Origin of the sequence: Actinomadura napierensis, assembly GCF_039529375.1 — a bacterium.
Taxonomy (GTDB): domain Bacteria; phylum Actinomycetota; class Actinomycetes; order Streptosporangiales; family Streptosporangiaceae; genus Spirillospora; species Spirillospora napierensis.
Genome location: NZ_BAAAMR010000005.1, coordinates 1 through 54,015, shown reverse-complemented (window position 1 = coordinate 54,015; position 54,015 = coordinate 1). Strand labels below are relative to the sequence as shown.

Genomic DNA, 54,015 nt, shown 5'->3' with positions numbered 1-54,015 from the left:
GCCTTCGGGGTCGTCCAGGTACCGGCCCCGGCCGGCGAGGTACTCGTCCACGTGGGCCCGGCGCGAGCGCAGCAGCGGCGCGTCGGCCTCGTGGATCACGACCTGCGCGCGCCGGCCGGTCAGCTCCCACAGGGCATGGGCCCCGCCGACGTGGTCGATGTGGCCGTGGGTCAGCAGGATCCAGCGGACGTCCTCGATCCTGCGGCCGATGGCCTCCAGCGCCGGGGCCATGCCCTCGGCGGGGGACGAGGCGATGCCGGTGTCGACGATGGCCGGCTCCGGCGCGTCGATGAAGAAGCTGTAGAGACCGAACCGGCCCCACGGCGAGACCAGGGGATGGACTCTCACAGTGGACATGGCTCTCCTTACGAACTGTGCGGCGCGGCGCGGCGCGGTCAGCGGGCGAGGAAGTCGCGGGTCTCCGCGTAGGCCCGGTGGTACTCGGGGATCCACGAGAAGTGCTGCACGAACCCGTGCCCCGCACCGGCGTACCGGCTGACGGTCGCGTCCACGCCGGCGTCCTGCAGCCTCCGGCCGTACAGCTCGCCCTCGTCCCGCAGCGGGTCGAGCTCCCCGGTGATGATCAGCGCGGGCGGGAGCCCGGCGAGGTCCGCCCGCTTGATGGGGGAGACGCGGGGGTCCGCCGGGTCGGCGCCGCTGTCGATGTAGAAGGCGTTGAACGGCTTGAGCCCGGCCGTCTCCAGCCCGTAGCCGACGGCGTTGTCCCGCAGCGACGCGTAGCGGTCGACGTCGAAGTCCAGGTCGAGCGACGGGTAGAACATCACCTGGTGGGTGATCCGGTCGAAGCCGTCGTCGCGCGCCATGCCGGAGACGGCGGCGACGAACGTGCCGCCGGAGCTGTCGCCCGCGAGGGCCAGCGTCGTACTGTCCCAGCCCAGGGCCTCGCCGTTCTCGGCGGCCCACCGGACAGCCGCATAGCAGTCGTCGAGACCGGCCGGGAAGGCGTGCTCGGGCGCCCGCCGGTAGCCGACGGAGACGACCTTGAGCCCGGTCTCCTTGGCCAAGGAGCGCGCGACATGGTCGTGCGTCTCCAGGCTGCCGAGGAAGAACGCGCCGCCGTGGAAGTAGACCAGCAGGCCGTACGCGTCGGCCTCGTCCGGCGTGTAGACCCGCAGCGGGACGTTTCCGGCGGCAGTGTGCGCGGTGAGGTCCTCGACGGAGTGCAGCGGCAGGCGGTCGGCCACGGGCGGAACCTGCGACTCCTCGCCGGCGCGCATCGCCTCCGGGTTCAGCGGTCCGGGAGGCGGCGCCGGCATGGCGGCGAGGGCCTTGGCGATCTCGGGATGCAGTGGCATGGCGTCAGACCTCCGCGCCCTGCGAGGCGGGCTGCTGCGACGCGGGCTTCTGGCTCGGGAAGACGTCGTTGACCTCGTCCTCCGTCCAGCCCTGCCGGGAGACGCGCTGCAACTCGTCGGTCACCGGCTTGCGGGCCGCCTGGTAGAGCGCGAGCGCTTCGCCGACCGAGCCCGCCTCCCGGAGGGAGTCGGCGAGGACCCCGGCGTCCAGGATCGCGGAGTTCGCGCCCTGGCCGTGGTGGTGCAGCATCGAGTGCGCCGCGTCCCCGAGCAGGACGACGGAGCCCGAGTGCCAGCGGTCGATCGGGTCGATGTCGTAGACCGCGCGGCAGTTGACGGTCTCCATGTCGAGGTCGCGGACGATGTTCACGATCCGCTCGTCGAAGCCCTCGACCGTCCTGAGCAGGTCGTCCTTGGTGACGGCCGGCGCCCAGGTGCCGTCCGGGCACAGCGCGGTGATGTCGAAGGAGACCTGGTCGCGGTGGCGCAGCGGCAGGAGGTAGACCTTCGTGCCCCGGCCGATGTACATCCGCAGGTTGTCGTCCACGACCATGCCGTAGGCGTCGCCGGCGTCGATGACGGCGCGGTAGGCGTGCTCGCCGGAGAACACCGGCTCCTTGGCGGAGAACAGCTGCTCGCGGACGACCGACTTGATGCCGTCGGCCCCGATGACCAGGTCCGCTTCGACGGTGGTGCCGTTGGTGAAGGTCAGGACGCTCCTGTCGCCCTTGTCCTCGATCCTCTCGAGCTTGTGGCCGAGGCGGACCATGCCCTCGGGCAGCACCGACAGCAGCGCCTCGATGAAGTCGCCGCGGTGGATCAGGTGGGTCTTCAGGCCGAAGACGTCGATCTCCGGCCAGGCCTCCCGCATGATCGGCTCGCCGGTGCCGGTGAGGATCTCGAAGTAGTCGCTCGGGGAGCTGACCTTCTGGATCGCTCCGACGACGCCCCACCGGCGGAACCGGTCCATGGTGGACGGGCGCAGGCCGATGCCGGCGCCGACCTCGCGGATCCGGCCCGCCTGCTCGTAGGCGGTGACGGTGGCGCCGAGCAGGCTCAGCGCCTTGGCCGCGGCGGCGCCGCCGTACCCCGCGCCGACGACGGCGATGTTCAGTTTCTTCAGGTCCGAGGACTGCATGGCTCTGTCCTTGTCAGTGCTTGAGGGAGAGGAAGTCGGCGGGGTTGTCGACGAAGACCGTCCTGATGGCGGCGTCGTCGAGCCCGGCGGCGCGGAGGTCCGGGATGAGGTCCTCGAAGATGTAGTTGACGGTGTGGCCCCGGACGCCCGGCCAGCCCAGCGGGCTGCAGTTGGCGTCGGCGGAGGCGAGCACCTGCCCGAGGCGTCCCTCGCCGCCGATGAACCGGAGGAAGTGGTCGAGGCGCTCCTTGCGCGGGCGCGCCCAGAACGGCGGGTCCGGGAGCTCGGTCTCGTAGCCGAAGGTGTCGAACCCGATCCGGCCGCCCTGGTCGGCGATCCAGGTGTCGCGGGTCTTGCCGGCGTTGACGCCGTCGTCCACGTGCCCGAAGAGCACGCGGTCGAGGGGGAGCCCCTCCTCGTTGAAGATCGCGATGGCGTTCTCGGCGTCGATGGCCAGGTGGGTCAGGATGCCGGCGCCGGTGGCCTTGGAGGCGCGGGCCGCCGCCCGGTAGATGCGCTTGTCCAGGTCCGTCATGCGCCCGCCGCGGCTCACGCCGACCTTGATGACGCCGGCGCGGGCGCCGGTGCCGCCGATGCCCACGGTGATCTCGTGGACGAAGTGCCGGGCCAGGTAGCCGACGTCCGCCCGGGCGAAGAACGGCAGCGCGGTGTCGCCGCCGACGAAGCCCGTGCAGGCGACGATGTGGACGCCGGTCTTCGCCGACAGCGACCTGTAGTGGTCGACGTCGCGGCCGTTGCAGATGCCGGTCACGTCGACGAACGTCCCGCCGCCGTACTCGTGGAACCTGCGCAGCTTCGGGACGGTCTCCGCGTACCGCTCCTCCGGCGTCTTCCACCACTTGGTGTCCAGCTCCGAGCCGGGCATGCCGTACCCGATGTGCTCGTGGACGGCGACGACTCCCAGCTCCTCCGCGGGAATCGGCCCCAGGACGGTGTTCACCCTCGACATTCGTCTCGCTCCAAACCTCAGAAGATCAGCGCACGGTCAGCAGGTCGCGCGGGTTGCCGGCGACGATGCGCCGGGCGTCCTCGTCGCCGAGCCCCAGGGACCTCAGCAGGGGAACGAACGCCGAGAGGACGTGGCCGAACGGCAGGTCGTAGGCGGGCCGTCCCCTCGCCACGCCGATCGCGTTGCCCGACAGCAGGATCCGTTCGCCGTGGCCGGCCGCCACGAGGTCGAGCACCAGGGCGGCGCGCTCGCGGTCGGTGATGTGGGCGCCGTCGTCGTTCAGGCCCACGTGGTCGATCGCGACGTAGGCCCCGCGGCGGGCGATCTCGAGCGGCGCGCCCGCGGCGACGGCGTCCCGGCGGTCGAGCCCGCCGACGACGACGCGGTCGGCCGGGAGTTTCTCGTCCAGGACGACGTCGAGGTCGTGCACGGCGTCGTTCCCGTAGCGGATCGAGACCGGGACGCCGGTGGCCAGGGCGGTGCGGGCCGCGCCGCGGAACAGGCTCTCGTCGGTCGCGGTCATGCCCGCGCAGGTCGCGGCGGTGGCCACGAGGCCGGCGGCGCCCCGCCGCTCCACGCTCGGGACCACCATGCCCTCGGTGATCTCCTTGGTGAACAGGTCGGCGAACTTCTCCGCGGGCCACGGTGTCGGCGGGTTGGTCTGCGGCGTCAGGAAGTAGCCGCCGAGCATTTCCTCGGGCCCCATGCCGGTGGACGCGACGATGTGCACCCCGGTCGACCGCGAGAGCGCCTCGTAAAGCCGCACGTCGCGGCCGTGGAACATGCCCGTGCTGTCGACGATGGTCCGCCCGCCGCGGTCGCGGAACTCCGCCAGCTTCCCGGCCAGGGCCTCGAAGATCTCGGCGCGGTCCATGGTCACGTCGAAGGCGTGCTCGGCGCCCGGCACCACGGAGAGCAGGGCCTCGTGGACCGCGACGTTCCCCAGGTCGTCCGCCGGCACGGGACCGAGGACGGTGTTGACGGTGCCGCCGTCGGCGGTGCCGCCCTTGCTGCTTTCGGCGGTCTGTGCGCCGGTCATCGGCAGTTCCTTTCGTCGGCGTCCTGTCAGCGCGGCGTGGTGCGCGCGGGGTCGTCCGGAGCGGGCCATCTCGCTTTGCGCCATGTTAACTAATCATTCACAATGTAAGCGATTCGATCGTACCGGCGCGCCGTCAGGCGGCGACCAGATCGGGCGACTCGGTGCCGTCCGCCTGGGCCGCGGCCTCGCCGTGGCCGAACAGGCCGACCAGCGTCAGCACCCCCGCCGCCGCGGCGCACAGCCCCGCGACGAGGAAGGCGGTGTTGTAGGCGCTGCCCAGCGACTCGAAGGCGAGCTGGTGCAGCTGCTGCGGCATCGGCACCGGCCGGGCGGCCGGCCCGGCGCCCGGCACGACGGGCATCGAGTTGATCGCCATGGCGCCGCCCTCGTGGGCGATGCCGCCGGCGACGCCGGAGTACGGCGCCTGCAGGCCGGAGGCGCCGATCGCCCGGCCGAGGCCGGACAGCACGGAGTCGTTGGCCTTGTTGATCGCGAGCGCGGCGATGAGGACCGGGCCGAGCGCGAACCCGAAGTCGCGCAGCAGGTTCGTCGTGGCGCTGGCCATGCCGGCGAGCCGGACGGGCACCGTGTTGATCGCGACGGCGGTGATGGAGCCGACCGTCAGCGCGAAGCCGCAGCCGAGGAGCGTCAGCGGGGCGATGAACCGGGTCCAGCTCATGTCGGCGATGTCGAACGTCGAGCACCACACGCCCGCGATCGCCATCAGCGCGAAGCCCCCGGACAGCACCCAGCGCGGCGAGACCCTGCGGATGAGCCGCGAGACGACCGGCACGAACAGGAAGGCCGGGCCCTGGATGAACAGGAACAGCACGCCGATCTTGAGCGCGCTCTGGTGCTGGACGGCGCCGAGCCAGATGCTCATGGAGTAGCAGATGGCCAGGAACGCGAACATGCCCACGACCGTGGCGATCGCGACGATCGCGTACGCGCGGTTCGCGAACAGCCGCAGGTTCAGCAGCGGCACGTCCGTCCGCAGCTCGACCGCGACGAACGCGGCCAGCAGCACGACGCCGGCGGCGAACGCGGTGAGGATCTCCGGCCGGGCGAAGCCGCTCTCGGACCCCTGCGTGGCGGCGAACAGCAGGGCGACGAGCCCGAGCGCGAGCGTGACCTGGCCGGGGAGGTCGAGCCGGCGGCCCTCGGGGGCGGCGGAGTCGGTCGCCGCGAAGGTGATCACGAAGGACAGCACGGCGGCGCCGATGACGACGGCGTACGCGCCGCGCCAGCCGCCGTTCTCGGCGAAGGCGCCGCCGAGCAGCGGGGAGATGGCGGCGCCGATGGACAGGAAGCCCGCCCACAGGGCGATCGCCTTCGCCCGCTCCTCCTGGTCCGGCGCGATGGCCGCGATCATCGCCAGCGAGATCGGGTAGAGGACCGCCGCGCCGAGGCCGGCGACGACCTGGCCGGCCCACATCACCTGGACCGTGCCGGCCAGGCAGCAGACCAGCGACCCGGCCACGGTGAGGCCCGCGCCGAGCTGGAGGAGCCGCTTGCGGCCGAACAGGTCGCCGATCACGCCGGTGGTCAGCTCCAGCACGACCATCGGGATGGCGAACGCGGCGGTGATCCAGGTGAGCTGCGACCCGGTGGTCCCGAACTCCTGCTGGAAGGTTCCGTTGAGGGCTCCGGGCAGCGAGTACGCCACCTGTGCGAGCAGCACGGCGAAGCAGCCGGCGACCACCGTCGGGATGTGGCCCGGCGTGCGCGCGCCGGGCAACGGCCTCTGGGCCATGGGGACTCCTTGGTTTCGCGGGGCGGTCCGCTCTCACGGGTCCGCGGCGCGAGCCGTCGGTGTGAGTGAGGTCACCCGTCGTGCGGGCACAGTGCCATATTGATTTACATTGCGTCAAGTGAATGACCTGTACGTATGTCGAACTGGTTACGCGATAGGAGGGCTGACGCGTGCGCTAGGGTTGCCGTGTGGCGAGCCTGCGCGAAGCACAGAAGGAAATGACCCGGCGGATGCTCCTCGACGCCGGGCTCGAGCTGTTCGCGGGCAAGGGCTACCTCGCCACGACCGTCGAGGACATCGCCGGCGCGGTCGGAACCACGCGGGTCACCTTCTACGCGCACTTCCCGTCGAAGAGCGAACTGATGAAGGCGCTCATCGCCGAACGCCTCAACGAGGTGCTGCGGCGCAGCAGGTCCCCGGAGCACGGGTCGACGGCGCTGGACCTGGTGGCGGCGGTGAAGGACGGCGGCCGCGAGGCGATCGCGGCCTGGCTCGGCGAGACCTCGCAGCGGTGGCCGGCGATCCACCCCCTCATCCGGATCGGCCGCGACGCCGCCGCCGCGGAGCCGGAGCTGCGCAACCTCGTGGAGCGCTGGCTGGAGGAGGCGATCAGCGACGTCGAGGACGGGCTCGCCGCCGCCGGGCGCTTCGAGCCGCACCAGCGGCACTTCCGCGGGGTCCTGGCGATGGCCCAGCTCGACTACGTGGCCCAGAACTGGGCCGGCGCCGACTGGAAGCTGACCCGCGAGCAGATGCTCGAGGAGCTGACCGACAGCTGGTTCGGCCTGCTCGGCGCGCACTGACCGCCCGGCCGCCCGGGCCGCCCCGGCATCACCGCGTCAGATCGCGCTCCAGCGCGTCGGCCACCGTGCGCAGCGTGCCGACGAGCGCGGGCAGCCGCTCCTTCTCGTACCGGGCGCTCGGCATCGACACCGACAGGCCGGCCGCGACCTCGCCGTCCGGTGCGCGCACGGGGACGCCGATCGCGACGACGCCCCGCTCGGAACGGCCCTGGTTGACCACGAACCCGTTGCGGCGCACCCGCGCCAGCTCCGTCCGCAGGGCGTCCAGGTCCGGCCGGTCGTCCGGGTACTGGTCGTAGCGGCCGGCGGTGTACAGCGCGGCCAGCCGGTCGGGCGGCAGCTCGGCGAGGAGCAGCAGGCCGGCGGTGGTGCGGTGGGCGGGGAAGACCATTCCCTCGCGCGAGCCGACCCGAAGCGCCTGCCGCGATTCGACGCTGGCGATGAAGCGCACCGTGTCGCCGGTGCGGACGGTCAGGTTGGCGGACTCGCCGAGCAGCTCGACCAGCCGGTGCAGGTGCGGCAGCGCGGCGGCCCGCAGCCGGGCCGCGGCCGACTGGGAGTGGGCGGCGAGCTCCAGGACGGGGCCCACGCGGTAGGCGCGGTCGGCGTCGCGGACCGCGAAGTCCCGGTAGACGAGCATGGCGAGCAGCCGGTGCGCGGTCGAGCTCGCTACGCCGAGCCGCCGCGCGACCTCGCCGACCGTGAGCGGGCCCTCCAGTTGCAGCATCGTCGCGATGCGCAGGGCGTTGTCGACGCTCCTGATGGCGTACGGCGGCGGTGCCTTGAGCGGCTTGTCCACCCGGTCCCCGATTCTGGAGAGCAGAATTCCGTCTTCTTCACAGCGTACAAGCAGGACGATTCCCCCATGACCAGCACTCCAGTCGACGCCCTCGCGGAATCCTCGGCAGACTCGCCCGTGACGCTGCGGGCCGTCGACGCGCCCGGCCAGCCGGACGTCACCCCGGAGCTCGAAGACCTCTACCGCGGCTTCGAGGCCGAACTGCTCGTCCCGCTGTGGACCGAGATCGGCGGCCTGATGCCGCCCCATCCGCGCTCCAGCGCCGTCCCGCACGTGTGGACGTGGGACCGGCTGGTCCGTCTCGCCGAGCGGGCGGGCCGGATCGTCCCGGTCGGCCGCGGCGGCGAGCGTCGCGCGATCGCCCTGGCCAACCCGGGGCTGGGCGGCCGTCCGTTCGCCACCCCGACGCTGTGGGCGGCGATCCAGTACCTCATGCCCGGCGAGGACGCGCCCGAGCACCGCCACACCCAGCACGCCTTCCGCTTCGTCGTCGAGGGCTCCGGCGTGTGGACGGTCGTCGGAGGCGACCCCGTGCCGATGAACCGGGGCGATTTCCTCCCGCAGGCCGGCTGGAACTGGCACGCCCACCACAACGCCACCGACCGGCCGATGGCCTGGATCGACGGCCTCGACATCCCCTTCCAGTACCTGACCGAGGCGCAGTTCTTCGAGTTCGGGCGCGACGAGATCTCCGAGGCCGAGCGCGTCACGCCCGAGCGGTCCCGCTCCGAGCGGCTCTGGGGCTACCCCGGGCTGCGCCCGGTCGGCGTCGGCCACACCACGCCCGGCTCGCCGCTGCTGTCCTACAAGTGGGAGCACACCGACCGTGCGCTGGCCGATCAGCTCGTGCTGGAGAAGGACGGGCACGCCGCCACGGTGGAGCCCGGCCACGCCGCCGTCCGGTACACCAACCCGGCCGACGGCACCGACGTGCTCCCGACGCTGCGCGCCGAATTCCACCGGGTGGCGCGGGGCGCCGAGACGGTTCCGGTCCGCGAGACCGGTTCCAGCGTCTACCAGGTCTTCGACGGTTCCGGCACGGTGACGGTCGGCGACCGGACCTGGTCGGTGACCCGCGGGGACCTGTTCGTCGTGCCCTCCTGGGAGCCGTTCTCGGTGCGGTCCGAGGCCGGACCGTCCGACTCCGACTCCGGGGCCCTCGACCTGTTCCGCTTCGGCGACGCCCCCGTCTTCGAAGCCCTCAAGCTCCACCGAACCGCCAAGGACAACGCCTGATGAAGCTCTCCACCATCCGCACCGCCGCCGGGACCCGAGCCGTCCGCCTCGACGACGGCGGGCTCGTCGACCTCGGGTACTCCGACCTCGGCGCCCTCCTCGCCGAACCGGACTGGCGGGCGAAGGCGGCGGGCGCCTCCGGCGCGGTCCACGACCTCGAAGGCGCCGACTTCGCGCCCGTCGTGCCCCGTCCGTCGAAGGTGATCTGCGTCGGCCACAACTACTCCAACCACATCAAGGAGATGGGGCGGGAGCTCCCGGCGTACCCGACGCTCTTCCCGAAGTTCGCCGACTCCCTGATCGGCGCGCACGACGACATCGTCAAGCCCGCCGAGACCGACGCGCTCGACTGGGAGGTGGAACTCGCCGTGGTCATCGGCCAGGAGATCCGCCGCGCGGACGACGCGCAGGCCGAGGCGGCGATCGCCGGGTTCACCGTCATGAACGACATCTCCGTGCGCGACTGGCAGTTCCGCACCATCGAGTGGACGCAGGGCAAGATCTGGGACTCCTCGACCCCCGTCGGCCCGTACCTGGTCACTCCGGACGAGGTCGGCGGCGTCCGTCCGGCGCTCAAGGTCAGGACGCTCGTGGACGGCCGGGAGATGCAGTCCGACGACACCGGCACGCTGCTGTTCGACCCGGTCTTCCTGGTCGAGTACATCTCCACGATCATCACGCTGCGTCCCGGCGACCTGATCGCCACCGGCACTCCGGCCGGCGTCGGCCACGCCCGCGACCCGAAGGTCTACCTGACCGGCGGCGAGACGGTCGTGACCGAGGTCGAGGGCCTCGGCGCGTGCACCAACCGCATCGTCAAGGACGCCTGATGGCCCGCACGTCCGCCGACGCCCTCCGCTGGATGCAGGACGGCACGAAGCTGTTCCTCGATGCCGCCACCGGTTTGACCGAGCCGGAGTACGACGCCCCGAGCCTGCTGCCCGGCTGGTCACGCAAGCACCTGGTCGCGCACGTCGCCGCGAACGCCGACGCGCTCGGCAACCTGGTGCACTGGGCGGCCACCGGCGAGGAGACCCCCATGTACGCCTCGCCGGAGGAGCGCGCAGCTGGCATCGAGCGCGGCCCCCGGATGAGCGACGCGGAGCTGACCGGCTGGCTGACCTCCTCCTGCGCGGCGCTGCGGACGGCGATGGAAGCGCTCACCGACCGCCAGTGGCAGGCCGAGGTCGTCACGGCGCAGGGCCGCACCGTTCCCGCGACCGAGGTGCCTTGGATGCGGTCGCGGGAGACCTTCGTCCACGCCGTCGACCTGGACCGCGGAGTCTCCTTCGCCGATCTGCCGGGCGACTTCCTGGAGGCCCTCGTCACCGAGATCGCCGCCAAGCGGAAGCTGGACGCCTCGGCCCTGCCGGACGGGCCGCTGCCCGAGGTGGCCGCCTGGCTGGCCGGACGGCCGCACGCCCTCGCCGGCGCCCCGCCCCTCGGGCCCTGGCTCTGACGCGCCCGAGAAGGAAGAGACCATGACCGACCCTGATGTGATCGTCGTCGGCGGCGGGATCGGCGGGCTGGGCGCCGCCTACGCCCTGACCCGCCGGGGCCTCGCGGTCCGCGTGCTCGAACGGGCCTCCGCCTTCGGCGAGGTCGGTGCCGGCATCCAGCTCGCCCCCAACTGCACCCGCATCCTCGACGACTACGGCCTGCTGGACGAGGCCCGGAGCCTCGGCGTCCTGCCGGACGCGATGATCATGCGCGACGCCGTCGACGGCGCGGAGCTGACCCGGCTCGACCTGCGCGACCTGGAACGCCGCTACGGCTTCCCCTACCTGGTCATCCACCGCAGCGACCTGCACGCCATGCTGCTGCGCGCCTGCGGGCGCGCCGGCGTCGACCTGCGGACGTCGCAGCAGGTGACCGCCTACGAGAACACTCCGGACGGTGCGCGGGTGACGCTCGCCGACGGCCGCGCCGAGGAGGCCCGGATCGTCATCGCGGCCGACGGGCTGCACTCGGTGGCGCGCAGGCTGCTGGTGGACGATGAGCCGGTGTCGTCGGCGTACGTCGCCTACCGGGGCACCACGCCGACCGCGAGCGGCCGGGCGGCGGACGTCGACCTGTCCGAGGTCGTCGTGCACGTCGGCCCGCGCTGCCACTTCGTCCACTACGGGCTGCGCGGCGGCGAGCTGCTCAACCAGGTCGCCGTCTTCGAGTCGCCCAAGGCGCGCGCCGGCGAGGAGGACTGGGGCACGCCCGACGAGCTGGACGCGGCGTTCGCGCGGACGTGCGGCTTCGTGCGCGGCGGGCTGCCCGACATGTGGCGCGACCGGTGGTGGCGGATGTACGACCGCGACCCGATCATGACCTGGGTCGACGGCAACATCGCGCTGCTCGGCGACGCCGCCCACCCGCCGCTGCAATACATCGCCCAGGGCGCGATCATGGCGATCGAGGACGGCTGGGTGCTCGGCGAGCACGTCGCCCGGCACCTCGCCGAAGAGGGCTGGCCGGCCGTCCTCGCCGCCTACCAGGCCGTCCGGCCGGAGCACTGCCGCCGGGTCGTCACCACTTCGCGTGCCTGGGGCGAGCTGTGGCACCTCGACGGGCTCGCCCGGAAGCAGCGGAACGTCCTGCTGCGGGAGCGCGACACCTACGACTACGCGTTCGTGGACTGGCTCTACGGCCCGACCGCGCTGGACCCCGCCGACGAGCCCCCGATGTTCACGCCGATCCCGCTGTCGTCCGCGAAGACGGACGCGCTCGCCCCCTTCGCCCCCTGATGGCCTCGTCGACTTGCGGCGAGTCGTCGTTATGGGACGGCCCATAACGACGACTCGCCGCAAGTCAACGGTCAGGCGTCCTTGAGGGGGACGGGCACCCGGTCGCGGAGCTCGTCGACCGTGATGCCGAAGGTCTCGCGGACCGCCGCCCCGTCCGGGCCCACGTCGATGACGGCGACGTCGGTGTAGACCCGGCTGACGCAGCCGACGCCGGTCAGCGGGTAGGTGCATTCGGGCACCAGCTTCGACCGGCCCTCCTTGTCGAACAGCGTCATCATCACGAAGACCTGCTTGGCGCCGATGGCGAGGTCCATCGCGCCCCCCACGGCCGGGATGGCGCCGGGCGCGCCGGTGCTCCAGTTGGCGAGGTCCCCGGTGGCCGACACCTGGAACGCGCCCAGCACGCACACGTCCAGATGGCCGCCGCGCATCATCGCGAACGAGTCCGCGTGGTGGAAGTAGGACGCCCCGGGAAGCTCGGTCACCGGAACCTTGCCGGCATTGGTGAGATCGGGGTCGATCTGGTCGCCCGTCGCGGCGGGCCCCATGTTGAGCATGCCGTTCTCGGTGTGCAGCACGACGCCCGAGCCGTCCGGGAGGTGGTCGGCGACCTTGGTGGGGCGGCCGATGCCGAGGTTGACGTAGGAGCCCGCCGGGATGTCGCGGGCGACGACCGCGGCGAGCTCGTCCGGAGTGAGGGACATGTCAGCGCGCTCCTTGGACGGTGTAGTGGCGTTCCTCGACCCGCACCACCCGGTGGACGAAGATGCCGGGCGTGACGACCGCCTCCGGATCGAGGTCCCCGGCGGAGACGACCCCGCCCACCTGCACGATCGTGGTGGTCGCGGCCGTCGCCATGACGGGGCCGAAGTTGCGGGCGGTCCTGCGGTAGACGAGGTTGCCCATCGTGTCGGCACGGTGGGCGCTGATCAGCGCCACGTCGCCCTTGATCGGGTACTCCAGGATGTGGACGCGCCCGTCGATCGTCCGGGTCTCCTTGCCTTCGGCCAGGGGAGTGCCCACGGCGGTCGGGCAGTAGAACGCGCCGATGCCCGCGCCCGCCGCTCGCATCCGCTCGGCGAGGTTGCCCTGCGGCACGACCTCCAACTCGATCTTCCCGGACCGGTACAGCTCGTCGAAGACGTAGGAGTCGCTCTGCCGGGGGAACGAGCAGATCACCTTCCGGACGCGCCCGGCCTTGAGCAGCGCGGCCAGCCCGACGTCGCCGTTGCCGGCGTTGTTGGACACGATGGTGAGGTCCTTCGCGCCCTGCCGGATCAGCCCGTCGATGAGGTCGAACGGCATGCCCGCGAAGCCGAAGCCGCCGACCAGGACGGTGCTGCCGTCCTCGATCCCGCGGACGGCCTCGTCGACGCTCTCGTAGATCTCCGCGCGGCTCACGCCCCCGCCTCCGTGTCGTTCAGGTTCGTGTTCTCCAGGACGACGGCCAGGCCCTGCCCGACGCCGATGCAGATGGCGGCGACGCCCCAGCGCTCGCCGCGCTCGCGCAGCACCTTCGCGAGCGTGCCGAGGACGCGGGCGCCGCTGGCGCCGAGCGGGTGGCCGATCGCGATCGCGCCGCCCCGGGTGTTGACGATCTCGGGGGCGATTCCCCAGGCGTCGACGCAGACCAGCGACTGGACGGCGAAGGCCTCGTTGAGCTCGACCGCGCCCACCTGGTCCCAGCCGATCCCGGCCCGCGCGAGGGCGCGGTTGGCCGCCTCGACGGGGGCGTATCCGAACTCGTGCGGGTCGAGGGCGAACGCGCCCCGTCCGGCGATGCGCGCGATGGGCTCCAGGCCGATCCGGTCGGCGGCTTCGGCCGAACCGAGCAGCAGGGCGGACGCGCCGTCGCTCAGCGGCGAGGCGTTGCCGGCGGTGATGGTGCCGTCCGGGCGGAAGCTCGGCTTGAGCCCGGACAGCTTCTCCAACGAGGTGTCGGCGCGGATGCCCTCGTCGCGCTTCAGCCCCTCGACGGGGACCACGAGGTCGTCGTAGAAGCCTTCGTCCCACGCGGCCGCCGCCAGCCGGTGCGACCGCAGGGCGAACGCGTCCTGACGCTCGCGGCCGACGCCGTACTTCTCTTGGAGCAGCTCGTTGGCCTCGCCCAGGGAGACGGTCCACTCCTTCGGCATGCGCTTGTTCACCAGCCGCCAGCCGAGCGTGGTCGACACGGCGGTGAGGTCACCGGCGGGGAAGCCCTTGGGCGGCTTCGGCAGCACCCACGGCGCCCGGGTCATCGACTCGACCCCGCCGGCCAGCACCACGTCGGCGTCGCCGGTCTCGATCGTCCGGGACCCGATCATCGCCGCGTCGAGGCTGGACCCGCACAGCCGGTTGACGGTCGTGCCGGGCACGCTCGTCGGCAGCCCGGCGAGCAGCGCGGCCATCCGGCCGACGTTGCGGTTCTCCTCGCCCGCACCGTTCGCGTTCCCCCAGACGACCTCGCCGATCACCGCGGGGTCGAGCCCGGGGGCCCGCTCCAGCAGCGCGGTGATCACGCCCGCCGCGAGGTCGTCGGGCCGCACGCCCGCCAGGGCGCCGTTGAACCGCCCGAACGGTGTCCGGACGGCCGAGTACAGAAAGGAGCTCATGCCCCGAGGCTAGGTGACCTCACTTGATACAGTGAAGTATCAATATTCGCTCCGATTGATACGCACTGCATATGGATCTACGTCAGCTGCGGTACTTCGTCGCCGTCGCCGAGGAACTCCACTTCGGCCGCGCCGCCGAGCGGCTCAACATGGCCCAGCCGCCGCTGTCGCAGGCGATCCGCCGGCTGGAGAGCGACCTCGGCGTCGAACTGCTCCACCGCAGCACGCGCCGGGTCGACCTCACCGACGCGGGCCGCGGCTACCTGGCCCGCGCCCGGAGGATCCTCGGCGAGGTGGACGAGGCGGCGCACGAGGCCCGCCGGATCGCGGCCGGCGCGGTCGGCCACCTCACGATCGGCTGCGTGGGATCGGCGACCTACAGCCTGCTGCCCGCCCTGTCCCGCGGCCTCTCGCTCGAGCTGTCCGGTGTCGACTTCTCCTTCCGCGGCGAGATGCTGGTGCCCGACCAGGCCGCGGCCCTGCGGACCGGCGCGATCGACCTGGCGCTGCTGCGCCCGCCGATCGCCGACCTCTCGCTCACCGTCCTGCCGCTGCGCCGGGACCGGCTCGTCGTCGCCGTCCCCGCCGACCACCCTCTGGCCGCCCTCCCGCGCGTAGGGGTCACCGACATCGCGGACACCGACCTCATCGTCCACTCCGCGGATCGCCGCTCGGTGATGTACGACGTCGTGCTCGGCCTCTTCCGCGACGCCGCCGTCGAGCCCCGGATCCGCCACGAGGTCGGCGAGACCTCCACGCTGATCACCCTCGTCGCGGGCGGGCTCGGCGTGGCCGTCGTCCCCGAACCCGTGACGGCCCTGGCCCTGGACGGCGTCGTCTTCCGCCGGCTGGTGCGGCCCGCCGTGAGCGTCGACCTCGCGCTCGCCCACCGGACCGACCGCACGGAACCCCACCTCGCCCGAGCCGTCGCCGTCGTCCACCGGATCGTCCGCGGCACGCCGGCACCCGCACCGGGACGCACCTGACGCACCGGCACGGCGGCGGGATCCTCCGCGACGGGCCTGCTACTCCGGGTTCCGGGAAGTGCGCTCCTGCTGTAGCTGGGTGTTGATGCGCTGGGCTTCGGCGAGCTGGTCTTCGAGGATGATGATGCGGCAGGCCGCCTCAAGGGGGGTTCCCTGGTCGACCAGGTCGCGGGCGCGCTGCGCCATGCGCAGCTGGTAGCGGGAGTAGCGGCGGTGACCGCCGGAGGAGCGCTGCGGGACGATCAGCCGGGAGGTGTCGAGGCTGCGCAGGAACGCGGGGGTGACGCCCAGCATCTCGGCGGCGCGGCCCATGCTGTAGGCCGGGTAGTCCTCGTCGTCGAACTTGTCCTCGAGCGCGCCTGGTCGCGGGTCGTGCTGGTGTGACTGCTCGCCGGCCCGGGCCGACTCGGATGCTTTCACTAAACCTTCCGTACTGCCCTCGGCCGGCAGTGACGACAACAGGGGCCCCGGCGCCAGACTGCGGCGCCGGGGCCCAGAGGTACAACACCATCTACCGGCTCTGACGAACCGGTCTTCCACGTCGGCCGCCCAGACGGGGGCGGCGTCGCAGGGATCGCGGATGTATGACCGTAGACCACCGTCCTATCCGTGGAGCTGCGGTACCCGTGCGGCGTGACTGGAGCCTGCAGCGGGCGATCCCGATGGCGTCGAACCCTCCTTTCCTCGACATCACTACCGATACTGCGTGTTTCTCTGAGTACTGCGTTTTCCTGCGTCGTGTCGCTCCCCGCGACCCGTTGGCCGCGGTCCCGACCGGCTGCCGGAGCCCCTTCCACTGCGTTGGCCCCGGCACGCCCGGTCGGCGTCATCCATATGTTCCGGCAGTTCGTCCTCTGCCGCTTCTCATGGACTCGTCTCTCTTCGATGACAGGAACACTACCCCGCCTCGGTTCGAAAATCTACCTCGATCACTACAGAGTTTCGTAGATCACATTCCCTGCTTCCCTGCATCGATCATGAGTGCTCCGGCCGCGCGGGGGTAGACCGTCCGGCACATGGAGGTGAGACGGGATGACGCAGATGGCCGCTTCCTGGGAGGAAGCCCCTCAAGGCCGGTTGCGGGTCCGGATCGAGCACGTCGCGTCCTGCACGGTGGTGCACGTCCATGGCGAGATCGACGCGTTCACCGCCGACGCGCTGCGCGAGCAGGCGATCGCGACGACCGCCGCGCTCACCCGGCCGCGGATCGTGCTGGACCTGGACCAGGTGACCTTCTGTGACTCCTGCGGGCTGAACACGTTGGTCGCCCTATGGAAGACCGTCCGCTCCCGCCGCGGGGACCTGGTCGTGGCCCGGCCGCCGGAGGTGTGCCGCAGGATCCTGGCCCGCACGGGCCTCGACCAGCACATCGGGGTCAGTCCCACCGTGCGGCACGCCCTCCACCGCATCGCCCCCCACTGACCGGCGGTGTCCGCAATGGGCTTGACCGTGAAAAGCCGGTTCCCGCCGGACGGTGCCGGTCTGGCCGTCGTGTCGCTGGCCGGCGACCTGGACGTCGCGTCAGCCTCCGAGCTGCGCGGTCACCTGGCCGCTCTGCTCGGCGACGGCGCCGACCATCTCATCCTGGACTTCGCCCGCGTCGAGTTCGTCGATTCCAACGGCCTCAGCGTGCTGGCCGGCCTCCACCGTCTCCTCCAGCCGTCGCAGCAGGCGGACGACCGGGGTGATCAGGCGGGCACGCTCGCCGTCGCGGCGGTGAACCAGCGCGTCCGCCAGGTACTGCGGACCACCGGCTTCACCCGGATCATTCCGATCTATCCCTCGGTGGAGGCGGCGGTCGTGATCCACCAGGCCGGGCCGCACGGGCCCAGCCGACCCGAACGGCCCCGTCAATAGACCGGTACCGGGCGGATGGCCGTTCGTCACCGCGCCGGTGAGAGAGGGAAGGAGCACCGTATGTTGGAGTGGTGGGGGCCAGGACTTCCCGGCCCAGGGAGGTGAGCCTCATGAGCGGGACGATGCCCGAAGTGTGGATCATGGCGGCCGACGGAGATCTGATCCGGGCCGACGCGATCGTGATCCTTCGGCTGGACAAGACCGGCCGGTTGACCGTGCAGCTGCGCGACGAGGCGAAGGTCAGCGTGACGTTGCTGGAGGGTTCGTCGGGCGGCGAGAACCCGCCCGCCGACTTCCACCGCCGGCTGATCCGGACGATCGCCGAGGTCGCGGACTCAGGCAGCCCGCAGTTGATCAGCGCCCGGCCGGGGGACGGCGGCTGGCAATGGATCAGCGAGCCGCTGTAGACGGGCACGGCCGCCGGCGCCGGAGCCGGTGCCGTGCGGTCGTCATGCCGCGGGCTCGATGCGTGCGGGCGGAGTCAGGGGAGTGTGGAACACCCGGTCCAACCCGGTGATGTGGAGCAGCTCCGCGAGCTGCCGGCCGGGTGCGTCGAGGCGGACGGTGACGCCCAGCGCCGCGGCGCGGTGCAGGGTGCCGACCAGGACCGCGAGCCCGGTCTCGTCACCGGACGGCACCTCGCTGAGATCGAGGACCAGCAGCCGGCCGCAGTGCCGCAACACGCCGATCAGCTGCTCGCGCAGCGCCGGCGCCGCCGACGCGTCCAGGGCGCCGTGCAGCGCGACGATGGTGTGGGCCGGGCGCCGGTGAGCGGGCATCGCCACTTCGGCGGGTGCCTTCGCCACTTCGGCGGGTGCCTTCGCCACTTCGGCGGGTGCCTTGGCCGCGGCGCCGGCGACGGATGCGGCGGTTTCGAAGGTGGTCATGGTGCGCTCCGATGACGGAAGGGAGGGGGTCCCGGTCTGACGGCGGCCGGGGGCCGTGCAGGAACCGCGGGCTCAGGGCCGCGCGGTGGAGATGTCGCAGGAGGCCAGGATCTCCTCCGGCAACGCATCGCCGGTCCCGGCGGCGGCTTTGGCCAGGGCCTCCTCCGCGCAGGACTGGGCCGTCTCCGGCGGGACGACCAGGAGCAGGACCGGCTCCGCGCGGCCGCAGGTGACCGCGACCATGTGGTCGAGGTGGGGCAGCCAGCCCACCCTGATCTCCCGGTCCAGGGCCGTGATACGGAGCGGGACGTGGTCCCAGTCGTCGAAGTCGATGGTCAGGCGGGTGACCATGCCCAGCCTCTCGACGAGGGCGATCACCAGTTCGGGGAGTTCGGCGGTCGCGTCGCGCGACCGGGGCCACCAGCCGCCGTCCATGACCCCGCGTCCGGCGTCGCCCGGCGCGAACCGCAACCGGGACTGCGTCGGCGGCGGGAGCAGAGGATCCGTGAATCGGGCGCTGCGGGCCATGGAGAAGGCCCCATTCCCGGCCCGTCGCGGGCCGTGTCGCACATCGCCGAGGACGGCGCCGGCCTGACGGCCCGCGCACGAAGCGCCTTCGGTACCACCAGACTACGCCAACGGGCGCGCCCCGAGCGAGGACGCGAGGGCGCCGCCGCCACCGCCCGGCGGCCTCGCGTCCCGGCGGATGCGGTCAGATGACGCCGGCTTCGGCCAGCCAGCGCCACAGTTCGTCCTGGTGGACGACCGTGACGCCGAGCTTCTCGGCCTTGCCGGTCTTGGCGGCGCCGACGTCGGCGCCGGCGAGCAGGTAGTCGGTGTTGGCCGAGACCGACGAGGCGGTCGCCGCCGCGGCCTGCTCGACCAGGCGGGTGACGTCCGGCCGGCTGATCTTCGCGCCCGAGCGCGGGTCGGTGAAGGCGCCGGTGATGACGACCGACCTGCCCTTGAGCGGCGAGTCGCCCGCGGCCGCCGCGTCGACCGGCCGGTCCTCGGGCAGCACGTCGAGGTTCACGCCGCGCTCGCGCAGCGCCGCGATCTCCTCCCGGACGTCCGCGCGGGCGAAGAAGGCCACGACGCTCTCGGCGACCTTCGGCCCGATGTCGCGGATCGCCACCAGGTCCTCGGCCGTCGCCGCCGCGATGTCCTCGATGCGCTCGTAGCCGGCCAGGCACAGCCGCTTGGCCGTGCCCTCGGAGGCCATCGGGATCGCCAGCCCGATCAGCGCGCGCCGCAGCCCCATGCCGGTGGAGGACGCGATCGAGTCGACCATGTTCCCGGCGCTGACCTCGCCCATCCGCTCGTAGCCGAGGAGCTGCTCGGCCGTCAGGTCGTAGAAGTCGCTGCGGCGCTTGAGGACGCCGTCCTCGGCGAGCTTCTCGATCCAGACGTCGCCGACGCCCTCCATGTCGGCCGCCTGGCGCGAGGCCCAGTGCATCAGCCGGCGCGTCGCCTGCGCCGGGCACTGCAGGTTGAGGCACCAGCGCTCCTCGCCGGTGCCGCGGACCTCCAGCTCCGAACCGCACGACGGGCACTGCGTCGGCGGGACGATCTCGACCTCGCTCCCGTCCCGCTCCTCCGGCAGCGAGCGGCCCGCGAACGGGATCACGTCGCCGCGCCGGACGACCGCGACCGTGTCGCCGATCCGCAGGTCCCGTTCGCGGATCAGCCGCGGGTTGTGCAGGGTGATGTTCTCCACCGTCACGCCGCCGACGAACACCGGCGCGACCTTCGCGCGCGGCGGGACGCGGCCGATCTTGCCGACCGGCCACTCGACCGACAGCAGCGTCGTCAGCTTCTCCTCCGGCGGGTACTTGAACGCGATCGCCCCGCGCGGCTCGGCGCTGTTGAAGCCCGCCGCGTCGAACGCCGCCGGCTCGTGCAGCCGCACGACCGCGCCGTCGATGTCGTAGTCCAGCCCGTCGCGGCGGCTCCCGATCTCGGCGATCGCGTCCACCACCTCCTCGGCGCCGGCGCACACGTACTGGGCGACCGGCTCGAAACCCGCCGGGAGGTCCATCGCGTCGCCGTCGCGGTCGGCGCCGAACGCGAAGAACCGCAGCAGCCGCTCGGCCTTCGCGGCCGCCTCGGGGTCCTTCAGCACCAGCGTCCCGGCGGCGCCCGACCGCGGGTTGGTCAGCGTCTTGTCCGGGTGCGCCTCGTTGTAGGCGGCCCACACCGACCGCAGCATCACCGCCTCGCCGCGGACCTCGACGCGTCCGGGCGCCTGGATCTCGGCCGGCAGGCCCGGGATCACGTGGCGCACCTTCTCGGTCACCAGCTCGCCGACCGCGCCGGTGCCGCGCGTGGCGACGTAGTCGAGCCCGCCGTCGTTGTAGACGACGCTGAGCGAGAGGCCGTCGAGCTTCTCCGACACGCGGAAGACCTGGCCGCCGAAGCGCTCGCAGAACGTGCGGATCTGCTCCTCGCTCGTCGCCTTCGCCAGCGACAGCATCGGGCGCGCATGCCGCATGGTCGGGCCGGTCAGCTCCGCCGGCGCGTTGACCTTGCCGAGCGGGCTGTCGGCCGGTTCGAGCTCGGGATGCTCGGCCACGAGCGCCGCCAGCTCGTCCTTCAGCGCGTCGTAGTCCGCGTCGGGCAGCGGGCTGTCGCCGGTGCCGTAGTACAGGTCGTTCAGCCGCTTGACCTCGGCGGTCAGCTCGGCGATGCGCTCTTCAACGTCCACTCCTCGATTAAAGGCGATGGCACCGACAATGTCCGCCTCCGCCCGGCGCCCGCGTGCGGGCGGCACCGGGCGGAGCGCCCGGCGGACGGCTCAGCCGAGGATCAGCGGGAGGGTCTCCCAGCCGCGGACGGTCGAGGTCTGCCCCAGCTTCGCGCTGTCCCAGTCCACCTCCCAGGTCGGGAAGCGTTTCAGGATCTCCTCCAGCGCGATCCGGCCCTCCAGGCGGGCCAGCGCGGCACCGAGGCAGTAGTGCCCGCCCAGGCCGAACGTCAGCAGATGGCCCATGCTGCGGTGGACGTCGAAGCGGTCGGGGTCGGAGTAGCGGTCCTCGTCACGGTTGGCGGAGGCGACGATGAAGACGATGGCGCTCCCGGCCGGGACGGTGCGGCCGTACAGCTCCACGTCCGTGGTGACGTACCGGGCAATGGAGTGCCCGGTCGGCTCATACCGCAGGATCTCCTCGATGGCGCCCGGAATCAGCGACGGGTCGGCCACCAGTTCGCGGCGGGCCTCGGGATGGCGCGCCAGCACGGCCCCGGCCCAGCCGATGAGCCGCCCGGTCGTCTCGTTGCCGGCCCCCGCGACGACCGAGACGTAGGTCAGCACCTCGTCGCGGGTGAGGGTGCGCGTCCGCCCGTCCTCGTCCTCGAACCGGGCGGTCAGCAGCTCGGTCATGAGGTCGTCGGACGGGTGCTCCCTGCGCCAGTCGATGTACTCGCCGAAGGCGTCGGTGTTGAGGAGCGCGCCGCCGTCGAGGTCCATCCCCGCGCCGTCCTCGGTGCGCAGCGAGTCGTCGACCATGTCGCGGATCGTCGGCTGGTCGGCCTCGGGGATGCCGAGCAGCATCCCGATGACGCGCATCGGCAGTTCGGCGCCGACGGCGGCGACCAGGTCGAAGCCGTCCGCACCGGTGAGGGGATCCAGGGTGCGGGTGCAGAAGTCGCGGACCTTCGGTTCCAGCATGCCGATCCGCCGGGGGGTGAACAGCCGGGACAGCAGGCGGCGGTGGATGCCGTGGGTGGGCGGGTCCTCGAAGATGACGGTGCCCGACGGGATCTCCAGGCCGGACTGGACGATCTCCAGGATGTCCCCGCGCGCGGAGGAGAACGTCCGCCAGTCCGGCAGGCCGCGCTCGACGTCGGCGGCCCTGCTGAGGGCGTAGAAGTCGTGCTTCTCGTTGTAGTAGAGCGGCGTCTCCTCGCGGAGCCGGCGGTAGATGGGGTAGGGGTTCCGAGCGATGCCCGCGTCGTAGGGGTCCCAGTAGATCTCGCCGCTGGTCTCCACCTTCTGCTCCTCCTGGGGACGTGCGGATCGTGGCCTCGCGCTCACTTGAGCATCGCGCCGGCGTCGATGGGCAGGGGGACGCCGGTGACGTAGCGGCCCTCGTCGGAGACCAGGAAGAGGATCGCGTTGCTGATGTCCACGGGCTCGACCCAGGGGACCGGCAGCATGTTCATCATCTGCGAGACCGGCGCCATGTCCTCGGCGGTCGGGTTCTTCAGGTCGGGACGGAACATCCGGTAGGTCATGTCGTTCATCAACATCGGGCTGTTGACCTGGGTGGGGTGCACGGAGTTGACACGGATGCTGTGCTCCGCGAACTCGACGGCCATGCTGCGCATCAGCCCCACCACGCCGTGCTTGGACGCGATGTAGTTGCCGATGTTCGGGTGCGACTTCAGCCCGCCGACGGAGCTGGTCAGCACGATCGCGCCGCCGCGGCCGCCCTCGATGACGTGCGGGACGGCGGCTTTGACGGTCTGCCAGACGCCGGTCAGGTTGACGTCGATCGAGTCCCGCCACAGCTTCTCGCTCATCTTCTGGATCGCGTCGCCGGCGGCGGCGAGGCCGGCGTTGGCCAGGATGATGTCCAGCCGGCCGAACCGGCTCACCCCCTCGTCGACCGCCGCCTTCAGCGCGGCGTAGTCGCGCACGTCGGCCTGGACGGCGTGGATCCGCCGGCCCGCCTTCTCGACCTGCGCGACCGTCTCCTCCAGGTCCTCGGGGGTGGACATGGGGGTGGGCACGCTGTCGATCTGCTTGCAGACGTCGACGGCGATGATGTCGGCGCCCTCCTCCGCGAGGCGCACGGCGTGGCTGCGGCCCTGGCCGCGGGCGGCGCCGGTGATGAACGCGACCTTGCCTTCGACTCTTCCGGGCATGATCTCTCTCCTTCTCGACGGTTGCGTCTGGGCGGCGCGCGACCATGGCCGCGCCGACGCGGGCGCGGTAAGCGGCGGATCCGTGCAGGGCGCTGCGCCCCACCTCGGCGGCGTCGATCGCGCCGCCTTCGCCGACGCCCTTGTAGCCGCCCGCGCCGGGCCCCGGGGACTCGACGTGTCCGTGCTCTAGGGTGGGCACCTCGGTGGTGGTGGGCAGAAGGTAATCCATGAAGGTTGTGGTGAGGGGGTTGCCGTCCTCGTCGTAGGCGAAGTGCTCGTACAGGGCGCCGCCGATCCCCTGCACGGTGCCGCCCGCGATCTGCCCCTCCACCACATTCGGGTCGATCATCGGTCCGCAGTCCTCGGCGGTCCGGGCACCTTTCGGGCCGCGAGCATCACGCACATGTCCTTGCGCTGCGGCGGGGTCTTCTGCCCGAAGCCGCCGCCGGTGTCGCGCATCACGACCCGGATGCGGTGCTCGCCCAGGCCCAGCAGCGGATCCTCGACGCGAGGCGTCCGTGCGCCTGCGTAGCGGGCGGCGGCCGCGTTCAGTGCCATCAGAGCAGCTTCTCCGTTCTCTCGGAGGCCGACGGCTGGAAAGGCCGTATCCTGCGCTAAACGACTGTTTAACATCCGTGCCGTGGACCGTCAAGGAGAAAGAGACATGAGTTCGCCTCGCCGTATGGGGCCGGAGAATTCCAAAACGCGATTCCTGCTGCTGGACATCGCCGAGCGGCTGATGCTGGAGGAGGGCTACGCCGCCGTCGGGATCCGGCGCGTGGCACGGGAGGCCGACGTCACGCCGGCGCTGATCCACTACTACTTCCGTACCCTGGACGACCTGTTCCTCGCCCTGATCCGCAGGCGCTCCGAGCAGGAGCTGGAAGCCCAGACGCGGGCGCTGGAATCCGGCCGGCTCCTGCACTCCCTGTGGGCCTACAACAGCCATCCCAGGGGAGCGGCGCTGAACGTCGAGTTCATCGCGCTGTCGAACCACCGCAAGGCGGTGCGCGCTGAACTGGTCAGCTATGCCGAGCGGGCCCGCGAACTTCAGAGAGAGGCACTCGCCAATTATCTGAGAGCACGCGGAATCGACCCCGAGGCCATTCCTCCGCTCGCTCTCACCGTTTTGATCTCGACGGTCTCCCGAGCGCTCACAATGGAGGACGCCATGGGGCTCACCGTGGGCCATGAAGAAGCCCTGGCACTGGTCGAGGAATACCTGCAGAAGATCGACGGCGCTCCTGCCCCGGAGACGGACTGAACCGTCCGAGGACACGAGGCGCAGGCCTGCCCCGGCGTGCCACGGCACGCCCTGCGGCGGCGCACGGGGACGCGTTGCCTCCATGTCACGCGCGGATGTAGACGTTCTTGGTCTGGAGGAACTCGAAGAGTCCTTCCCTGCCTCCCTCTCGTCCGGTGCCGCTCTGCTTGTATCCCCCGAACGGCGCACCGGGCGGCTGACCGGAGACGCCGTTGACCTGCACGCTGCCCGACCGGAGGAGCGGCACGATCCGGTGCACCCGTGACACGTCGCGGGTCTGGAGATAGGTGCCCAGGCCGTAGGGGGTCGAGTTGGCCAGTCCGACCGCCTCCTCCTCGCTGTCGAAGGGGATGACCGACAGCACCGGGCCGAAGATCTCCTGGTTGGCGGCCTCGCTCGCCGGGTCCACATCGGCCAGGACCGTCGGCTCGATGAAGTAGCCGTCGCGCACGTGCGGCGGCAGCGACGACCGGTCGACGGCGTGGCCGCCGATCGCGACCCGCGCATCCTTCCGCGCCCGGTCGATCACACCGAGGACGCGGTCGCGAGCGGCCTGGTCGATGACGGGGCCGATGGTGGTGCTCGGCTCGGACGGATCGCCCGTGCGCAGGTCCGCGACGCCCCGGCGGGTCGACTCGACCACCTCCTCGTACACCTCGCGGTGCACCAGCATCCGGGTGGCGAGATTGCAGCCTTGACCGGCGAGGATGTAGCACGACCGCACGGTCAGGGCGACCGCCTCGTCGAGGTCGGCGTCGGGGAAGACCACGTTCGCCGACTTGCCGCCAAGTTCCAGCAGTACTGGCTTCAACGTGTGCCGGGCGGCGTCCAGGATCCTCTTCGCGGTCAGGATCCCGCCCGTGAAGGAGACCTTCCCGACGTCCGGATGGCGGACCAGCCGGTCGCCCGCCTCCGCGCCGCCGGGAACGACGTGCAGAACCCCGGGAGGAAGGCCCGCCTCCAAGGCGATCTCCGCGAACCGGGCCACCGTGTACGGCGCGAGCTCGGACGTCTTGACGACCACGCAGTTGCCCGCGGCCAGCGCGGGCGCCACCTTCATGCCGATCGACGTGATCGGCCCGTTCCACGTCACGATGACGCCGACGACGCCGTACGGCTCGGGGAGGGTGTAGTCGAAGCCGGTGTCGAGCACGGGGCTGAGCGGGATCGTCGCGCCCTCGATCTTGTCCGTCCAGCCGGCGTAGTACCCGAACCAGCCTGCGGCCAGATGCGCGAGCGCCGCCGACATCAGGGCGGGGGCGCCGATCTCGAGGGTGGTGAGGCGGCCGAGTTCGGGAACCCGGGCCTCCATCAGCTCCTCGACCCGCTGCAGGATGCGCCGGCGTTTGTCGGGTGACATCGCCCGCCACGCGGGAGCGGCGGCTTTGGCCGCCCTGACTGCCGCGTCCACCTCCTGTAGCCCGCTCTGCAGGACGGTGCCGTTCACCCGCGCGGTCGCAGGGTTGACGTGATCCACCGCGTCCAGGGACGAGCGGCCGAGCCACGTGCCGTCGACGAGCGGTCCGGTGACGCCGAGGTCGTCGTCCGGGGTGGTCTGGGATGTGGTCATCGTGCGGATCCCGCCTTGTCCATAACGGCGCACCGGTCCGTCCGGCGGTGTCGCCGCCGGATGGGGAGAGGAGAGTTTACAGCTCTGAGAATCTCGCTACCACCAACGATGGCATCGAACCATACCGCGAAGCCGAAGTCAACAGACTTAACTTTCAGTCGTCTACATCAGCACAGGTCAGAGACCTCACGCGGCCACCGATCGTGGCCCGATGTCGATGCAGAACCTGATTCTCTTGCTCGCTGAAGTCTTGCGACTTAAAGTTAAGCTGTTCGAATTCTGGAAGGCCGACCGGAGGACGTGGCATGGGCAACGCACTCGCCGACAGGACGTATCGCGAGGTCATGACCCGCGAGGCGCCGGCACCGGCCACCCCGCTCGAGGCGGCCACCCGCGACTTCGTGTTCGGCGAGGTGTGGCGGCGTCCCGGGCTGAGCCGGCGGGACCGCCGCTGGGTGACGCTGACCTGCGTCGGAGCGGCGGACGCGCCCGAGCCGATCGACGAGCACGTCTACGCCGCTCTCAACAGCGGGGACATGGAACTGGAGGCGATGCTCGAATTCGTGCTGCAGTTCGCCGTCTACTGCGGCTGGCCGAAGGCCTCGCACATCGAAGGCGTGATCCGCCGGCAGTGGGCCCGCATCCTGCGGGAGCGCGGTGAGGAACCCGGGCCGCTGCCGGTGCTCGGCAACGAGACCCTGGGCATCGACGACTGGGACGAGCGCATCAAGCGCGGTGTGGAGGAGTTCGTCGACGTCAATCTGATCCAGGCGCCGAGGCCCGAGACCCCGTACATCCATGCCGGGATCCTCAATTTCGTCTTCGGGCACGTCTGGCAGCGGCCCGGGCTCACCCGCCGCGAACGCCGCATCATCACCGTGGCGAGCGTCGCCGTCTGCGACTCGCCGACGCCGCTGCGGTCGCACGTCGGCGCCGCGCTGAACTCCGGCGACGTCACCAAGGAGGAGATGGACGAGATCGTGCTGCAGTTCGCCGCCTACTACGGCTTCGCCAAGGGCGAGGCGCTCGGGAGCACCGCCGACGCGGTATGGGCCGAACGGAGCCGCTGAAGCGCCGGTCCTCCTACGATGGCAGTCGCCTGAATGAATGCGAATGCAGCCGCCTTACCTCCCCGCAGGTGATCCATGGTGTCCATGTCGGTCCCGACGTCGTCCACGAAAGCGGAGATCATCCGCGCCGCCGAGCGCCTCTTCGCGCAGCACGGCATCGACGGGGTGTCGCTCCGCCAGATCGGCGCCGAGGCCGGCAACGGGAACAAGTCGGCCGTCCAGTACCACTTCGGGACGAAGGAGCGCCTGCTCCAGGCGATCTGCGAGCATCGCCTGCCCGACATCCACGAACGGCGCCGGATCCTCGTCGCCCAGCACCGCCCGCGCGACCTGCGGACGTGGGTCGAATGCTACGTGCTCCCGCTCCTGGAGCAGGGCGAACGGGAAGGCAGCCGGTACCTCACCTTCCTCACCATGCTGCGGCACCACAACCGCCAGGACGTGTTCGAGCGGCTGCCCGAGGAGTTCCGGGCGTCGACGCACGAGTTCGGCGAGCGCGTCGCGGCGCTGCTTCCGCACCTCCCCGAGCCGCTGCGGCTGCACCGCATCGGCCAGGTCGTGTCCTTCGGCGTCGACGCCGCGTCCGACCGTGAACGGGCCCAGGTGAACGGCTACCCGGTCGTGCCGTTCGCGCTGCACGTCGCGGACCTGCTCGACGGCCTCATCGGGTTCCTCCAGGCTCCGGCGTCGCCGGCGGCGCTCGCAGCCCTGGAGGACGCACCGCCCGTTACGACCTGGCCGCCGTATCTGTGACGACGGCCAGGCCGCCTCCCGGAATCGGCCGGCGGACTACCTGATGGTGACACCGGCGTCGACCTTGAATTCCAGGCCGGTGACGTGCCGGGACTCGTCGGAGACCAGGAACAGGACGGCGTTGCTCACGTCCCGTGCCTCGACCATCGGGACCGGGAGCGCGTTGGTGTAGATGGGCGCGAGGTCGGGGCGCTGCTCGGCGAGCAGCCCGTGCAGCGAAGCAGGCGCCATGCCGGTCGCCACGCCGGTGGGATGGACGGTGTTGACGCGGATGCTCTGCGCCGCCAGCTCGTTGGCCAGCGCCTGGCTCATCCCGACCACGCCGTGCTTGGACGCGGTGTAGGGCGTCGTGAGCGGGCTTCCCTTGATGCCGGCGGCGGAACTGATGTTGACCAGGCTGCCGCCGTGCCCGACCAGGTGCGGGATCGCGGCGACGCAGGTGTTCCACGAGCCGATGAGGTTGGTGTCGAGCACGAGGCGCCACTGCTCGGGCGTGGTGGTGTCCCAGGTCCCCGCGGTGAGCACGCCCGCGTTGGCGACCGAGGCGTCCAGGCCGCCGAGTTCGGCCGCACCGTCGGCGACGGCCTTGCGCATCGCCGCGGCGTCGCGCACGTCGGCGACCTTCGCCACCGCGCGGCGGCCCTGATCGCGCACCAGGCGGGCGGTCTCTTCGAGGTCCTCCTTGGTGGACAGCGCGTACTCCAGGCCGGGCGGCGACTCGCACAGGTCGACCAGGACCAGGTCGGCGCCCTCCTCGGCCAGCCGCACCGCGTGACCGCGCCCCATGCCGCGCGCCGCCCCGGTGACCAGAACCCGCTTTCCCGCCACGCGTCCAGACATCGTCCCGCCCGTCCCGTCAGAGCTTGTTGCAGAAGCCGGCGTCGACGGGCATCGCCACGCCGGTGATGAACTTGGCCTGGTCGGAGGCGAGGAACGCGACGGCGTCGCTGATGTCGCCGGGTTCCAGCATGTCGATCGGCATCGGGTTCTGCAGGTGCGGTCCGCCGCCCTCGGGGTTCTGTTCGAGCCACTCGGTCATGCCCGGATTGACGGCCATCATCGTCCGGACCGCGGTCGGGTGCACCGTGTTGACCCTGATGCTGTGCGGCGCCAGCGCGTTGGCGAAGGTGCGCATCAGCCCCACCACGCCGTGCTTGGACGCGGCGTAGCCGACCCCGCCGCCCTGCGTGCCGCCGAAGCCGCGCAGCCCGGCGGTGGAGCTGGTGATGACGACCGAACCGCCGCGACCGCCCTCGATCAGGTGCGGCATCGCCGCCTTCACGGTGTTGAACGTCCCCGACAGGTTCACCCCGACGACGGCGTTCCAGTGCTCCAGCTCTTCCTCGATGGTCAGCTCGCGGAACGCCATCGGGGCGATGCCCGCGTTGGCGCAGACGATGTCGAGCCGGCCCAGCTCGGCCACGCCGGCGTCCAGCGCCGCCCGCAACCCGTGGAAGTCGCGCACGTCGGCGACGGTCCCGATCATGCGCCGGCCCTGCTCCTTGACCAGCGACTCCGTTTCGGCCAGCTCCTCCGGGCTGCCCATCGCATAGCTGTTGGCGGGGATGTCCGCGCAAATGTCGACGCCGATGATGTCCGCGCCCTCGCGGGCCAGGCGCACCGCGTGGCTGCGCCCCTGCCCGCGTGCCGCACCCGTGATGAAGGCGACCTTGCCGTCCAGTTGTCCCACTGCTTCTCGGCCCTTCCCGCTCCATGCCCGGCGCGCGGCGACGCGCTTGCGTGCTGCGTCGCGGCCGCTGATCGAACCGATCTTCCGCATTGCTATAACAAAAACTTCTTTGCGGTCAAGAGCCGGAGACGGTCCCGGGATCCGGTAGGTTGTGCTGCATGGCTCGTCCTGCGCCTGCGTCCACCCGCGCGGCGACGATCATCTCCTTCCTCACCGCGCATCCCCTGCAGGGCTTCACGATCAGCGAGCTCGTCCAGCACCTCGGGATGAACATCGCCTCGGCCCACGCCACGCTGGCCGTGCTGAGCGACTGCGGGTTCGTCCTGCGGGACCCCGTCCACCGCACGTACGCGCTGGGGCCGGCGCTGGCGGCGACGGGCTTCGCCGCCCTGGAGCGGCACCCGTCGATCGGTGCCGCCATCGCCCAGGCCGAAGTGCTCGCCGCCGAACTCGAATGCGAGACCGGCGTCACGGCCGCCGCCGGACGCGACATCGTCATCCTCGCCCAGCGGGGGCCGGAGCCGGCCATGTCGGGCATCGGCTATCCCGGCGACCGGTCGCCGTTGCTCGCCCCTATGGGCGCGCCGTTCCTGGCGTGGGCCGATGACGGAGCCGTCACCGCCTGGCTGGAGCGCGCCGCCGTCGGGCCGCCCCTCGACGCCCTCTACCGGCGCATCCTCGCCCAGGTGCGCGGCCACGGCTTCAGCGTCGCCACGTCCGCGATCGCGGCGCCGGCCGTGGTCGAGGCGATGAGCCGGCTGCGCGCCGAACCGACCGATGACGGCGCCGAGCAGAACCTCACCGAGGTCCTCCAGGCGACCGACGAGATGCTCGTGCTCTTCGACGGCCTTTCGGACTCGGACGAGATCGTGTTCAAGGCGATCGCCGCACCGGTCTTCGACCCGACCGGCCGCGCGCTGCTGGCGCTCAGCATCACCGGATCCGGGGAACCGGTCCGCGTCGACCGGGTCCTGGCCCTCGGCCGCCGGCTGGTCCGGGCGGCGGGAATCGCGACGCGCCGGTCCCGGGGCCGCGTACCGCGCCGCGACGCGCACCACGCCGGAACCGAGCCCGCCGACGCGCTCGGCGGCTGACCTCGGACCGCGCCGGTTTGACACCGGGAGCCGGCCAGGACGAGACGACCAAGACCACGCTGCCCGCGACCGGGCTGACCGCCGGGCAGGACGGCGCCCTACCGCCCTGGAGCGAGATCACCGGCCTCAGCCATGCCTCGGGCATCGGGGCCTACACCACCACCATCGCGCTGCCCGCCGGCTGGACCAGGTGCAACGGCGCCTACCTGGACCTCGGCCGGTTGCTGCGCCCTGGCTCCAACACCATCACCGTGACCGTTGCGACCACCCTCGACAACGCGGTCAAGGCCACCGGGGGAGCCACCTACCGCGCGCCCGATCAGCGAACCGGCCTGCTAGGGCCCGTCATCCTGACCCCGAACGCCGAATCCCCGCTGCGCTGAGACGGAGGAAAACCAGTTCCGCGAGCTTGCCCCGGCGCTCCCCGGGGTAACGCTTGCATGCCCCCCTCGACGTGACAGGGGAGGCGTTCGTGGCCGAGCAGACCGAGCGTGAGGGCGCGTGGGCCCAGCGGGCCGAGGCCGAGCTGCCCGCCCGCAGGCACCAGGAGGAGGTCGAGCGGCGTCTGGCCCACGGGCTGGACGCCGCTCCCACGATCGAGGACCGGACGATCCCGACGTTCGCCAGGGGCGAGATCCCGCACTTCGCCGGCGAGACCGGCACCTTCCTGAAGTGCCCGTATGTGGAGGACGTCCACGACGTGGGGGACGCGGAGGTGGCCGTGTTCGGCGTCCCGCTGGACGCCGGCGCGACCTACCGGCCGGGCACCCGGTTCGGCCCCCAGGGCATCCGCCGCTGCACCGGCCTGTTCGGCACCTACAGCTACGAACTCGGCGTCGATCTGCGCGAGCAGCTCAACATGGTCGACATCGGCGACGTGTTCACCATCCCCGGCAACCTGGAGAAGTCGTTCGACCAGATCAGCCAGGCGATGTCGCACGTGGTGGCGGAGGGGGTGTTCCCGGTCGTCCTGGGCGGCGACCACTCGATCGGCTTCCCGACCATCCGCGGGCTGACGCCCCATCTGGACGGCAACGTCGGCATCATCCACTTCGACCGGCACGTGGACACCCAGGAGACCGACCTCGACGAGCGCATGCACACCACCCCCTGGTTCCATGCCACCGACATCAAGAACGCTCCCGCCACGAACCTGGTCCAGATCGGCATCGGCGGCTGGCAGTCGCCGCGCGCGGGCGTCAAGGTGGGCCGGGAGCGCGGCACCACGGTCATCACGGTCGGGGACGTCGAACGCGTCGGTGTGGAGAAGGTCGCCGAGACGGCCCTGGAGATCGCCTGGAAGGGCGCCGAGGCCGTCTACCTCTCCTTCGACATCGACGTGATCGACGCCGGGTTCGTCCCGGGCACCGGCTGGCCGGAACCCGGCGGCCTGCTGCCCCGCGAGGCGCTCAACCTGGTGCGGATGGTCTCCGAACCGGGCCTGGCCGGAATCGAGGTCGTCGAGTGCTCCCCGCCCTACGACTGGGCCGAGACGACCTGCCTGCTGAGCAGCCGCATCGTCCTCGACAGCCTCGCCGTCCAGGTGCGCTCGGGCAAGCTGGGCCGCAAGCCCTCCACGTCCGGCCGGGACGCGTGGGGCCCTTACCCGCGTTGATCGTTCCGGGACGTCCGGGAGGCCTTCATGGGCGCGGCCAGGGGCGTCCGGAGAGGCGTTCGATGTCGGTGTTGAAGCGCCGCAGGTAGGCGGTGAAGGCGGCGATGTCCTCGTCGGTCCAGTCGGCCATGACCTTGTCGAGGCCGCTGATGATGGCGTCGCGCTCCTGGTCGAGCATGCCGGCGCCCTTGGCGGTGATGCGGAACTTGCGGGCGATGCCGCCCTCGGGGTCGGGGATGCGTTCGACGAGTCCCGAGCGCATCGCCGCGGCGGTCTGCCGGTTGAGGGTGGAGGAGTCGAGCCCGAACGCCTCGCTCAGTTCGCTGATGGACATCGGCCCCTGGATGCGGATGCGGCTGAGCAGGACGTAGGCGCTGCGGTCCAGCGCCCCCGACCGGTGGCGCAGCAACTCGTGCCGGCTGAGGAGCATCTGCTCGTACTCGAGCCGGTGCGTCGGCTTGGTCATGCTCGGTGCCTCCTGCTCATGCCGGGCCGCCGGGCGCACTTCGGGCGTGGCGGCGGCCTCGTCCATCATCCCACAGCATATGCATCAGGCATATGGCATGTATGATGCACTTTGAGTGCATGATGCATATGTCGCCCCCGATACGACGGACTCCATCACTGAGGAGCTTTCCCATGGTCGCCTCCCCATCCACGGCCTCTCCGCCCGCGAGCCGGGCGAGCGGCGTGGTCGCCACACTGGCGCTCGCCGGCGTGACCGCGTCGATCATGCAGACGCTGGTGACCCCGCTGCTGGCGGACCTGCCCGGGATCCTGCACACCTCCTCGTCCAACTCCGCCTGGGTGATCACCGCGACGCTGCTGGTGGCGGCGGTGTGCGTGCCGGTCTTCGGCCGGCTGGGCGACCTGGTGGGCAAGCGGCGGATGCTGCTGGTGTGCTCGGCTCCGCTGGTGGCGGGGTCGGTGGTGTGCGCGCTGTCGTCCTCGGTCGTCCCGATGATCATCGGACGGGGCCTGCAGGGCATGGGCATGGGCATGGTGCCGCTGGGCATCGCGCTGCTGCGCGACGTGGTCCCGCAGGAACGGCTCAGCCCCTCGATCGCGCTGGTCAGCGCGTCCATGGGCATCGGCGGCGGCCTCGGCCTGCCGATCGCCGCCGCGATCGCCCAGTACGCCAGCTGGCGCGTGCTGTTCTGGGGCTCGGCGGGCCTGGCCCTGGCCGTCGCGGTGCTGATCTTCCTGCTGATCCCCGACGTGCCCGCCGGCGCCCGGGGCGAACGCTTCGACGTCCCCGGCGCGGTCGGCCTGGGGATCGGGTTGGTGTGCCTGCTCCTCGCGGTCTCCAAGGGCGCCGACTGGGGCTGGGGCTCGGCCACCACGCTCGGCCTGTTCGCCGCCGCCGTCGTGGCGCTGCTGGCGTGGGGCGCCTGGGAACTGCGCACCCGGCAGCCGATCGTCGACCTGCGCAGCACCGCCCGTCCGCGGGTGCTGCTGACCAACCTGGCCTCGATCTTCGTCGGCGTCGGCATGTACTCGGCCATGCTGGTGATGCCGCAGCTGCTGCAGTTCCCCAAGGCCACCGGCTACGGACTGGGCCAGTCGATGCTCGCCGCCGGCCTGTGGATGGCCCCGGGCGGCGTGATGATGATGCTGGTCTCCCCGCTCGGCGGCAAGCTCACCAACGCCCGCGGGCCCAAGTTCACGCTGATCTCCGGGGTCCTGGTGCTGGCCGCCGGATACGGCGTCTCTCTGGCGCTGATGGGCTCGGCCTGGGGCATCATGCTCGCCCTCATGGTCATCAACAGCGGCGTCGGCCTGGCCTACGGCGCGATGCCCGCCCTGATCATGGGCTCGGTCCCGCTCTCGGAGACCGCCGCCGCCAACGGCTTCAACACCCTCATGCGCTCGCTGGGCACCTCGATCGGCGCCGCCGTCATGGGCGTGGTCCTGGCGCAGCTCACCACCACCATGGGCGGCCACACCCTGACCTCCGAGAACGGTTTCCGCACCGGCCTCCTGATCGGCTGCGGCATAGCCCTGCTCTCCGCCCTCGTCGCCGCCACCATCCCCGCCACCCGCCACGCGGCCAACAGCAACCCAACCCCAGAACCGACCACCGCCCCCGAGCAGGCCAAAATCAGCAAATGACCCGAAGCCCGAATCCCACCGGTCCGTTCACCGCACCCAGCGCTGTGAACGGACCGTTCTGGTTGAACGGGCGGTGCCCTCGGCCCGGAAAATGGAGCCGACCTGTGAACGTTCCGGACGCGGCTCTTGGCCCTGACGCGTGCGTTGATGCAGGTCAGGGGTGGCGCGCCCGGCAGGATTCGAACCCGCGACCGTCGGTTTAGAAGACCGATGCTCTATCCAGCTGAGCTACGGGCGCTCGGCGGCCCGGCGGGACGCCGGGACACAGTGTAAGGCGGAGCGTCCTCCGGCTCCACATCCATAACGGTGCCACCAAGGGACGCGGCGGTGGGCGCGGGGTCATATCTTGGGATGTTGTGGCGGTGGAGTACGAGGTGCCGCTCTCCGGCGGGGACGTGACGGAGGGCGTGGTGCGGGTGGGGGAGACGGTGCGCAGGCCGCTTCGGGCGCACAGTGCGGCGGTGCACGGGTTGCTGCGGCATCTGGAGCAGGCCGGCTTCGAGGGCGCGCCGCGTGTGCTCGGGGTGGACGGGCAGGGGCGGGAGATCCTCAGCTGGGTGCCGGGGGACGTGCCGCATCGGCCGTTGCCGGAGTACGCGGTGTCGGAGAACGCGCTGCGGGGTGTCGCATTGCTGTTGCGGCGGTACCACGACGCGGTGGCCTCCTATGGGGTGCCTGAGGACGGCTGGGATCGGGAGGCGTCCAATCTGGACGGGGCTCCGGAGCTGATCGGGCACTGCGATGTGACGCCGGAGAACGTGGTGTTCAGGGCGGGGGCGCCGGCGGCGCTGATCGATTTCGATCTGGCGCGGCCGACGACGCGGCTGTACGACGTGGTGACAGCGTTGCGGCACTGGGCGCCGATCGCCGATCCGGCGGACCGGGACGCGCTGCTCTACACGGCGGACGTCGCGCGCAGGGTGCGGGTCTTCTGCGACGCGTACGGGCTGGATCGGGAGCGGCGGCGGGACGTGCTGCCGGCGGCGCGGGTGCGGTTCGAGCGGTCGTATGCGGCGATGCGGGCGAGGGCGGCCAAAGGCGGAGGTTGGGCGCGGATCTGGCAGGGTGGGGCGGGCCCGCGGATCCGGCGGGCGCAGGACTGGTTGGAGCGTCACTGGGATGAGCTTGATGCGCGGCTCTGCTGAGGGGCTGGTTCTGGGGGTGGCGCTGGACGCGCTTCTCGGGGATCCGAGGAGGGGGCACCCGGTCGCCGGGTTCGGGCGGCTGGCGTCGAGGTTCGAGCGGCTGGCCTATCGGGATTCGCGGGTGGCGGGTGTTCTTTATGCCGGGGTTCTGGTGGGTGGTGCCGTGGCTTCGGGTGTGCTGATGGAGCGGGTGGCGAAGGGGCCTTGGCGGGTCGCTCTCACCGCGGGGGCCACGTGGGCGGTTCTGGGTGGGACGTCTTTGGGCCGCGAAGGGCTCGCCATGGAGCGGCTTCTGGAACACGGGGATCTGGACGGCGCGCGGGAGAGGCTTTCGCATCTGTGCGCGCGGGACCCCAAGGGTCTGGACGAGGCGGAATTGGCGCGGGCGACCGTTGAGTCGGTCGCGGAGAACACCTCCGACGCCGCGATAGCCCCGCTGGTCTGGGGAGCCGTCGGTGGCGTTCCCGGGCTGCTCGCTTATAGGGCGATAAACACGCTCGATGCGATGGTCGGATACCGGAACGCGCGCTATGAGCGGTTCGGATGGGCCGCGGCCCGGCTGGACGATGCGGCGAACTGGGTGCCGGCGCGGCTGACGGGAATGCTCGTCGTCCTGTGTGCGGGGCGGGACGCCTGGCGCGTTCTGCGCCGGGACGGGGCCAAGCATCCGAGCCCCAATGCGGGACGGTGCGAAGCCGCTTTCGCGGGAGCGCTCGGCGTCCGGCTCGGCGGGACGAACGCGTACGGGGGTTCGGTGGAGAAGCGCCCCGAAATGGGGGACGGGCGGGCTCCGGAGGTCCGCGACATCGGGCGGGCGGTGCGGTTGTCGGCGGCGGTGACGTTCGCGGCGGCGGCGCTGGTGTGGGGTGCGCGGTGAGCGGTCTGCTGGTCGCGGGGACGACGTCCGACGCGGGCAAGAGCGTGGTGACCGCCGGGCTGTGCCGGTGGCTGGCGCGGCGGGGCGTGAAGGTGGCGCCGTTCAAGGCGCAGAACATGTCGCTGAACTCGATGGTGACCGCGGACGGCGCCGAGATCGGGCGGGCGCAGTACATGCAGGCGCAGGCGGCCGGGGTGGAGCCGCGCGCGGTGATGAACCCGGTGCTGCTGAAGCCGGGGAGCGACCGGCGCAGCCAGGTCGTGGTGCTGGGGCGGCCGGTCGCCGAGGTGGACGCGCTCCAGTACGGCGACCACAAGGAATGGCTCCGTACGGTCGTGAAGGAGAGCCTGGAGGAGCTCCGGAGCGAATACGACGTGGTGGTCTGCGAGGGTGCGGGGAGCCCGGCCGAGATCAACCTGCGGGCCGGGGACATCGTCAACATGGGTCTGGCGAGAATGGCGGACCTGCCCGTCGTCGTGGTCGGCGACATCGACCGCGGCGGGGTGTTCGCCTCCCTGTTCGGCACGGTCGCCCTTCTGGAGCCGGCCGATCAGGCGCTCATCGCCGGATTCGTCATCAACAAGTTCCGCGGCGCCAAGGAACTGCTGGAGCCGGGGCTCGAACAGTTGAGAAAGCTGACCGGACGTCCCGTGCTCGGCGTCCTGCCCTGGACGCTCGGGCTGTATCTGGATTCCGAGGACACGCTCGCGCTGGACGCGCCGCGTCCCGACGCGAGAGGCCCGTACGGGAGGCAGACGCTGCGGGTGGCGGTCGTCCGTTTCCCGCGCATCTCGAACTTCACCGACCTGGACGCGCTGGCCTGCGAACCGGGCGTCGTGGTGCGCTATGCCGCGAGCGCCGGAGACCTGGCGGAGGCCGATCTGGTGGTGCTTCCGGGGACGCGGGCGACGGTCAGCGATCTGGCCTGGCTGCGCGAGCGCGGAATGGCCGACGAGATTCTGCGGCGGGCCCGGGAGAGGCTTCCGGTGCTCGGCATCTGCGGCGGCCACCAGATGCTCGCCCGCGAGATCGTGGACGGCGTCGAATCGAAGACCGAACGCGTCGAAGGGCTCGGGCTGTTGCCCACGCGGGTCGCTTTCGAGGGGAACAAGACGCTCGGACGGCCACGGGGCAGCGCGTACGGCGAGGACGTCGAGGCCTATGAGATCCACCACGGAATCGTGACCGTGGAAGACGGCGAGCCATTCCTGGACGGCTGCCGGGTAGGCGCCGTATGGGGGATGACGTGGCACGGTGCCATGGAGAACGACGGATTCAGGCGGGCCTTCCTGAAGGACGTCGCGGAAACGGCCGGACGGGATTTCACCCCCGCCCCCGATGTGGGGTTCGCCGCGCTGCGCGAGGCGACGATGGACGCGCTCGGCGATCTCGTCGAAGAGCATCTCGACACCGACGCCGTGTGGCGGCTCATCGAGAAGGGCGCGCCGAAGGATCTGCCGGTGGTGCCGCCGGGCGGTGCCCCGGCTATTTGATGAGCCCCTGGTCGCGCATCCAGTCGCGGGCGACGAAGACCGGGTCGTCGCCGTTCACGTCGACCTTGCTGTTGAGGCTCCGCATGACGGTCGTCGTGAGCTTCGGGCTTATCTTCGCGAAGAGGGCCGTGAGTTCGGGATGCGCGCGCAGCACCGATTCGCGGACGGTGATGGCCGGGTTGTAGTTCGGGAAGAAGTGCTTGCTGTCGCTGAGCACGTGCAGGTGCAGCGCCTCGATGCGGCCGTCGGTGGTGAACACCTCGCCGAAGGTGCATTTCCCGCCGGAGGTGGCGTTGTAGACGACGCCGGACGACATCTGCCGGACGTTCGTGGCGGGGACGCTCGACCCGTAGGAGAGCCCGTACGCCTTGAGCATTCCGCGCAGCCCGTCATTGCGGGTGAAGAATTCGGGATCGACGCAGAACGTCCGCTGCCCCGCCGGGACCTTCCTCATGTCGGAGAGGTCCGACAGCCCGTACTTCTTCTGGGTCGCGGTCGTCACGGCCATCGCGTAGGTGTTGTTGAGCGGAGCCGGAGGCGCCAGCCACGCGATGTGGTTGCGCTTCAGGTCCAGGTCGCGGACGGCCTCGAACTGCTTCTGCGGGTCCGCGATCGGGTTCTCCTCGCCGAGGTAGGTGATCCAGCCGGTGCCGGTGTACTCCCAGGCGAGGTCGTTGTCGCCGCTGGTGATGGACTTGCGGGCGGTGACGCTGCCCTGCACGTTGGTGTGGTCCTCGGCGTTCGCGCCGGCGGCGGTCAGCGCCAGCACCGCGATCTTGCCGAGGATGATCTGCTCGGTGAACTCCTTGGAGGTGACCCGGATCGTCGCGTCCTTCAGGTCAGGGATCGGGCGGATGCCGGCGGGCTCGATGTGCGGGATGAACGCCGACGCCGGCTTCAGCCCGCACCCGGTGAGCGCGAGCGTCGGCACCAGCGCCGCCGCGAGGAACCTCCGCCGCATCACAGCCCCTTCGGCGCCAGCAGCCGGGTCGCCATCCCGCCGAGCCAGTCGACCAGCAGGGCGAGCAGGGCGATGAGGACGCAGCCGGTGAGCAGTACGGGGGTGCGCTGCGTGCTGACGCCGCTGGTGATCAGGTCGCCGAGCCCGCCGCCGCTGATGAACGCGGCGATGCTGGCCGTCCCGACCATCAGCACGAGCGTGGTGCGGATGCCGGCGAGGATGACCGGCGCGGCCAGCGGGAGCTCGACGCGGCGCAGCACCGTCGCCGGCGACATCCCGATGCCCCGGCCGGCGTCGGTGAGGGTCGGGTCGACCTGCTGGAGCCCGACCATGGTGTTGCGGAGCGCGGGCAGCACGCCGTAGGCGACGAGCGCGACGACGGCCGTCCAGAAGCCGATGCCCCAGATGACGGCGAGCAGCACCACCACGCCGATCGCGGGCGCGGACTGCCCGATGTTGGCTATCGCCAGCACGACCGGTGTGGCGGGACGCGCCCACGTGCGGCTGAGCAGCACGCCGAGCGGGATCGCGATGACCAGGACGACGAGCGTGGACACGACGGTCAGCTCGATGTGCTCCCACGTCTTCTGCGTGACGTAGCGCGGCGCGAGGCTGCGGCGGGCGATGCTGTCGAGGTCGGAGTTCTCCACGTACAGCATCCACGCGGCGCCGATCGCGATGATGACGACCGGTTCGAGCACGGACCGCCAGGACCGCCCGGTCGGGGTGTGCAGCGACTCCCGCGGCTCCCCGGCGGCGTTCGGGTTCTCGGGCGGGGCCTTCCCGGACGGCGCCGGGGTGGCGGGCGGCGCGCTCACGAGGGCCGCCGGGGCCTGCGCGCGCGGTCCTTCATGTCCCTGATCGCGTTCTGCAGGGTGCCGAGGGTGACCGTGCCGCGGTAGACGCCGCGCGGCCCGACGACCGGCACCCATTCGTGCTCGATCTGGATCAGCGACTCCAGGGCCTGCTGGAGCGTGGCGCGGGCCCGGATCGGCGGCGCGACGTCCATGCCGCGCTCGCCGATCGGCCCGGTGACGCCGTCGAGGTCGTCGGGATGGGCCCAGCGGACGGGCCGGTCCCGCTCGTCCAGCACGATCGCGAAGCCGATCTCGCTGCCCTCGATCCGGCGCCGGACGGCGTCCGCGTCGTCGCCGGTGCGGGCCTCCGGCACGTGCTGCAGCGGGACGTCCGCGACCCGGCTGGACTGCAGCAGCCGCATCGCCTGCCCGCCGCCGAGGAACTGCTCGACGTAGTCGTCGGCGGGGTTCAGCAGGATCTCCTGCGGGGTGGCGTACTGCGCGACGCGCGAGCCCTTGTCGAGGATCGCGATGCGGTCGCCGAGCTTGAGCGCCTCGTCGATGTCGTGGGTGACGAACACGATGGTCTTGCCGAGCTCGTCCTGCAGCCGCAGCAGCGAGTCCTGCAGGTTCCCGCGGGTGATCGGGTCGAGGGCGCCGAACGGCTCGTCCATCAGCATGGCGGGCGGGTCGGCGGCGAGCGCGCGGGCGACGCCGATGCGCTGCTGCTGGCCGCCGGACAGCTCGCGCGGGTACCGGCCGCGGTACTCCGCGGGATCGAGGTCGACGAGTTCGAGCAGCTCGTCGACGCGGGCCGCGATGCGCTTCTTGTCCCATTTCAGCATCTGCGGGACGAGCCCGACGTTCGTCGCGACCGTCATGTGCGGGAACAGCCCGGCGTTCTGGATGACGTAGCCGATGTGCCGGCGCAGCTCGGTCGGGTCGAGCCCCATCGCGTCCTGCCCGGCCACGATGATCTTCCCGGAGGTCGGCTCGATCAGCCGGTTGATCAGCCGCATCATCGTCGTCTTGCCGCTGCCGGACGGGCCGAGCAGCACCACGATCTCGCCGCCGCGGATCGTCATCGTGACGTCGTCGACGGCGGGCGTGCCCTGCCCCGGATACCGCTTGGTGACGTTGATCAGCCGGATGCCGCCGCGCCCGACGCCGTCCTGCTCGTCCGCGGTCCCGGCCGTCGCGCCGGCCGCCCGCACCTCGTCAGACACGGATGCCCCGCGGGGTGGTGAACCGCCCGACCAGCACGAAGCAGCCGTCGAACAGCAGCGCCAGGATGATGATCAGCACCGTCCCGGCGAGCGTCATGTTGATCGCGTTGGCGCCGCCGAGCCGGGCCAGGCCGGAGAAGATCTGCTCGCCGAGGCCGGGGCCGGACACGTAGGCGGCGATCGCGCCGATCCCCATGGCGAGCTGGGTGCTCACCCGGACGCCGGTGAGGATCACCGGCCAGGCCAGCGGCAGCTCGATGCGCAGCAGGATCGCGCTGCGGGTCATCCCGATGCCGCGCGCCGCGTCCACCAGCGTCCGGTCGACGCCGGCGAGCCCGACGATCGTGTTCCGCACGATCGGCAGCAGCGAGTACAGGGTCAGCGCGACCACGCTCGGCGCCACGCCCAGCCCCAGCGGCGTGATCAGCAGGCCGAGCAGCGCCAGCGACGGCACCGTGAAGACGACCCCGGCGGTGCTGGTGGCCAGCGCGGACAGCCGCCCGCTGCGGTAGACGGCCAGCCCGATCACCAGCCCGATCACCAGCGCGGCCAGGACGCACTGGAAGACCATGCTGGCGTGCTGCCACGTCTCGAACTGCAGCCGCTCGCGCCGGCTGTCCAGGTACTCCCAGAAGTTCACGTTCCCCCCGGAACGATCACTACCCACCGCAGTCGATCGATCACACATCACCTCCGCGGCCCAGTTCGACACCGACCGCACCCGTACTAAGCTCGACCCCCAGCAACCTCAAGCGTTGCGATCGCGAGCGAAGCCGGATTCAAGCGGAGCGAGAATCCGATCGCGCAGCGAGCCCCCAGGGCGAGTCGGAGCGATGCAGCGATCGCCGCATGGCCCGTTGAAGAAAGGGCGCTCCAGCGCCCGACCGCCAAGGGCAATGCAATAAGTACGGAGGACGTCGGGTGACCGAGGAGCGGTCCAGTCTCATCGTCCCGCTGATGAAGGCGCGGGTTCCGGCGGAGGTCCAGCTGGAGTTCCCGCTGCCGCCGGACGAGGAGCCGGTCCGCGACGCGTTCGCGGGCGACCTGTACGTCACCTACGCGCTGGAGATCGCCGACGAGTCGGCGGTGTCGGGCCGCCGCTACGAGCACGTGGCGGGGCGGCACTGCGCGGAGCTGGGCGTCGCGGCCGGCGACCTGCGCCGGCAGGCGGTGATCAACCTGCGGAACCGCCGGCCGGACCTCGGCCTCAGCTGGTATCCGGACGTGCGGGCGGTCACGGTGACGCTCGGCGAGCCGGGCCCGGCGGGGGCGCCGTCCAGGCGGGGCGGGCTGGAGGCGGCGCTGCTGCTGGACGAGGGGTTCCTGGACAAGCTCGCGCAGGACGTGGAGGGCGACCTCGTCGTCGCGGTGCCGGCGCGGGACGTGTTCGTCGCGTCGGGCACCGGGCATCCGGACGGCGTCGACAAGCTGCGCTGGGCGGTCGGCCAGGTGTGGGCGGAGGACCGCGGCGACGGCGTCTCGGACCCGGCGTGGGACGTGCCCGCCGGGAGCCTGCTGACCCATGACCTGCTGGTCCGTCGCGGCACGGCCTGGGAGATCCTGACCGCCTGACCCGGCCGCGCCCTCACACCTTGAGGTTCGCCAGCCCTTCCAGCGCCTCGACCAGCGGGGTGAGCTCCGGCAGCCGGGACGCCTCGGCCAGCGCGTCGTCGAGCGCGGCGTTGTGCGTCGGGGCGGCTTCGTCGTGCACCTTGCGGCCCTCGGGCGTGGCCTCGGCGTAGATGCCGCGCCGGTCCTCTTCCGACAGGACGCGGGTGAGCAGGCCGCGCTTCTCCAGCCGGGCGACCAGGCGGGTCGTCGCGCTCTGGCTGAGGACGAGCTTGTCGGCGAGCTGCTGCATCCGGATGTGCCGGCCGTCGGGCCCGGCGAGGTGGTGCAGCACGCAGAACTCGTTGACGCTCAGGCCGTGCCGCCGCTGGAGGGCGCGCTCGATCCCGTCCTCGATCCGCGCGTGCAGGGCGGCGAGCGTCCGCCAGCCCTGGGCGCGGTCGCCCGTGGCGGAGGGCGTGCCGGATGCCGCGCCGGATGGCGGGCCGGACGGCTGGGCGGGTGACATGGCTCACGCCTCCTCGTGTTGCGCGCCGGATACTTGCGTGGTGATATAGCAGGCGTCTGCAAATACATGCTTCTGCAATAAATGAACGCGCTCGCTATTGCAGGCGCCGCCTACTCTACCCGAGGAGACCGCTCATGCCCCTCGCGCTGCTGGCCCTCGCGCTGGGCGCCTTCGGCATCGGCACGACGGAGTTCGTCATCGCCGGGCTGCTGCCCGACCTCGCGTCCGACTTCCACACCTCGATCCCCGCCGCCGGGCTGCTGGTGTCCGGCTACGCGTTCGGCGTGGTCGTGGGCGCGCCGGTGATGACCGCGCTCGGCGCGCGGCTGCCCCGCAAGACGATGCTCGTCGGCCTGATGGCGCTGTTCGTCGCCGCGCACCTGCTGTCCGCGCTCGCGCCGGGCTTCGGCGTCCTGCTGGCGGCGCGGATCATCGCCTCGTTCGCGCACGGCGCCTACATGGGCGTCGGCGCGGTCGTCGCCGCCGAGCTGGTCGCGCCGGAGCGGCGGGCGCGGGCCGTCGCGCTGATGTTCACCGGGATCAGCCTGGCGAACGTGCTCGGCGTCCCGCTCGGCACGTTCCTCGGCCAGCAGCTCGGCTGGCGCGCCACCTTCTGGACGGTCGCCGGCATCGGCGTCGTGGCGCTCGCCGGGATCGCGGCGCTCGTCCCGTCCGCACCGCGCCCGCGCGGCGGGCTGCGGCACGAGATGGCGGTGTTCCGCAGCGGCCGGATGTGGCTGGCGCTCGCCACGACCGCGCTCGGCTGGGCGCCGGTGCTGGCCGTCGTCACCTACGTGGCGCCCCTGCTCACCGACGTCACCGGGTTCGGCAAGGGCGCGGTCCCGGTCGTGATGACGATGCTCGGCGCGGGGATGCTGGTCGGCGGCCCGCTCGGCGGCCGCTACTCCGACCGGGCGCTGCTGCCCACGATCCTGGCCGTGCTCGCCGGGCTGACCGCGCTGTCCGCGCTGCTGCTGGTGACCTCGCACGACCGGATCGCGGTGGTGGTGACGCTGACCGTCTTCGGGGTCGTCGCCTCGGCCGCGATCCCGCCGCTGCAGGTGTGGGTGGTGGCGAAGGCGGCCGCCGCGCCGACCATGGCGTCCGCCGCGAACGTCTCGGCGTTCAACCTCGGCAACGCGGTCGGCCCCGCGCTCGCCGGGCTGACGATCGGGGCCGGGCTCGGGTACACCTCCACGCTCTGGGTGGCCGCCCTGCTCGGCGCCGCCGGATTCGCGTCCGCTCTGGTGGGCGGCGCGCTGGACCGCCGTGACCGGACGGCGCCCGCGGCCGTCCCCGCCGAGCCGAGCCGCGTGCCGTGCTGACGCGGCGGGTCAGCCGAGCGACTTGAAGTCGGGCCACAACTGCGTCCAGGACGCGCGCTGCCCCCGGCACACCCACACCGGCTTGCCCTGCTCCTGGTTGTCCAGGCCGACGCCGTCGTCGATGCGACCCGCTACGCGCACGTCCGTCCAGTAGCGGTGCAGGCGCGCCCCTTCGGCGACGTCGTCCGGGCCGACGACGATGGTGGGGCCGCCGGTGTCGGGCGGACGGCCGAAGTACCAGAAGCCGTTGTGGCCGCTGTAGGCGCGGGGCAGGCCGAGCTTCGGGCCGTACCGGTCGAGCGCCCCGGCCTCGCCGTAGTTGCCCACCACGATCGTCGCCCTGGCGCGCTCGTCCGGCGGCAGCGTGCGGTGGACGCGCGCGACCTCGCGGGCGAACCGGGGCCAGCCGACGGTCTCGGCGGAGTCGGCGTTGACGACCGGCTGCGGGGTGTCGGCCAGCCACTTCACCGGATACACCGGCAGCGTCAGCGCGATGCTGCACACGGCCGTGACCGCGTACGCCGGGACGGTCGCCGCCCATCCCCAGCCGCGCGGCGCGCCGTGCCGCTCGATCTCCACGGCGCCCGCCGCCCACAGCGCCGCCCACAGCCCGGCCAGGTAGTACGGCTTGCCGCCCGTGGCGATGAACACGACGTTGAGCAGCAGGTAGGCGTGGCCGAGGAAGCGGAACGGGCGCAGGCCGTCCGACCGGTACGTCCGCCACAGCCCGTAGATCCACAGCCAGGACGGCAGGATTCCCGTCATCAGGATCTGGAACGGGACGAAGCCGGGCCGGCCGGCGAAGTCGCCGCTGCCGGCGATCTCGCCGGCCATGTCGACCTGCGGCCAGCCGTGCCGGGCCTGCCAGAGCACCCCCGGCAGCACCGCGATCGCGACCACCGCGGCCCCGGCCGCGAGCATCGGGCGGCGCAGGAAGTCGCGGGGCCCGGACACCAGCAGGCCCACGATGAGTGCGGCGACCAGGAACCCGGCCAGGTACTTGACGTTCAGCGCGGCCGCCGCGACCGCGCCGACCGCGAGCAGCAGCCGCTGGTCGGACGTCCGCACCCATCTGACCACGAGCCAGACCAGCGCCGTCGACAGCAGGAGGTCGAGCGTCGCGGTGTAGAAGGTGTGGCCGACCGCGACCACGAACGGGCACACCGCGTAGGAGGCGGCGGTGAGAAGCTGGGCGCGGCGCCGTCCGCCCATCTCCCGCGCCGTGAGCGCCGCGACGACGACGCCCGCCGCGGAGAAGACGGCCGCCGGGACGCGCAACGCCATCAGCGTGTCGCCGAACGCCTCCGTCACGGCCCGGGTCAGCAGCGGCAGCAGCGGCGGCTGGTCCGGATAGCCCCAGGCCGGATGCCGCCCGGCGACCCGGAAGTACAGCTCGTCGCGGTGGTAGCCGTAACGGGCGGCGACCGCGAGCAGCAGCGTCCCGAGGACCCCGGCGATCAGCAGCACCGGCCTCCAGGCGAGTGCGGGGACGTCGTCGGGTGAGGTGGCTTCGATCGGGCCGGACGCCGCTGAGGCGTGGGCGGTCATGCGCGCACGCTATGTCGGCGATGTGGCCTACGTCACGGTGATTCCACCGGCCAGGAATGGTCATCTTCCGCCGCCGCCTCCCGGAACCGGCCGGGCGCCTTCGCGAACTCCCGCTTGAACGCCTTCGCGAACGCGAACTCCGAGGTGTATCCCACCCGCTCCGCGACCGACCGCAACGGCAGGTCGGTGTCCCGCAGCAACCGCGCGGCGACCGTCATCCGCCACCACGTCAGATATGTCAGCGGCGGCGCGCCGACCGTCGCGGTGAAACGGCGCGCGAACGCGGCGCGGGACAGGTCCGCCCGGCAGGCCAGGGACTGGACGGTCCACGGCCGCCCCGGTTCGTCGTGGACCGCCCGCAGCGCCGCGGCGACCGCCGGATCCCGCAGCGCCGCGGCCCAGCCCGTCGCCTCGTCCGCCGGACGGTCCTCGTACCAGGCGCGCAGCATGTAGAGGAGGAGGACCTCCAGCAGGGCGGGCAGCGCGGCGTCGCCGCCGTGCCGCGTCCCGCCGTCCAGCTCGCGGCCGAGCAGTTCGATCGCCCCGCGCAGCGACGGGTGCCGGCCGATCCGCGCCGGGATGTGGACGACGTCCGGAAGCTCGGCCAGCAGCGGATGCACGCGTGACTGGTCGAGGCGGTACGCGCCGCACAGCATCTCGGTGCGTCCCGCCGGCGGATCGTCCGCGCCCGCCGGCCGCAGCAGCGAGCGGGCGTCGGCCAGCGGGCGGTCCGGCGCGTCCGCGAGGCCGTGGCCCAGCTCGCGCGGCAGGAAGGCGACGTCCCCGACGCCGAGGTGGATCGGGTCGCCCGCCGGGGGGATCAGCCAGCAGCCGCCCTTGAGGATCACGTGGAACCCGGCGCCCGGCTGCGGGTCGAACCGCACGCCCCACGGCGGCTCCAGGAGCGTGCGCGAGGAGTGCGGCCGGCCGAGACGCATGGCGGTGATCGCGTCGCTGAGGACGTCCATGCAGCCGAGCGTATCGAGTGGCACCGGTCAGTGAGACGAATGGACATGGTGGCTGGATTCTGAGGCATGGGTAGTCTTCCGCGCCGTCCCTACGGTGATCATAAAGACACAGGGAGGCAGTCATGAGGATCGCCGTTCACGGAGCGAGCGGTTTCACCGGAGGACTCGTTCTCGCGGAGGTGCGGCGCCGGGGGTTCACGCCCGTCGTCGTGGGCCGTGACGAGGAACGCCTGAGGAAGGCCGCTGCGCGTACCGGCGGCGACGACGTCGAGATTCGCGTCGCAGGGCTCGACGCCCCCGCCGCCCTGGCCGGGGCGTTCCGCGACTGCGACGCCGTCGTCAACTGCGCGGGCCCGTTCACCCTGTGGGGCGAACCGGTCGTGCGGGCCGCCATCGCCGCCGGCTGCCACTACGTGGACACAACGGGGGAGCAGCGCTACCTGCGGCATGTTCTGGACGCCTTCGGTGGCGACGCCGAGCGCGCGGGCGTGACGGTCGTCCCCGGCATGACCGACGACGGCGCGCCGGGCGACCTGATCGCCGCGCTCGCCGCCGCGCGTCTCGGCACCGTCGACGACGTCCTGGTGGCCGACCTGCGGCTGCCCGGCGCGGCCTCGCGCGGGACGGCCCGTTCGATGGCCGCGATCGGCGAGGGGGAACCGCTGGAGTTCCGCGACGGGAAGTGGGGCGTGACCTCCGTCGACGAGGCCGACCGCACCCTCGCCGTGCCGGGCGAAGGGGGCGGGGAGGTACCGGTCGGGTCCTTCCCTCTGCCGGGCGTCGTCACCGTCCCCCGCCACGTGCGGGCCCGGCGCGTGCGGAGCGCGATCCGGGCGGAGGTCGCGGCGATGTTCCGGGGCCTGACGGCCGACCTGGTGGAGAGCATCCCCGTCGAGCCGGACGAGGCGTCCCGCGCGGCGTCCCGCTGGCTCATGCTGGCCGAGGCGGCCGACGGCGCGGGGCGTACCGCGCGCGGCTGGGTCACCGGGACGGACCCGTACGGGATCACGGCCGTGATCGCGGTCGAGGGCGCCCGGCGGCTCGCCGCGGGCGGTGCCCCGGCCGGGACGCGCGCTCCCGCCGAGGTGTTCGACCCCGCCGGGTTCCTCGACGCGCTCGTGCCGTCCGGTGCCGCCTGGCAGGTCGAGGGCGGGTGAAAAAATGGGATGGGCTCCGGGATGTCAGGTGCGTACTGTTCGAGGATGATGTCGACCGGGCAACTGCTCGCCTTCTCCGCGATGGCGCTGGCCATCATCCTGATCCCCGGACCGACCGTGCTGTTCGTCGTCGGCCGGGCCCTCGCCCACGGCCGCGGCACCGCGCTGACCAGCGTCGTCGGCAACGAGATCGGCGCGCTCGCGCTGGCGCTCGCCGTCGCGTTCGGGATCGGCTCGATCGTGGAGCGGTCCGTCGTGGTGTTCACCGCCCTGAAGCTGGCGGGCGCCGCCTACCTGGTGTACCTCGGCGTCCAGGCGTTCCGGCACCGCCGGTCGCTGAGCGAGGCGATCGGCGGCACGGGCGCCGCGGGCGACCGCAGCCGCGCCCGGGACCTGTGGCAGGGCTTCATGGTCGGGATCACCAACCCGAAGACGACGGTCTTCTTCGCCGCCGTCCTGCCGCAGTTCGTGGACCGCGACCGCGGGCACGTGCCGCTGCAGATGCTGGTGTTCGGGCTGATCTTCGTGGTGATCGCGCTGCTGTGCGACAGCTGCTGGGGGCTGGCCGCCGGCGCCGCCCGGGCCTGGTTCGCCCGGTCGCCGCGTCGGCTCGCGGCGGTCGGCGGCACCGGCGGCCTGATGATGATCGGCCTCGGCGTCACCGTCGCCGCGACGGGCCGCAAGGACTGAGCGCCCTCAGGACGCCCGGCTCTCGCGGTACATGTCGGCGACGTGGCGGGCGGACAGGCGGGGCCAGAAGCTGACCTTGCCGGTCTGCCGGTCCAGCACGACGACGCTGCCGCCGATGGTGTCCGGCGGGCGGGACCAGTCGGCGGGCGGCGGCTCCACCGGCCACACGACGAAGCCGAGGTCGAACTCGTGGAGGCCGACCTCCACCGGGCCCGTCGCGGTGGGGGAGGCGGCGAACATGGCGCGGGAGCGTTCCATTACCCACTCGCGGGTGATCACGGCATCCCCCGTCCGGCGGCGTCGGTGATGATCGCCCAGACGCCGTGGACGTCCGGGTAGAGCGGCTCGGGGCCGCGCTCGCCGCGGCAGGTGTCCAGCCAGGCGATGCGGCCCTCGTGGTTGCAGGCGTTCCAGGCGTGCGTGCCGGTGCCCTCGCTCGGGTGCCAGCCGTTGACGATCAGCGCCGCGTGGCCGTGCCCGAGCCGCAGGAGCCGGTCCCGGATCGCGTCGAGCGCGGCGGCGTCCGGGCCGACGTAGCGGAACGCGGCGCCGAGGGTCCGCTCGGCGCGCTCGCGGGCGTGGGGTTCGCCGCGCAGGATGCTGAGCGCGTCGCCGGGGTCGTAGCGCACGCTGCCCGCGGCGGCGGGCTCGCCGTACCAGGTCTTGAGGAAGGCGAGCGCGCACTCCAGCGCGTTGCTGGTGCGGCTGCCCTCCAGCTGGGCCGGTTCCGTCATGGGGGAACTGCTCCGATCCGTCCGATGATCTTCGCGAGAGACTAGGGCATCGCGGCGGTCAGCGCGCGTCCGGGAGGAGCGGGGGAGCGGTGACGGGCGGGGTTCTGCCGAACCGGGCGCGCAGCGGGTAGCAGGCGGCCACCACGGCGAGGCTGACCAGCGAGGCGATCAGCTGCGACCGCTGCGCGTGCATGAACGCCATCGACACCAGCACCGCCAGCAGCGCGGCGACGACCAGCCAGGACAGGTACGGGTACAGCCACATCCGGTAGGTCAGCGCGCCGGGGTCCGCGCGCCGCAGCCTCGCGCGCAGCCGCAGCTCCGAGAACATGATCGACAGGTAGACGAACGCCAGGATGACGCCGATCGAGTTCATCAGGAACTTGAACACCTGGTCGGGCGAGGCGTACGAGGCGATCACCGCGGCCCAGGCCGCGACGGTGCCGAGCAGGATCGCGCGGACCGGGACGCCGCGCCGGTTCAGCCGCACCAGCCCGGCGGGCGCGTCGCCGTCTCGGGTCAGCACGTACAGCATCCGGGACGAGACGTAGATCGCCGAGTTCAGCACCGACAGCACCGCGGTCAGGATCACCGCCTGCATCGCCGTGCCCGCGGCGGGCACGTCCAGCCGGTCCAGCGCGCTGACGAACGGGCTGGTCAGCACCTTCGCGTCGTTCCACGGCAGGATCGAGACGACGAGCAGGATGGACAGCACGTAGAACAGCGCGACGCGGTACAGCACGTTCCCGGTGGCCTTCGCGACGGCCCGGCCGGGCTCCTCGCTCTCGGCGGCGGCGACCGTGACGATCTCCGTGCCGCCGAAGGCGAACATCACCCCCACGATCGCGGTGAAGACCGCCTTGATCCCGTTCGGGGCGAAGCCGCCGTGCCCGGTCAGCACGTCCAGCCCGCCGGGGGAGTCCGGCCACAGGCCCGCGATCCACAGCACGCCGAGCACCAGGAACACCAGGATCGCGGCGACCTTGATGGAGGCGAACCAGAACTCGAACTCGCCGAAAGAGCGGACCGAGACCAGGTTGACCGCCGTCATCACCACCAGCAGAACCGCCGCGAGGAACCACTGCGGCAGGTCGATCCAGCCGGCCAGGATCGCCGCGCCCGCCGTCGCCTCGGCGCCGACGAGGACGACGTACAGGTACCAGTACAGCCAGCCGATCGTGAACCCGGCGAACGGGCCGAGCGCCATCCGCGCGTACTCGGCCAGCGACCCGGCGACCGGCCGCGCCACCACCATCTCCCCGAGGGCCCGCAGCACGCACAGCACCAGCACGCCCGCCACCGCGTACGACACGACCGCGGCGGGCCCGGCGGTGCCGATCACGGCGCCGCTGCCGACGAACAGCCCCGCGCCGACCGCGCCGCCGATGGCGAGCATCGTCATGTGCCGGCGGCGCAGCCCCGTCCGCAGGCGGGCCGGACGGTCGTCGGTGGTGTCGGTCATCGCTCCGGGTTCCCTGTCGGCGGCTGGGGGTCGCGACCCGTGACGGGGTCGTCACTCACCTTAGGGGAACTTTAGGACCGTTGTGAGTCATGTATCGGACGTCCGAATATGGCGATCCGGGGCGGTGGTCCCGCACCGTACGCTGAGGCCGGGCGGTACGGCGAAGGAGGCGCGATGGACGTGACGGCGGATGTGCTCGGCCCCGGGTACGAGGCGATCGAGCTGCCGATGGGGCGCGACGCCGAAGGGGAGGTCGTGGCGACGCTCGTCCGGCGGCGCGGCGCGGAACCGTCCGGCCGGGCGGTGCTGTACCTGCACGGGTTCGTCGACTACTTCTTCCAGACGCACCTCGCCGACTTCTACCTCGGCCTCGGCTTCGACTTCTACGCCCTCGACCTGCGCAAGTACGGGCGCTCCCTGCGGCCGCACCAGACGGCGAACTACATCGAGAGCCTGAGCGAGTACTTCCCCGAGATCGACGAGGCCGTCCGGATCGTCCGGGACGTGGACGGGCACGGCACGCTGCTGCTGAACGGGCACTCCACCGGCGGGCTGATCGCCGCGCTGTGGGCCGACCGGGCCCGCGGGAAGGGCCTGGTGGACGGGGTGTTCCTCAACAGCCCGTTCCTCGACATCAACGAGCCCCTGCCCATGCGCAAGATCGGCGCGGGCCTGGCGCGGGTGCTGCGCCCCCGCTTCCCGAAGGCGACGCTGCCCGCCGGGGTGAGCGACCGCTACCCGCGCAGCATCCACCGCGACCACGAGGGCGAATGGGACTTCGACCTCGCGTGGAAGCCGATGGAGGGGTTCCCGGTGCGCGCGGCGTGGCTCGACGCGGTCCGGCGCGGCCAGCTGCGCGCGCACAAGGGCCTGGACATCGACGTCCCGGTGCTGGTGATGGCGTCCTCGCGCAGCGTCCGCCCGTCCCGCAAGGTGCTGGACGTCACCGGCGCCGACGCCGTCCTGGACGTCGCGCACATGGCGAAGTGGGCGCCCCGGCTCGGCCGGCACGTCACGCTCGTGCGGATCGACGGCGGGCTGCACGACCTGACGCTGTCGGCCGAGCCCGCCCGCCGGGAGGTGTTCGCCGAGCTGACCCGCTGGACCGCCGGCTACCTGCCGCCCCGCTGACCGCTAGCCGGTGATCTTGGACAGGTCGAAGTCGTCGAAGCCGACGACGCTCTTCTCCGCCTGGTTGCCGCCCCGCTCGATCTGCAGCTTCGCCCCGCCGTTCGGCAGCGGCTGGTCGGCGTCGGTCCTGTCGACGACCTGCTTCCCGTTCACCCACAGCCGCAGCCGGACCTTCTTGCCGCCGTCCTCGCCCTCGCAGGCGACCTGCACCTTGTTCGGCCCCTTCTTGGCGAAGCCGGGGACGGAGTCGGGCGAGGCCAGCTCCTTGGAGCCGAGGGCGGCGCTGGTCTTGCGGAGCGTCGCGCCCTTGCCGTCGTGCCGGACGAGGAACGTGTACTGCTGCTTGCCGTTGTCGCCCGACCGGCACGCCATGCCGTAATGCGCGTCCGGCGCGCCCTGCCAGACGGTGACCGTGACGGTCATCAGCATCGGGTCCGGGACGTCCTTCGGGTCCTTGGGCACGTCTCGCGACCGCGCGGTGCTGTAGGTGTCGGTGTCGAGCCAGTACTTGCCGTCCTTGTAGCCGTACTGGCTGCCGTAGAGGCCTCCGCTCCAGCCGGAGTCCTGGCTGGAGAAGTCGTCGCTGAACACGGTGGCGAGCTTGTCCGGCGGGCCGTCCGAGCGGAACACGGTGAACGCGACGACCGCGGCGACGACGGCCAGCGCGGCGACGGCGGCGCCCGCGATGAGCAGCGGACGCTTCGGCACGCCGCCGAGGCCGCCTGCGCCGCCCGGTCCGCCGGCGGGGCGGGAGTCGCGGCGGGTGGCGTCCGCGCCGAGCAGGGCGGTCGGCCCCGGCTGGACGTGCCGCGCCTGGACGGTCGGCTCCGCCCCCGCGCCGTGCCAGCTCGCCTGGACGGTCTGGGCGAGCACGGCCGGGTCGGGCGTGCGCCCGGAGCCGACCAGGCGGCCGAGCAGCTCCTGGACCGACGGCCGGTTCCGCGGGTCCTTGTCGAGCGCGGCGGCGACGACGTCGCGCAGGGCCGGGTCGAGGCCGTCGAGCTTCGGCTCGTCGTGCGCGACCCGGTAGAAGATCTCCGGGACGGTGTTGCCGGCGAACGGCGCCTTGCCCGTCCCGGCGTAGGCGACGACGCAGCCCCAGGAGAACACGTCGGAGGCCGGGGTGACCGGCTCGCCGCGCAGCAGCTCGGGCGGCAGGTAGTTCGGCGTCCCGACGAACTGGCCGGTGCGGGTCGGGCCGTCCGCCGCGTCCAGGGCGCGGGCGATGCCGAAGTCGATGACGCGGGGCCCGGTGGACGACAGCAGGACGTTCGCGGGCTTGAGGTCGCGGTGCACGATCCCGGCGCCGTGGATCGCGGCGAGCGCCGTCGCCACCCCGACCGCGAGACCCTCCAGGTCGGAGCCGGGCAGCGGGCCGCGCTCGGCGACGGCGGTCTCCAGGCTCGGGCCCTCGATGTACTCGGTGACCACGTACAGCGGGTCGCGGTCCAGCTCGGCGTCCAGTACCGGCGCGGTGCAGAACCGGCGGACCTGCCGCGCGGCGGTCACCTCGCGGCGGAACCGGTCGCGGAACGGCGCCTCCCCGGCCAGCTCGCGGTTGATCACCTTGACGGCGACGCGCCGCCCGCCGGCGTCCTCGCCGAGGTAGACCGTGCCCATGCCGCCGCGGCCGAGCCGCCCCACCAGCCGGTAGGGGCCGAGCTCGGTGGGGTCCTCGGGGCGCAGGGCCTCGCCGTTCTCTCCTGCGTGCGTCGTCATGGTGTGAAGTTCCTGGGAAAGGGGGTTTCGGGGGGTTCGCGTTAGAACCCTAGTGGCCGCCGACGTTTCAGACGCGCGGGGCGCGCCTCGGGTTCGGCGGTCTCAGCGGGTCCGGCGGGCGCGGGGCAGGGTGCGGAACGGCGGCAGCTTCTCGCCGGTGAGGCCGAAGGCGTACGCCACGACGCGGCTCGACCACCGCTGGCAGCCGACGACCAGGCCGTAGAGCGGGCGCGGGTAACGGCCGGTGAACGGGATGACCAGCCAGCTCACCAGCATCACGACCACCAGCGCGGCGTACATGAGCAGCATCACCAGCAGGTGCGGGATCACCAGCAGGCCGCGCAGCAGGGTGAACCAGCGTCGCGGCCCGCGCCACGCAGCCGGGAACGGCAGGTCGACCAGCACGGTCTCCTCGTCCGCGCCCCGCTCCGCAGGCGCCGCGGCTTCGGCGGGCTCCGGGAGAACGGGCGCTTCGACGGCCGGCGCGGCGGGACGCGGCGCCGCGGAGTTCGGCGCCGGGGCGGGCGCGGGCGGCGGAACCGGCGCCGGCGGCGCGGG

At 72.0% G+C, this 54,015-nt stretch carries 58 protein-coding genes, 1 tRNA gene and 1 pseudogene (1 of these 60 only partly in view); 25 read left to right on the top strand and 35 right to left on the bottom strand.

The features are described 5' to 3' along the window. The 6 genes from ABD296_RS04835 to ABD296_RS04810 form a co-directional block, all read right to left on the bottom strand. Positions 1-357 carry the start of a CocE/NonD family hydrolase gene (locus ABD296_RS04835; protein ID WP_344261855.1) on the bottom strand. Its footprint begins 2,316 nt before the window's first position, so only the first 357 of its 2,673 coding nucleotides appear in the window; the start codon lies at positions 355-357; its stop codon lies off the left edge, out of view. A 38-nt stretch (positions 358-395) separates the two neighbouring features. Then, the gene (locus tag ABD296_RS04830; RefSeq protein ID WP_344261853.1) at positions 396-1,316 is read right to left on the bottom strand and encodes an alpha/beta hydrolase; all 921 of its coding nucleotides are present in this window, start codon (positions 1,314-1,316) and stop codon (positions 396-398) included. A 4-nt stretch (positions 1,317-1,320) separates the two neighbouring features. Beyond that, on the bottom strand, positions 1,321-2,454 hold the full coding sequence (locus tag ABD296_RS04825) for an FAD-dependent monooxygenase (protein WP_344261851.1): 1,134 nt from the start codon (positions 2,452-2,454) through the stop codon (positions 1,321-1,323). Between the two features lie 13 nt (positions 2,455-2,467). Beyond that, positions 2,468-3,424, bottom strand: a complete 957-nt coding sequence (locus ABD296_RS04820; protein WP_344261849.1) for a phosphotriesterase family protein — start codon at positions 3,422-3,424, stop codon at positions 2,468-2,470. A gap of 25 nt (positions 3,425-3,449) precedes the next feature. Next, a complete protein-coding gene (locus ABD296_RS04815) occupies positions 3,450-4,463 on the bottom strand; it encodes a phosphotriesterase family protein (RefSeq protein ID WP_344261847.1) in 1,014 nt (337 codons plus the stop codon). 133 nt (positions 4,464-4,596) lie between these two features. Continuing rightward, entirely contained in the window at positions 4,597-6,216 is a 1,620-nt protein-coding gene (locus tag ABD296_RS04810; protein ID WP_344261845.1) for an MFS transporter, read from the bottom strand. 188 nt (positions 6,217-6,404) lie between these two features. On the opposite strand from ABD296_RS04810, the gene ABD296_RS04805 reads away from it, so the two are divergent. After that, complete coding sequence (locus ABD296_RS04805) at positions 6,405-7,019, top strand: TetR/AcrR family transcriptional regulator (RefSeq protein ID WP_344261843.1); 615 nt, start codon at positions 6,405-6,407, stop codon at positions 7,017-7,019. 28 nt (positions 7,020-7,047) lie between these two features. Here ABD296_RS04805 and ABD296_RS04800 read toward each other — a convergent pair whose 3' ends face one another. Continuing rightward, positions 7,048-7,818, bottom strand: a complete 771-nt coding sequence (locus tag ABD296_RS04800) for an IclR family transcriptional regulator (protein WP_344261841.1) — start codon at positions 7,816-7,818, stop codon at positions 7,048-7,050. A gap of 66 nt (positions 7,819-7,884) precedes the next feature. Here ABD296_RS04800 and ABD296_RS04795 point away from each other — a divergent pair, with 66 nt between their 5' ends. The 4 genes from ABD296_RS04795 to ABD296_RS04780 are packed head-to-tail and all read left to right on the top strand — an operon-like array spanning position 7,885 to position 11,789. Next, the gene (locus ABD296_RS04795; protein WP_344261839.1) at positions 7,885-9,054 is read left to right on the top strand and encodes a cupin domain-containing protein; all 1,170 of its coding nucleotides are present in this window, start codon (positions 7,885-7,887) and stop codon (positions 9,052-9,054) included. Further along, positions 9,054-9,884 carry a fumarylacetoacetate hydrolase family protein gene (locus ABD296_RS04790; RefSeq protein WP_344261836.1) on the top strand — a complete coding sequence of 277 codons (831 nt, stop codon included), beginning with the start codon at positions 9,054-9,056 and terminating at the stop codon, positions 9,882-9,884. The genes ABD296_RS04795 and ABD296_RS04790 overlap by 1 nt, the downstream gene beginning before the upstream one ends. Further along, the gene (locus tag ABD296_RS04785) at positions 9,884-10,513 is read left to right on the top strand and encodes a maleylpyruvate isomerase family mycothiol-dependent enzyme (RefSeq protein WP_344261834.1); all 630 of its coding nucleotides are present in this window, start codon (positions 9,884-9,886) and stop codon (positions 10,511-10,513) included. Before ABD296_RS04790 ends, ABD296_RS04785 begins: the two co-directional genes overlap by 1 nt. A 22-nt stretch (positions 10,514-10,535) precedes the next feature. After that, positions 10,536-11,789, top strand: a complete 1,254-nt coding sequence (locus tag ABD296_RS04780; RefSeq protein WP_344261832.1) for an FAD-dependent monooxygenase — start codon at positions 10,536-10,538, stop codon at positions 11,787-11,789. 71 nt (positions 11,790-11,860) lie between these two features. Here ABD296_RS04780 and ABD296_RS04775 read toward each other — a convergent pair whose 3' ends face one another. Genes ABD296_RS04775 through ABD296_RS04765 form a run of 3 tightly spaced genes read right to left on the bottom strand, consistent with a single transcriptional unit; the run spans position 11,861 to position 14,383 of the window. Next, a complete protein-coding gene (locus ABD296_RS04775) occupies positions 11,861-12,493 on the bottom strand; it encodes a 3-oxoacid CoA-transferase subunit B (RefSeq protein WP_344261830.1) in 633 nt (210 codons plus the stop codon). A 1-nt stretch (position 12,494) separates the two neighbouring features. After that, positions 12,495-13,190: a 3-oxoacid CoA-transferase subunit A gene (locus ABD296_RS04770; RefSeq protein WP_344261828.1), complete on the bottom strand. Its 696-nt coding sequence runs from the start codon at positions 13,188-13,190 to the stop codon at positions 12,495-12,497. Continuing rightward, entirely contained in the window at positions 13,187-14,383 is a 1,197-nt protein-coding gene (locus ABD296_RS04765; RefSeq protein ID WP_344261826.1) for a thiolase family protein, read from the bottom strand. Before ABD296_RS04765 ends, ABD296_RS04770 begins: the two co-directional genes overlap by 4 nt. Positions 14,384-14,454: 71 nt before the next feature. Here ABD296_RS04765 and ABD296_RS04760 point away from each other — a divergent pair, with 71 nt between their 5' ends. Continuing rightward, on the top strand, positions 14,455-15,369 hold the full coding sequence (locus ABD296_RS04760; RefSeq protein ID WP_344261824.1) for a LysR substrate-binding domain-containing protein: 915 nt from the start codon (positions 14,455-14,457) through the stop codon (positions 15,367-15,369). A gap of 39 nt (positions 15,370-15,408) precedes the next feature. Here the strand turns inward: ABD296_RS04760 and ABD296_RS04755 are convergent, their stop codons facing one another. Further along, complete coding sequence (locus ABD296_RS04755; RefSeq protein ID WP_344262037.1) at positions 15,409-15,681, bottom strand: MerR family transcriptional regulator; 273 nt, start codon at positions 15,679-15,681, stop codon at positions 15,409-15,411. A gap of 720 nt (positions 15,682-16,401) precedes the next feature. On the opposite strand from ABD296_RS04755, the gene ABD296_RS04750 reads away from it, so the two are divergent. From ABD296_RS04750 to ABD296_RS04740, 3 genes are all read left to right on the top strand, one after another. Beyond that, the gene (locus ABD296_RS04750; protein ID WP_344261822.1) at positions 16,402-16,791 is read left to right on the top strand and encodes an STAS domain-containing protein; all 390 of its coding nucleotides are present in this window, start codon (positions 16,402-16,404) and stop codon (positions 16,789-16,791) included. A 15-nt stretch (positions 16,792-16,806) separates the two neighbouring features. Next, positions 16,807-17,226 (top strand): STAS domain-containing protein, encoded by a 420-nt coding sequence (locus ABD296_RS04745; protein ID WP_344261820.1) that lies wholly within the window; start codon positions 16,807-16,809, stop codon positions 17,224-17,226. 110 nt (positions 17,227-17,336) lie between these two features. Then, positions 17,337-17,633, top strand: coding sequence for a hypothetical protein (locus ABD296_RS04740; RefSeq protein WP_344261818.1), 297 nt, complete (start codon positions 17,337-17,339; stop codon positions 17,631-17,633). A gap of 42 nt (positions 17,634-17,675) precedes the next feature. Here the strand turns inward: ABD296_RS04740 and ABD296_RS04735 are convergent, their stop codons facing one another. From ABD296_RS04735 to ABD296_RS04715, 5 genes are all read right to left on the bottom strand, one after another. After that, a complete protein-coding gene (locus ABD296_RS04735) occupies positions 17,676-18,113 on the bottom strand; it encodes an STAS domain-containing protein (RefSeq protein WP_344261816.1) in 438 nt (145 codons plus the stop codon). 72 nt (positions 18,114-18,185) lie between these two features. Next, positions 18,186-18,641: a DUF5994 family protein gene (locus ABD296_RS04730; RefSeq protein WP_344261814.1), complete on the bottom strand. Its 456-nt coding sequence runs from the start codon at positions 18,639-18,641 to the stop codon at positions 18,186-18,188. A 184-nt stretch (positions 18,642-18,825) separates the two neighbouring features. Then, on the bottom strand, positions 18,826-20,817 hold the full coding sequence (ligA, locus tag ABD296_RS04725; RefSeq protein ID WP_344261812.1) for an NAD-dependent DNA ligase LigA: 1,992 nt from the start codon (positions 20,815-20,817) through the stop codon (positions 18,826-18,828). A gap of 90 nt (positions 20,818-20,907) precedes the next feature. Further along, a complete protein-coding gene (locus ABD296_RS04720) occupies positions 20,908-22,101 on the bottom strand; it encodes a cytochrome P450 (protein WP_344261809.1) in 1,194 nt (397 codons plus the stop codon). 41 nt (positions 22,102-22,142) lie between these two features. After that, the gene (locus tag ABD296_RS04715) at positions 22,143-22,979 is read right to left on the bottom strand and encodes a mycofactocin-coupled SDR family oxidoreductase (RefSeq protein WP_344261807.1); all 837 of its coding nucleotides are present in this window, start codon (positions 22,977-22,979) and stop codon (positions 22,143-22,145) included. On the opposite strand from ABD296_RS04715, the gene ABD296_RS04710 reads away from it, so the two are divergent. Then, the gene (locus ABD296_RS04710) at positions 22,978-23,169 is read left to right on the top strand and encodes a hypothetical protein (RefSeq protein ID WP_344261805.1); all 192 of its coding nucleotides are present in this window, start codon (positions 22,978-22,980) and stop codon (positions 23,167-23,169) included. The two genes, ABD296_RS04715 and ABD296_RS04710, sit on opposite strands and share 2 nt — an antisense overlap. 63 nt (positions 23,170-23,232) lie before the next feature. Here ABD296_RS04710 and ABD296_RS50480 read toward each other — a convergent pair. Then, positions 23,233-23,328, bottom strand: a pseudogene (locus ABD296_RS50480) (molybdopterin cofactor-binding domain-containing protein); the annotation flags it as partial. Next, positions 23,325-23,537, bottom strand: coding sequence for a molybdopterin cofactor-binding domain-containing protein (locus ABD296_RS04705; protein ID WP_344261804.1), 213 nt, complete (start codon positions 23,535-23,537; stop codon positions 23,325-23,327). The gene ABD296_RS04705 and the pseudogene ABD296_RS50480, both read right to left, overlap by 4 nt. A 106-nt stretch (positions 23,538-23,643) precedes the next feature. Between ABD296_RS04705 and ABD296_RS04700 the strand changes: the two genes are divergently transcribed. Next, the gene (locus ABD296_RS04700) at positions 23,644-24,243 is read left to right on the top strand and encodes a TetR/AcrR family transcriptional regulator (protein WP_344261802.1); all 600 of its coding nucleotides are present in this window, start codon (positions 23,644-23,646) and stop codon (positions 24,241-24,243) included. Between the two features lie 85 nt (positions 24,244-24,328). Here the strand turns inward: ABD296_RS04700 and ABD296_RS04695 are convergent, their stop codons facing one another. Continuing rightward, positions 24,329-25,813, bottom strand: coding sequence for an aldehyde dehydrogenase family protein (locus ABD296_RS04695; RefSeq protein ID WP_344261801.1), 1,485 nt, complete (start codon positions 25,811-25,813; stop codon positions 24,329-24,331). Positions 25,814-26,118: 305 nt separating this feature from the next. On the opposite strand from ABD296_RS04695, the gene ABD296_RS04690 reads away from it, so the two are divergent. After that, entirely contained in the window at positions 26,119-26,883 is a 765-nt protein-coding gene (locus ABD296_RS04690; protein WP_344261798.1) for a carboxymuconolactone decarboxylase family protein, read from the top strand. A gap of 75 nt (positions 26,884-26,958) precedes the next feature. Further along, a complete protein-coding gene (locus ABD296_RS04685) occupies positions 26,959-27,636 on the top strand; it encodes a TetR/AcrR family transcriptional regulator (RefSeq protein WP_344261796.1) in 678 nt (225 codons plus the stop codon). A 36-nt stretch (positions 27,637-27,672) separates the two neighbouring features. Here ABD296_RS04685 and ABD296_RS04680 read toward each other — a convergent pair whose 3' ends face one another. After that, positions 27,673-28,476 (bottom strand): mycofactocin-coupled SDR family oxidoreductase, encoded by an 804-nt coding sequence (locus ABD296_RS04680; RefSeq protein WP_344261794.1) that lies wholly within the window; start codon positions 28,474-28,476, stop codon positions 27,673-27,675. 16 nt (positions 28,477-28,492) lie between these two features. Further along, positions 28,493-29,326 carry a mycofactocin-coupled SDR family oxidoreductase gene (locus tag ABD296_RS04675; protein WP_344261792.1) on the bottom strand — a complete coding sequence of 278 codons (834 nt, stop codon included), beginning with the start codon at positions 29,324-29,326 and terminating at the stop codon, positions 28,493-28,495. Positions 29,327-29,484: 158 nt separating this feature from the next. Between ABD296_RS04675 and ABD296_RS04670 the strand changes: the two genes are divergently transcribed. The 3 genes from ABD296_RS04670 to ABD296_RS04660 all read left to right on the top strand — a co-directional run bounded on the left by ABD296_RS04670 (position 29,485) and on the right by ABD296_RS04660 (position 32,035). Then, complete coding sequence (locus ABD296_RS04670; RefSeq protein WP_344261790.1) at positions 29,485-30,420, top strand: helix-turn-helix domain-containing protein; 936 nt, start codon at positions 29,485-29,487, stop codon at positions 30,418-30,420. Positions 30,421-30,437: 17 nt separating this feature from the next. Then, positions 30,438-30,803, top strand: coding sequence for a hypothetical protein (locus ABD296_RS04665; RefSeq protein ID WP_344261788.1), 366 nt, complete (start codon positions 30,438-30,440; stop codon positions 30,801-30,803). Between the two features lie 89 nt (positions 30,804-30,892). Beyond that, positions 30,893-32,035 (top strand): agmatinase family protein, encoded by a 1,143-nt coding sequence (locus ABD296_RS04660; RefSeq protein ID WP_344261786.1) that lies wholly within the window; start codon positions 30,893-30,895, stop codon positions 32,033-32,035. 25 nt (positions 32,036-32,060) lie between these two features. Here ABD296_RS04660 and ABD296_RS04655 read toward each other — a convergent pair whose 3' ends face one another. Next, the gene (locus tag ABD296_RS04655; protein ID WP_344261784.1) at positions 32,061-32,501 is read right to left on the bottom strand and encodes a MarR family winged helix-turn-helix transcriptional regulator; all 441 of its coding nucleotides are present in this window, start codon (positions 32,499-32,501) and stop codon (positions 32,061-32,063) included. Between the two features lie 173 nt (positions 32,502-32,674). On the opposite strand from ABD296_RS04655, the gene ABD296_RS04650 reads away from it, so the two are divergent. Next, positions 32,675-34,147: an MFS transporter gene (locus tag ABD296_RS04650; RefSeq protein ID WP_344261782.1), complete on the top strand. Its 1,473-nt coding sequence runs from the start codon at positions 32,675-32,677 to the stop codon at positions 34,145-34,147. Positions 34,148-34,308: 161 nt separating this feature from the next. Here ABD296_RS04650 and ABD296_RS04645 read toward each other — a convergent pair. Next, a tRNA-Arg gene (locus ABD296_RS04645) sits at positions 34,309-34,385 on the bottom strand. 118 nt (positions 34,386-34,503) lie between these two features. Between ABD296_RS04645 and ABD296_RS04640 the strand changes: the two genes are divergently transcribed. Genes ABD296_RS04640 through ABD296_RS04630 form a run of 3 tightly spaced genes read left to right on the top strand, consistent with a single transcriptional unit; the run spans position 34,504 to position 37,662 of the window. After that, positions 34,504-35,292, top strand: a complete 789-nt coding sequence (locus ABD296_RS04640) for an aminoglycoside phosphotransferase family protein (RefSeq protein WP_344261780.1) — start codon at positions 34,504-34,506, stop codon at positions 35,290-35,292. Beyond that, positions 35,267-36,169, top strand: coding sequence for a cobalamin biosynthesis protein (locus tag ABD296_RS04635; protein ID WP_344261778.1), 903 nt, complete (start codon positions 35,267-35,269; stop codon positions 36,167-36,169). Before ABD296_RS04640 ends, ABD296_RS04635 begins: the two co-directional genes overlap by 26 nt. After that, entirely contained in the window at positions 36,166-37,662 is a 1,497-nt protein-coding gene (locus tag ABD296_RS04630) for a cobyric acid synthase (protein WP_344261776.1), read from the top strand. Before ABD296_RS04635 ends, ABD296_RS04630 begins: the two co-directional genes overlap by 4 nt. On the opposite strand, the gene ABD296_RS04625 is transcribed toward ABD296_RS04630, so the two are convergent. From ABD296_RS04625 to ABD296_RS04610, 4 genes are read right to left on the bottom strand one after another with little or no spacing between them, the layout of a single operon-like run. Further along, positions 37,655-38,623 carry a glycine betaine ABC transporter substrate-binding protein gene (locus tag ABD296_RS04625; protein ID WP_344261774.1) on the bottom strand — a complete coding sequence of 323 codons (969 nt, stop codon included), beginning with the start codon at positions 38,621-38,623 and terminating at the stop codon, positions 37,655-37,657. The two genes, ABD296_RS04630 and ABD296_RS04625, sit on opposite strands and share 8 nt — an antisense overlap. Beyond that, a complete protein-coding gene (locus ABD296_RS04620) occupies positions 38,623-39,441 on the bottom strand; it encodes an ABC transporter permease (protein WP_344261772.1) in 819 nt (272 codons plus the stop codon). The genes ABD296_RS04625 and ABD296_RS04620 overlap by 1 nt, the downstream gene beginning before the upstream one ends. After that, on the bottom strand, positions 39,438-40,646 hold the full coding sequence (locus ABD296_RS04615; RefSeq protein ID WP_344261771.1) for an ABC transporter ATP-binding protein: 1,209 nt from the start codon (positions 40,644-40,646) through the stop codon (positions 39,438-39,440). The genes ABD296_RS04620 and ABD296_RS04615 overlap by 4 nt, the downstream gene beginning before the upstream one ends. Then, positions 40,639-41,286 (bottom strand): ABC transporter permease, encoded by a 648-nt coding sequence (locus tag ABD296_RS04610; RefSeq protein ID WP_344261770.1) that lies wholly within the window; start codon positions 41,284-41,286, stop codon positions 40,639-40,641. The genes ABD296_RS04615 and ABD296_RS04610 overlap by 8 nt, the downstream gene beginning before the upstream one ends. Before the next feature lie 281 nt (positions 41,287-41,567). Here ABD296_RS04610 and ABD296_RS04605 point away from each other — a divergent pair, with 281 nt between their 5' ends. Next, the gene (locus ABD296_RS04605) at positions 41,568-42,218 is read left to right on the top strand and encodes a DUF1444 domain-containing protein (RefSeq protein ID WP_344261768.1); all 651 of its coding nucleotides are present in this window, start codon (positions 41,568-41,570) and stop codon (positions 42,216-42,218) included. A gap of 13 nt (positions 42,219-42,231) precedes the next feature. Here the strand turns inward: ABD296_RS04605 and ABD296_RS04600 are convergent, their stop codons facing one another. After that, positions 42,232-42,723: a MarR family winged helix-turn-helix transcriptional regulator gene (locus ABD296_RS04600; RefSeq protein WP_344261766.1), complete on the bottom strand. Its 492-nt coding sequence runs from the start codon at positions 42,721-42,723 to the stop codon at positions 42,232-42,234. A gap of 134 nt (positions 42,724-42,857) precedes the next feature. Here ABD296_RS04600 and ABD296_RS04595 point away from each other — a divergent pair, with 134 nt between their 5' ends. Next, positions 42,858-44,048 (top strand): MFS transporter, encoded by a 1,191-nt coding sequence (locus ABD296_RS04595; RefSeq protein WP_344261764.1) that lies wholly within the window; start codon positions 42,858-42,860, stop codon positions 44,046-44,048. 9 nt (positions 44,049-44,057) lie between these two features. Here the strand turns inward: ABD296_RS04595 and ABD296_RS04590 are convergent, their stop codons facing one another. Both ABD296_RS04590 and ABD296_RS04585 read right to left on the bottom strand, forming a co-directional pair. Further along, positions 44,058-45,596 carry a glycosyltransferase family 39 protein gene (locus ABD296_RS04590; protein WP_344261762.1) on the bottom strand — a complete coding sequence of 513 codons (1,539 nt, stop codon included), beginning with the start codon at positions 45,594-45,596 and terminating at the stop codon, positions 44,058-44,060. A 32-nt stretch (positions 45,597-45,628) separates the two neighbouring features. Then, positions 45,629-46,564: an AraC family transcriptional regulator gene (locus ABD296_RS04585; RefSeq protein ID WP_344261760.1), complete on the bottom strand. Its 936-nt coding sequence runs from the start codon at positions 46,562-46,564 to the stop codon at positions 45,629-45,631. Between the two features lie 122 nt (positions 46,565-46,686). On the opposite strand from ABD296_RS04585, the gene ABD296_RS04580 reads away from it, so the two are divergent. Beyond that, a complete protein-coding gene (locus ABD296_RS04580; protein WP_344261758.1) occupies positions 46,687-47,721 on the top strand; it encodes a saccharopine dehydrogenase family protein in 1,035 nt (344 codons plus the stop codon). Positions 47,722-47,766: 45 nt separating this feature from the next. Next, positions 47,767-48,411: a LysE family translocator gene (locus ABD296_RS04575; RefSeq protein WP_344261757.1), complete on the top strand. Its 645-nt coding sequence runs from the start codon at positions 47,767-47,769 to the stop codon at positions 48,409-48,411. A 6-nt stretch (positions 48,412-48,417) separates the two neighbouring features. Here ABD296_RS04575 and ABD296_RS04570 read toward each other — a convergent pair whose 3' ends face one another. Genes ABD296_RS04570 through ABD296_RS04560 form a run of 3 tightly spaced genes read right to left on the bottom strand, consistent with a single transcriptional unit; the run spans position 48,418 to position 50,607 of the window. Further along, entirely contained in the window at positions 48,418-48,669 is a 252-nt protein-coding gene (locus ABD296_RS04570) for a hypothetical protein (RefSeq protein WP_344261755.1), read from the bottom strand. Positions 48,670-48,686: 17 nt separating this feature from the next. Continuing rightward, complete coding sequence (locus ABD296_RS04565; protein WP_344261753.1) at positions 48,687-49,145, bottom strand: toxin glutamine deamidase domain-containing protein; 459 nt, start codon at positions 49,143-49,145, stop codon at positions 48,687-48,689. Between the two features lie 58 nt (positions 49,146-49,203). Next, a complete protein-coding gene (locus ABD296_RS04560; protein ID WP_344261752.1) occupies positions 49,204-50,607 on the bottom strand; it encodes an amino acid permease in 1,404 nt (467 codons plus the stop codon). A 174-nt stretch (positions 50,608-50,781) separates the two neighbouring features. Between ABD296_RS04560 and ABD296_RS04555 the strand changes: the two genes are divergently transcribed. Then, complete coding sequence (locus ABD296_RS04555) at positions 50,782-51,738, top strand: alpha/beta hydrolase (RefSeq protein WP_344261751.1); 957 nt, start codon at positions 50,782-50,784, stop codon at positions 51,736-51,738. A gap of 3 nt (positions 51,739-51,741) precedes the next feature. Here ABD296_RS04555 and ABD296_RS04550 read toward each other — a convergent pair whose 3' ends face one another. Together ABD296_RS04550 and ABD296_RS04545 are read right to left on the bottom strand one after the other, a co-directional pair. After that, positions 51,742-53,457, bottom strand: coding sequence for a serine/threonine-protein kinase (locus tag ABD296_RS04550; protein ID WP_344261749.1), 1,716 nt, complete (start codon positions 53,455-53,457; stop codon positions 51,742-51,744). A gap of 102 nt (positions 53,458-53,559) precedes the next feature. Next, positions 53,560-54,015, bottom strand: a 456-nt coding sequence (locus ABD296_RS04545) for a DUF4389 domain-containing protein (protein ID WP_344261747.1), incomplete at its 5' end; no start/stop codon positions are given.

Bases quoted from the DNA above. Each gene is read 5' to 3' on its own strand.
- ABD296_RS04830 (WP_344261853.1), bottom strand. From the start codon at position 1,316: ATGCCACTGCATCCCGAGATCGCCAAGGCCCTCGCCGCCATGCCGGCG.
- ABD296_RS04825 (WP_344261851.1), bottom strand. From the start codon at position 2,454: ATGCAGTCCTCGGACCTGAAGAAACTGAACATCGCCGTCGTCGGCGCG.
- ABD296_RS04820 (WP_344261849.1), bottom strand. From the start codon at position 3,424: ATGTCGAGGGTGAACACCGTCCTGGGGCCGATTCCCGCGGAGGAGCTG.
- ABD296_RS04815 (WP_344261847.1), bottom strand. From the start codon at position 4,463: ATGACCGGCGCACAGACCGCCGAAAGCAGCAAGGGCGGCACCGCCGAC.
- ABD296_RS04810 (WP_344261845.1), bottom strand. From the start codon at position 6,216: ATGGCCCAGAGGCCGTTGCCCGGCGCGCGCACGCCGGGCCACATCCCG.
- ABD296_RS04795 (WP_344261839.1), top strand. From the start codon at position 7,885: ATGACCAGCACTCCAGTCGACGCCCTCGCGGAATCCTCGGCAGACTCG.
- ABD296_RS04790 (WP_344261836.1), top strand. From the start codon at position 9,054: ATGAAGCTCTCCACCATCCGCACCGCCGCCGGGACCCGAGCCGTCCGC.
- ABD296_RS04785 (WP_344261834.1), top strand. From the start codon at position 9,884: ATGGCCCGCACGTCCGCCGACGCCCTCCGCTGGATGCAGGACGGCACG.
- ABD296_RS04780 (WP_344261832.1), top strand. From the start codon at position 10,536: ATGACCGACCCTGATGTGATCGTCGTCGGCGGCGGGATCGGCGGGCTG.
- ABD296_RS04775 (WP_344261830.1), bottom strand. From the start codon at position 12,493: ATGTCCCTCACTCCGGACGAGCTCGCCGCGGTCGTCGCCCGCGACATC.
- ABD296_RS04765 (WP_344261826.1), bottom strand. From the start codon at position 14,383: ATGAGCTCCTTTCTGTACTCGGCCGTCCGGACACCGTTCGGGCGGTTC.
- ABD296_RS04760 (WP_344261824.1), top strand. From the start codon at position 14,455: ATGGATCTACGTCAGCTGCGGTACTTCGTCGCCGTCGCCGAGGAACTC.
- ABD296_RS04755 (WP_344262037.1), bottom strand. From the start codon at position 15,681: ATGGGCCGCGCCGCCGAGATGCTGGGCGTCACCCCCGCGTTCCTGCGC.
- ABD296_RS04750 (WP_344261822.1), top strand. From the start codon at position 16,402: ATGACGCAGATGGCCGCTTCCTGGGAGGAAGCCCCTCAAGGCCGGTTG.
- ABD296_RS04745 (WP_344261820.1), top strand. From the start codon at position 16,807: ATGGGCTTGACCGTGAAAAGCCGGTTCCCGCCGGACGGTGCCGGTCTG.
- ABD296_RS04740 (WP_344261818.1), top strand. From the start codon at position 17,337: ATGAGCGGGACGATGCCCGAAGTGTGGATCATGGCGGCCGACGGAGAT.
- ABD296_RS04735 (WP_344261816.1), bottom strand. From the start codon at position 18,113: ATGACCACCTTCGAAACCGCCGCATCCGTCGCCGGCGCCGCGGCCAAG.
- ABD296_RS04730 (WP_344261814.1), bottom strand. From the start codon at position 18,641: ATGGCCCGCAGCGCCCGATTCACGGATCCTCTGCTCCCGCCGCCGACG.
- ABD296_RS04710 (WP_344261805.1), top strand. From the start codon at position 22,978: ATGATCTCTCTCCTTCTCGACGGTTGCGTCTGGGCGGCGCGCGACCAT.
- ABD296_RS04715 (WP_344261807.1), bottom strand. From the start codon at position 22,979: ATGCCCGGAAGAGTCGAAGGCAAGGTCGCGTTCATCACCGGCGCCGCC.
- ABD296_RS04705 (WP_344261804.1), bottom strand. From the start codon at position 23,537: ATGGCACTGAACGCGGCCGCCGCCCGCTACGCAGGCGCACGGACGCCT.
- ABD296_RS04700 (WP_344261802.1), top strand. From the start codon at position 23,644: ATGAGTTCGCCTCGCCGTATGGGGCCGGAGAATTCCAAAACGCGATTC.
- ABD296_RS04695 (WP_344261801.1), bottom strand. From the start codon at position 25,813: ATGACCACATCCCAGACCACCCCGGACGACGACCTCGGCGTCACCGGA.
- ABD296_RS04690 (WP_344261798.1), top strand. From the start codon at position 26,119: ATGGGCAACGCACTCGCCGACAGGACGTATCGCGAGGTCATGACCCGC.
- ABD296_RS04685 (WP_344261796.1), top strand. From the start codon at position 26,959: ATGGTGTCCATGTCGGTCCCGACGTCGTCCACGAAAGCGGAGATCATC.
- ABD296_RS04680 (WP_344261794.1), bottom strand. From the start codon at position 28,476: ATGTCTGGACGCGTGGCGGGAAAGCGGGTTCTGGTCACCGGGGCGGCG.
- ABD296_RS04670 (WP_344261790.1), top strand. From the start codon at position 29,485: ATGGCTCGTCCTGCGCCTGCGTCCACCCGCGCGGCGACGATCATCTCC.
- ABD296_RS04655 (WP_344261784.1), bottom strand. From the start codon at position 32,501: ATGACCAAGCCGACGCACCGGCTCGAGTACGAGCAGATGCTCCTCAGC.
- ABD296_RS04650 (WP_344261782.1), top strand. From the start codon at position 32,675: ATGGTCGCCTCCCCATCCACGGCCTCTCCGCCCGCGAGCCGGGCGAGC.
- ABD296_RS04635 (WP_344261778.1), top strand. From the start codon at position 35,267: ATGAGCTTGATGCGCGGCTCTGCTGAGGGGCTGGTTCTGGGGGTGGCG.
- ABD296_RS04625 (WP_344261774.1), bottom strand. From the start codon at position 38,623: ATGCGGCGGAGGTTCCTCGCGGCGGCGCTGGTGCCGACGCTCGCGCTC.
- ABD296_RS04600 (WP_344261766.1), bottom strand. From the start codon at position 42,723: ATGTCACCCGCCCAGCCGTCCGGCCCGCCATCCGGCGCGGCATCCGGC.
- ABD296_RS04595 (WP_344261764.1), top strand. From the start codon at position 42,858: ATGCCCCTCGCGCTGCTGGCCCTCGCGCTGGGCGCCTTCGGCATCGGC.
- ABD296_RS04590 (WP_344261762.1), bottom strand. From the start codon at position 45,596: ATGACCGCCCACGCCTCAGCGGCGTCCGGCCCGATCGAAGCCACCTCA.
- ABD296_RS04585 (WP_344261760.1), bottom strand. From the start codon at position 46,564: ATGGACGTCCTCAGCGACGCGATCACCGCCATGCGTCTCGGCCGGCCG.
- ABD296_RS04580 (WP_344261758.1), top strand. From the start codon at position 46,687: ATGAGGATCGCCGTTCACGGAGCGAGCGGTTTCACCGGAGGACTCGTT.
- ABD296_RS04575 (WP_344261757.1), top strand. From the start codon at position 47,767: ATGATGTCGACCGGGCAACTGCTCGCCTTCTCCGCGATGGCGCTGGCC.
- ABD296_RS04570 (WP_344261755.1), bottom strand. From the start codon at position 48,669: ATGGAACGCTCCCGCGCCATGTTCGCCGCCTCCCCCACCGCGACGGGC.
- ABD296_RS04565 (WP_344261753.1), bottom strand. From the start codon at position 49,145: ATGACGGAACCGGCCCAGCTGGAGGGCAGCCGCACCAGCAACGCGCTG.
- ABD296_RS04560 (WP_344261752.1), bottom strand. From the start codon at position 50,607: ATGACCGACACCACCGACGACCGTCCGGCCCGCCTGCGGACGGGGCTG.
- ABD296_RS04555 (WP_344261751.1), top strand. From the start codon at position 50,782: ATGGACGTGACGGCGGATGTGCTCGGCCCCGGGTACGAGGCGATCGAG.
- ABD296_RS04550 (WP_344261749.1), bottom strand. From the start codon at position 53,457: ATGACGACGCACGCAGGAGAGAACGGCGAGGCCCTGCGCCCCGAGGAC.